The 57671-nt window shown below is 48.5% G+C and carries 50 protein-coding genes (2 of these 50 only partly in view); 36 read left to right on the plus strand and 14 right to left on the minus strand.

Annotated elements, in window-relative coordinates; genetic code table 11:
* The 3 genes from MHH82_RS14760 to bahA all read left to right on the plus strand — a co-directional run.
* Positions 1–611 carry the 3' portion of a response regulator transcription factor gene (locus tag MHH82_RS14760; RefSeq protein WP_251495418.1) on the plus strand. It extends 103 nt beyond the left edge of the window, so 611 of the gene's 714 nt are visible here — the last part of the coding sequence; its start codon lies off the left edge, out of view; it ends in the stop codon at positions 609–611.
* A complete protein-coding gene (locus tag MHH82_RS14765; RefSeq protein ID WP_251495421.1) occupies positions 608–1768 on the plus strand; it encodes a HAMP domain-containing sensor histidine kinase in 1161 nt (386 codons plus the stop codon). The genes MHH82_RS14760 and MHH82_RS14765 overlap by 4 nt, the downstream gene beginning before the upstream one ends.
* A gap of 97 nt (positions 1769–1865) precedes the next feature.
* A complete protein-coding gene (gene bahA, locus MHH82_RS14770) occupies positions 1866–4124 on the plus strand; it encodes a bacitracin amidohydrolase BahA (RefSeq protein ID WP_251495424.1) in 2259 nt (752 codons plus the stop codon).
* A 130-nt stretch (positions 4125–4254) separates the two neighbouring features.
* On the opposite strand, the gene MHH82_RS14775 is transcribed toward bahA, so the two are convergent.
* Entirely contained in the window at positions 4255–5280 is a 1026-nt protein-coding gene (locus MHH82_RS14775) for a sensor histidine kinase (protein WP_015735110.1), read from the minus strand.
* Positions 5277–5948: a response regulator transcription factor gene (locus tag MHH82_RS14780; RefSeq protein WP_036663169.1), complete on the minus strand. Its 672-nt coding sequence runs from the start codon at positions 5946–5948 to the stop codon at positions 5277–5279. Before MHH82_RS14780 ends, MHH82_RS14775 begins: the two co-directional genes overlap by 4 nt.
* A 240-nt stretch (positions 5949–6188) precedes the next feature.
* Between MHH82_RS14780 and MHH82_RS14785 the strand changes: the two genes are divergently transcribed.
* The 3 genes from MHH82_RS14785 (at position 6189) to MHH82_RS14795 (ending at position 11638) form a co-directional block, all read left to right on the plus strand.
* Entirely contained in the window at positions 6189–6956 is a 768-nt protein-coding gene (locus tag MHH82_RS14785) for an ABC transporter ATP-binding protein (RefSeq protein WP_015735112.1), read from the plus strand.
* Entirely contained in the window at positions 6937–10131 is a 3195-nt protein-coding gene (locus MHH82_RS14790; RefSeq protein ID WP_260871300.1) for an FtsX-like permease family protein, read from the plus strand. Before MHH82_RS14785 ends, MHH82_RS14790 begins: the two co-directional genes overlap by 20 nt.
* Positions 10132–10345: 214 nt before the next feature.
* On the plus strand, positions 10346–11638 hold the full coding sequence (locus tag MHH82_RS14795) for a class II aldolase/adducin family protein (protein WP_015735114.1): 1293 nt from the start codon (positions 10346–10348) through the stop codon (positions 11636–11638).
* A gap of 122 nt (positions 11639–11760) precedes the next feature.
* Here MHH82_RS14795 and MHH82_RS14800 read toward each other — a convergent pair whose 3' ends face one another.
* Positions 11761–13749: a DUF4832 domain-containing protein gene (locus MHH82_RS14800; protein WP_036663166.1), complete on the minus strand. Its 1989-nt coding sequence runs from the start codon at positions 13747–13749 to the stop codon at positions 11761–11763.
* A gap of 96 nt (positions 13750–13845) precedes the next feature.
* On the minus strand, positions 13846–14868 hold the full coding sequence (locus MHH82_RS14805) for a LacI family DNA-binding transcriptional regulator (RefSeq protein ID WP_009590609.1): 1023 nt from the start codon (positions 14866–14868) through the stop codon (positions 13846–13848).
* Positions 14869–15219: 351 nt separating this feature from the next.
* Between MHH82_RS14805 and MHH82_RS14810 the strand changes: the two genes are divergently transcribed.
* From MHH82_RS14810 to MHH82_RS14880, 15 genes are all read left to right on the plus strand, one after another.
* Entirely contained in the window at positions 15220–16584 is a 1365-nt protein-coding gene (locus MHH82_RS14810) for a DUF4832 domain-containing protein (protein WP_015735116.1), read from the plus strand.
* Positions 16562–17887 carry an acyltransferase domain-containing protein gene (locus tag MHH82_RS14815; RefSeq protein WP_015735117.1) on the plus strand — a complete coding sequence of 442 codons (1326 nt, stop codon included), beginning with the start codon at positions 16562–16564 and terminating at the stop codon, positions 17885–17887. Before MHH82_RS14810 ends, MHH82_RS14815 begins: the two co-directional genes overlap by 23 nt.
* Positions 17868–18959 carry a DUF4832 domain-containing protein gene (locus MHH82_RS14820; RefSeq protein ID WP_340966462.1) on the plus strand — a complete coding sequence of 364 codons (1092 nt, stop codon included), beginning with the start codon at positions 17868–17870 and terminating at the stop codon, positions 18957–18959. The genes MHH82_RS14815 and MHH82_RS14820 overlap by 20 nt, the downstream gene beginning before the upstream one ends.
* Positions 18960–18992: 33 nt before the next feature.
* A complete protein-coding gene (locus tag MHH82_RS14825) occupies positions 18993–20258 on the plus strand; it encodes a Gfo/Idh/MocA family protein (RefSeq protein ID WP_340966465.1) in 1266 nt (421 codons plus the stop codon).
* Between the two features lie 30 nt (positions 20259–20288).
* Positions 20289–21215 carry an ABC transporter permease gene (locus MHH82_RS14830; RefSeq protein WP_009590570.1) on the plus strand — a complete coding sequence of 309 codons (927 nt, stop codon included), beginning with the start codon at positions 20289–20291 and terminating at the stop codon, positions 21213–21215.
* Entirely contained in the window at positions 21215–22111 is an 897-nt protein-coding gene (locus MHH82_RS14835; protein WP_015735120.1) for a carbohydrate ABC transporter permease, read from the plus strand. The genes MHH82_RS14830 and MHH82_RS14835 overlap by 1 nt, the downstream gene beginning before the upstream one ends.
* 69 nt (positions 22112–22180) lie before the next feature.
* Positions 22181–23641, plus strand: coding sequence for an ABC transporter substrate-binding protein (locus MHH82_RS14840; protein ID WP_213578490.1), 1461 nt, complete (start codon positions 22181–22183; stop codon positions 23639–23641).
* Between the two features lie 323 nt (positions 23642–23964).
* Entirely contained in the window at positions 23965–24447 is a 483-nt protein-coding gene (locus MHH82_RS14845) for a DUF6530 family protein (protein WP_015735122.1), read from the plus strand.
* A 78-nt stretch (positions 24448–24525) separates the two neighbouring features.
* The gene (locus tag MHH82_RS14850) at positions 24526–26745 is read left to right on the plus strand and encodes an AAA family ATPase (RefSeq protein ID WP_340966468.1); all 2220 of its coding nucleotides are present in this window, start codon (positions 24526–24528) and stop codon (positions 26743–26745) included.
* A 262-nt stretch (positions 26746–27007) separates the two neighbouring features.
* Positions 27008–28147, plus strand: a complete 1140-nt coding sequence (locus MHH82_RS14855) for an AI-2E family transporter (protein WP_015735124.1) — start codon at positions 27008–27010, stop codon at positions 28145–28147.
* A 255-nt stretch (positions 28148–28402) separates the two neighbouring features.
* On the plus strand, positions 28403–28888 hold the full coding sequence (locus tag MHH82_RS14860) for an RrF2 family transcriptional regulator (protein WP_015735125.1): 486 nt from the start codon (positions 28403–28405) through the stop codon (positions 28886–28888).
* Between the two features lie 100 nt (positions 28889–28988).
* Positions 28989–29954 (plus strand): DUF1835 domain-containing protein, encoded by a 966-nt coding sequence (locus tag MHH82_RS14865; protein WP_340966470.1) that lies wholly within the window; start codon positions 28989–28991, stop codon positions 29952–29954.
* Positions 29955–30099: 145 nt separating this feature from the next.
* Positions 30100–30336 (plus strand): DUF896 domain-containing protein, encoded by a 237-nt coding sequence (locus tag MHH82_RS14870; protein ID WP_015735128.1) that lies wholly within the window; start codon positions 30100–30102, stop codon positions 30334–30336.
* Between the two features lie 156 nt (positions 30337–30492).
* Positions 30493–31095 carry a sigma-70 family RNA polymerase sigma factor gene (locus MHH82_RS14875; RefSeq protein ID WP_036663152.1) on the plus strand — a complete coding sequence of 201 codons (603 nt, stop codon included), beginning with the start codon at positions 30493–30495 and terminating at the stop codon, positions 31093–31095.
* Positions 31022–32341: a DUF4179 domain-containing protein gene (locus tag MHH82_RS14880; protein WP_340966472.1), complete on the plus strand. Its 1320-nt coding sequence runs from the start codon at positions 31022–31024 to the stop codon at positions 32339–32341. Before MHH82_RS14875 ends, MHH82_RS14880 begins: the two co-directional genes overlap by 74 nt.
* Before the next feature lie 68 nt (positions 32342–32409).
* Here MHH82_RS14880 and MHH82_RS14885 read toward each other — a convergent pair whose 3' ends face one another.
* Genes MHH82_RS14885 through MHH82_RS14895 form a run of 3 tightly spaced genes read right to left on the minus strand, consistent with a single transcriptional unit; the run spans position 32410 to position 34353 of the window.
* Complete coding sequence (locus MHH82_RS14885) at positions 32410–33054, minus strand: DUF2306 domain-containing protein (RefSeq protein WP_036663149.1); 645 nt, start codon at positions 33052–33054, stop codon at positions 32410–32412.
* A gap of 22 nt (positions 33055–33076) precedes the next feature.
* On the minus strand, positions 33077–34114 hold the full coding sequence (locus MHH82_RS14890) for a DJ-1/PfpI family protein (RefSeq protein WP_340966474.1): 1038 nt from the start codon (positions 34112–34114) through the stop codon (positions 33077–33079).
* Between the two features lie 17 nt (positions 34115–34131).
* The gene (locus MHH82_RS14895) at positions 34132–34353 is read right to left on the minus strand and encodes a hypothetical protein (protein ID WP_036663142.1); all 222 of its coding nucleotides are present in this window, start codon (positions 34351–34353) and stop codon (positions 34132–34134) included.
* 203 nt (positions 34354–34556) lie between these two features.
* Here MHH82_RS14895 and MHH82_RS14900 point away from each other — a divergent pair, with 203 nt between their 5' ends.
* Entirely contained in the window at positions 34557–35243 is a 687-nt protein-coding gene (locus MHH82_RS14900) for a response regulator transcription factor (RefSeq protein ID WP_015735134.1), read from the plus strand.
* A 1-nt stretch (position 35244) separates the two neighbouring features.
* Positions 35245–36615: a sensor histidine kinase gene (locus MHH82_RS14905; protein WP_340966477.1), complete on the plus strand. Its 1371-nt coding sequence runs from the start codon at positions 35245–35247 to the stop codon at positions 36613–36615.
* 69 nt (positions 36616–36684) lie between these two features.
* Here MHH82_RS14905 and MHH82_RS14910 read toward each other — a convergent pair whose 3' ends face one another.
* From MHH82_RS14910 to MHH82_RS14920, 3 genes are read right to left on the minus strand one after another with little or no spacing between them, the layout of a single operon-like run.
* Positions 36685–37776 carry a GerAB/ArcD/ProY family transporter gene (locus MHH82_RS14910; protein WP_015735136.1) on the minus strand — a complete coding sequence of 364 codons (1092 nt, stop codon included), beginning with the start codon at positions 37774–37776 and terminating at the stop codon, positions 36685–36687.
* Between the two features lie 34 nt (positions 37777–37810).
* Positions 37811–39028: a Ger(x)C family spore germination protein gene (locus tag MHH82_RS14915; RefSeq protein ID WP_251495473.1), complete on the minus strand. Its 1218-nt coding sequence runs from the start codon at positions 39026–39028 to the stop codon at positions 37811–37813.
* Between the two features lie 34 nt (positions 39029–39062).
* On the minus strand, positions 39063–40661 hold the full coding sequence (locus MHH82_RS14920) for a spore germination protein (protein ID WP_340966481.1): 1599 nt from the start codon (positions 40659–40661) through the stop codon (positions 39063–39065).
* Between the two features lie 272 nt (positions 40662–40933).
* On the opposite strand from MHH82_RS14920, the gene MHH82_RS14925 reads away from it, so the two are divergent.
* The 4 genes from MHH82_RS14925 to MHH82_RS14940 all read left to right on the plus strand — a co-directional run bounded on the left by MHH82_RS14925 (position 40934) and on the right by MHH82_RS14940 (position 44426).
* Positions 40934–41485 (plus strand): GNAT family N-acetyltransferase, encoded by a 552-nt coding sequence (locus tag MHH82_RS14925; protein WP_251495479.1) that lies wholly within the window; start codon positions 40934–40936, stop codon positions 41483–41485.
* Between the two features lie 280 nt (positions 41486–41765).
* Entirely contained in the window at positions 41766–42422 is a 657-nt protein-coding gene (locus tag MHH82_RS14930) for an SGNH/GDSL hydrolase family protein (protein ID WP_340966483.1), read from the plus strand.
* Positions 42423–42442: 20 nt separating this feature from the next.
* Complete coding sequence (locus MHH82_RS14935) at positions 42443–43495, plus strand: helix-turn-helix domain-containing protein (RefSeq protein WP_340966484.1); 1053 nt, start codon at positions 42443–42445, stop codon at positions 43493–43495.
* A 136-nt stretch (positions 43496–43631) separates the two neighbouring features.
* On the plus strand, positions 43632–44426 hold the full coding sequence (locus MHH82_RS14940; protein ID WP_251495485.1) for an SDR family NAD(P)-dependent oxidoreductase: 795 nt from the start codon (positions 43632–43634) through the stop codon (positions 44424–44426).
* Positions 44427–44525: 99 nt separating this feature from the next.
* Here the strand turns inward: MHH82_RS14940 and tatC are convergent, their stop codons facing one another.
* From tatC to MHH82_RS14955, 3 genes are read right to left on the minus strand one after another with little or no spacing between them, the layout of a single operon-like run.
* Positions 44526–45263, minus strand: coding sequence for a twin-arginine translocase subunit TatC (tatC, locus tag MHH82_RS14945; protein WP_009590273.1), 738 nt, complete (start codon positions 45261–45263; stop codon positions 44526–44528).
* Positions 45260–45445: a twin-arginine translocase TatA/TatE family subunit gene (tatA, locus tag MHH82_RS14950; RefSeq protein WP_015735144.1), complete on the minus strand. Its 186-nt coding sequence runs from the start codon at positions 45443–45445 to the stop codon at positions 45260–45262. The genes tatC and tatA overlap by 4 nt, the downstream gene beginning before the upstream one ends.
* A gap of 17 nt (positions 45446–45462) precedes the next feature.
* Positions 45463–46143, minus strand: coding sequence for a hypothetical protein (locus tag MHH82_RS14955; protein WP_015735145.1), 681 nt, complete (start codon positions 46141–46143; stop codon positions 45463–45465).
* Positions 46144–46266: 123 nt separating this feature from the next.
* On the opposite strand from MHH82_RS14955, the gene MHH82_RS14960 reads away from it, so the two are divergent.
* The 9 genes from MHH82_RS14960 to MHH82_RS15000 all read left to right on the plus strand — a co-directional run bounded on the left by MHH82_RS14960 (position 46267) and on the right by MHH82_RS15000 (position 57384).
* Positions 46267–47028 carry a gluconate 2-dehydrogenase subunit 3 family protein gene (locus MHH82_RS14960; protein ID WP_009590268.1) on the plus strand — a complete coding sequence of 254 codons (762 nt, stop codon included), beginning with the start codon at positions 46267–46269 and terminating at the stop codon, positions 47026–47028.
* A 30-nt stretch (positions 47029–47058) separates the two neighbouring features.
* Positions 47059–48771 carry a GMC family oxidoreductase gene (locus MHH82_RS14965; RefSeq protein ID WP_340966488.1) on the plus strand — a complete coding sequence of 571 codons (1713 nt, stop codon included), beginning with the start codon at positions 47059–47061 and terminating at the stop codon, positions 48769–48771.
* Between the two features lie 32 nt (positions 48772–48803).
* Positions 48804–49184, plus strand: coding sequence for a c-type cytochrome (locus tag MHH82_RS14970; protein WP_009590251.1), 381 nt, complete (start codon positions 48804–48806; stop codon positions 49182–49184).
* A gap of 124 nt (positions 49185–49308) precedes the next feature.
* Positions 49309–50022: an alpha/beta hydrolase gene (locus tag MHH82_RS14975; RefSeq protein ID WP_340966489.1), complete on the plus strand. Its 714-nt coding sequence runs from the start codon at positions 49309–49311 to the stop codon at positions 50020–50022.
* Positions 50023–50129: 107 nt separating this feature from the next.
* Complete coding sequence (locus MHH82_RS14980; protein WP_340966490.1) at positions 50130–51482, plus strand: amino acid permease; 1353 nt, start codon at positions 50130–50132, stop codon at positions 51480–51482.
* A 7-nt stretch (positions 51483–51489) separates the two neighbouring features.
* Positions 51490–51672, plus strand: coding sequence for a hypothetical protein (locus MHH82_RS14985; protein ID WP_015735150.1), 183 nt, complete (start codon positions 51490–51492; stop codon positions 51670–51672).
* A 119-nt stretch (positions 51673–51791) separates the two neighbouring features.
* Positions 51792–52874 (plus strand): peptidyl-prolyl cis-trans isomerase, encoded by a 1083-nt coding sequence (locus tag MHH82_RS14990; RefSeq protein WP_340969974.1) that lies wholly within the window; start codon positions 51792–51794, stop codon positions 52872–52874.
* Positions 52875–52921: 47 nt separating this feature from the next.
* Positions 52922–56137 carry a discoidin domain-containing protein gene (locus MHH82_RS14995; RefSeq protein ID WP_340966492.1) on the plus strand — a complete coding sequence of 1072 codons (3216 nt, stop codon included), beginning with the start codon at positions 52922–52924 and terminating at the stop codon, positions 56135–56137.
* 251 nt (positions 56138–56388) lie between these two features.
* Positions 56389–57384: an alpha/beta hydrolase gene (locus tag MHH82_RS15000; protein WP_340966493.1), complete on the plus strand. Its 996-nt coding sequence runs from the start codon at positions 56389–56391 to the stop codon at positions 57382–57384.
* A gap of 85 nt (positions 57385–57469) precedes the next feature.
* Here the strand turns inward: MHH82_RS15000 and MHH82_RS15005 are convergent, their stop codons facing one another.
* Positions 57470–57671, minus strand: partial view of a hypothetical protein gene (locus MHH82_RS15005; RefSeq protein ID WP_340966495.1) — the final stretch only. 854 nt of this gene lie beyond the right edge of the window; only the last 202 of its 1056 coding nucleotides appear in the window; its start codon lies off the right edge, out of view; it ends in the stop codon at positions 57470–57472.

The raw sequence follows: 57671 nt of genomic DNA on the forward strand, positions 1-57671 counted from the left end.
GACTTGCAGCGCTTGAGCATCTTCGAAGCCAACGCGTCGATCTCGCTCTGTTCGATATCATGATGCCGGTCATCGACGGATACCAGCTGCTCCGCACGATTAGACAGGATTATAAAATCCCGGTCATTCTCGTATCGGCCAAAAATCAGGAGCTTGATAAAATCACGGGTCTCAAGCTCGGAGCAGACGATTATGTTTCCAAACCGTTTAGCCCGATGGAAGTAATGGCAAGAATTCAGGCCCAGTTAAGACGGTCCTATGAATTCAATGAGTCGTCGGAACCTGACCCGGTTTCCGTCACCCGCATCGGTGATTTGGTGCTGGATCATCGCGAATACATGCTGTATATCAATGGAAAGCCCATTTCGCTCAGCGCGATCGAATATAAATTGTTAAACCTGTTTATGGGAGAACCGGGACGCGTATTTACGAAACGTCAAATGTTTGAGCATGCCTGGGACGAGTTGTACCTGGCCGACGATAACGCCGTTATGGTGCAGATTAGCAGGCTGCGGGACAAAATCGAGACCAATCCGAGAAACCCCGTTTATATCAAAACCATCCGCGGCCTCGGCTACCGGTTTGCCAAGAAAGATGAGTTAAACGCATGAAAACACCTAATCGTTTGCAGCGTTCGCTGATCGGACAATACTTGTATTTCTTTGTTACGATTGCCATCATTGCGGCGTTATCGTTGTTTATATTGAATGCCCAAATCATGAATTATTTTCTCGATTCATCCGGGCAGACAAAGGTGGAGGAGACAACACAGAAGGGCTATTCTCCCGCTACGCCAGAGGAGAGCTACAGCGATCAACAAAAGCGCGTATTTTATAAAATGGCTCTTCAGACCCTGCTTCTGTTTCTCGTTTTGTTTGCGATCACCGTGTATGCGTTCGGAAGAAGGACCGCTTCGAGGCTCACGACTCCGCTCAGCTCCATAGCCGACGGCATTCGAAACATTGCCCAAGGTCAATACCGCAAAAGGCTAAACTTCAAAGCAAGCTATGAGCTCGCGCAGATCCAGGACGATTTCAATGATATGGCAGAGCGTCTCGAGCGGATGGAGCGGGAAAAGCAGGAGCTGGAAGAAAGCAAGCAGCGCATGCTGATCGACATCTCCCATGACTTGAAGACACCGTTGACTACCATACGGGGCTATATCGAAGCGCTGGAGGCGGGACTCGTGGATACGGAAGAGAGAAGACGCCAGGTCTTGCGTTTGATATCCGACAAAGCCAGTCTGATGTCGGAGCTGATTGACGATATCTTTGACCTGTCCAAGCTGGACAGTCCCGATGTTCCTTTTTCCGTGGAATTCTCCGACATTACGGAATTTACGAGGGTAATCGCAGCCGAATATTATGAAGTTTTCGAAGATAAACAGCTTGATTTCCGTTACGATATTCCCAATCGGGAATTGAGGGTCCCGTTCAACGCGATCTGGTTGTACCGGGCGGTTTCCAATATGCTGTCCAATGCATGGAAATACAACCCTCCCGGCACAACCGTGGAATTGAAATTGGTAACCGCAGAGAACGGGGTTGAGATTCACGTTTCGGATGATGGCGCCGGTATCCCGGATGATCTGAAGGATAAGGTGTTCGAAGCTTTCGTTCGCGGAGACAGGGCACGGACCAGCGATGGCGGCACGGGACTCGGTCTGGCGATTGCCAAACAAGTGGCAGAGAAACATGGAGGAAAGATCAGGCTTACAACAACAAACGGGCAAACGAGTTTCATTCTGTTTCTGCCGAGCAATATGTAAGATTTCTGAAAGAATTGAGAAAGTGCACAGAAAGAGTGATCCGGTATCCTCAGATGTAGAACGATCTACTAAATAGAGTGCAGGAGGACTGGGAAGAGTGGAAATACAAAAAGAGAAAGAGAATGAGAAGGGCATTGCCATTATACAAAGAATCGTTGCAAACCGGAAACGTTTGCAGCCTTTAACTCCTGGATGGAAGGGAGCGTCGCTTGGACTAGGAGGCATCGCCTTCATTCTAATCCTGATCCAGGCCGATTATTTATTGACGGGGCACGGTTTCATAAAATATATCGCGGGCACGTTTTTGTTTGTCCTAGCGATTGCCTTGATAAGCGGCTTGACAGCGTTGCTGCTGCACGGAGTCAAGAAACTGCCAAGCCGTTATATTTGGACGTTGACAGGCTCACTGACCTTGCTTGCATTCTGCTTCACCGTGCCGCCGAAAGTATCGGCCTTGTTCATTGCATGTTTTGCCTTTGTTTTTTCTTTATTTGGGGCATTGCTTTATAAAATTGCAGCCGGAAGCTACAGGCAAGTCTCAAAAGCAAGGAGAATCGGCGCCTTGGCCTGCTTGTCCTTGATCGCCATCGTGATCGGAGCGGGCAGCTTCTGGCTGATTCGGGAGGGAGATGAAGCTGCTCCTGGCGTCACGTTACAACAGCTGAAAACCTCAAGCCGGTATGAAGACTCGACGATGAACAATCCGGCAGAACAAGGCCCATATCCCGTCCAAAGCCTGTTATACGGAAGTCCTGACAACTACCGGAAAGAGTTTAATCAAAGCGGTTCGCTGACGACCAAAACGGTGGATGCAACCGAGTTTGTCGAGAAATGGTCCTCAGGGCGTACGAAGTCGCTTGGATTCGGACCGGATGCCCTACCGTTAAACGGAAAAGTATGGTATCCCGAAGGGGTGGGGGCATTTCCGCTGGTCCTGATTGTGCATGGAAACCACTTAATGAACGATTATTCCGATCCCGGTTACGAATACCTCGGCAAACTGCTCGCGAGCAAAGGGTATATTTTCGTCTCCGTGGATGAAAATTTCTTGAATGCCGCCCCATACGAGGACCTTTTTCTGGTTAGCGCCCTCCAACGCGAAAATCCGGCAAGAGGTCTGCTGCTGCTGGAGCATTTGAAGACATGGAAGGGCTGGAACAGCGATCCGGACAACCCGTTTTATCAAAAGGTCGATATGGAACGAATCGCCCTCATCGGTCATTCCAGGGGAGGCGAAGCGGTCGCGATCGCCGCAGCCTATAACAAGCTCGGACGTCACCCGGATCACGGCCATATCAAGTTCGACTATAACTTCTCGATCCGCTCTCTCGTTTCCATTGCGGGAACGGACGGGCAGTATCAGCCGCAAGGCAAACCGCTGCCGCTGCAGGACGTGAATTATCTCTCTTTGCATGGAGCTCATGATATGGACGTCAACAGCCTGGACGCTGCCAAACAATATCATCGGATTCGTTATACCGAAGGCAAAGATTACATGAAGTCGATGATTTATGTCTATGGGGCCAACCATGGCCAGTTCAACGGAGGCTGGAACAGAGGGGATGGAGCAGGTCTTGCGAATCGTCTCTTTAACCTTCGTCAGATCATGCCGCGGGAAGAGCAGGAAACGATTGCCAAGGTGTTTATTTCCGGTTTTCTCGATGCAACGCTTATGGACCAACGTCAATATCGGGAGATGTTCACGGATTTGGGTTACGCCAAGGAATGGATTCCCGACAACCTGTACGTGGGCAATGTTTACGATTCGGGGACGACCATGATTGCCGATTTTGAAGAAGACATCGATCTGCAGAGCACGACGCTGCCTGGCGGCAGCCTGATGGGCGAACATCTCCGGGTATGGAAGGAGGAGAAGGTAAGGACCAAGCATGGCTTGGCCGATTACAGCGCGGTTCGCTTAGGCTGGGACTCGAGAGGAGAATCCGAACCTGCATCCTTCACGGTCACGCTGCCGGAACGCGGCATGGAAACGGGAACGGAAAGCTCTGTCGTATTTTCGATGGCGGACGCCCGTGGAAAAGACGCGAGCGGCGACTCGAATGAACTGATCAATGCAACGGTTTCCGTTGAAGACAAGAAAGGCAATCAGGCCCATCTTCCCCTCAGCCACATATCCAAATTGCCGCCTGTTATAGAAGGTAAACTTCTCAAATGGCCGTTCTCGAATTCCGGGAACATTTCGGAGCCCATATTTCAAAGCTATGATTTCCCGTTAAGCGATTTTGAACAAATGAATCCGGACTTCAACCCGCAGCAGCTGAGCAAGGTCCGTATTCAATTCAACCTGACCAAGCGGGGAACCGTGCTTCTGAGCGACATGGGGATCCGATCGTAACATGCTTGATATGGTCTTATAGGATGACTTTGATGACTGCCAGTCGACAAGAACTAAATACGCTAAAGAAGCCGCCATATTGGCGGCTTCTTCGCTTTAGATTGTGCAGCGGGCTCATACCGTTACCGCTTTATAAGCGGTAATACGTATCCGTTTTCGGAAAATGAATCGTGACTGCTGTATACCTTCCAGCCTCCGACCGGATAGACAAATGATGTCCCAGCTTATGCGCCAATTGTTTTGCAAGATAAAGTCCCATGCCGGTCGATTTGGGATGGCTTCTTCCGATAGATCCGGTAAATCCTTTCTCAAAGACTCGATGGAGGTCTTCCGTCTGGATCCCGATCCCCGTATCTATAATGTTCAACCGCTTTTCTTTACGGTCTTCTTCCACCGTAAATGTAATGTTCCCGCCTTCGTCCGTATATTTCAACGCATTTGAAACGATTTGATCAAGGATAAATCCAAGCCATTTGCGGTCGGTATGGATGGTTTGCCGAATGTCCTCCATATGTAACCGAATCTGTTTATTGATAAACGTCTTGGCGAATTTTTTCGCGCAGGTTTTAATGATCGCTTCCAACGGTTCTTCCGTGATGAAATAATCCTTGGAAAAAGAATCGATTCGAGAATAGTACAGTGCCTGCTCCACGTAATTTTCTATTTTATCCAGTTCGTCCTCAAGTTTATCGGCCAGGGAATCTGCCGTTTCCTCCGTGCTGTTTTCCATGAGCAAACGACTTGCTGCAATCGGTAGCTTTACCTCATGAATCCAGGACATGATAAATTCCTGGTGATCTATTTTCTCTTCATTGAGTTTCCGGAGGTCCCGTTCATGATGCCGGTGCAATTTGGCAAAAAGCTCGAGATACAGCCGCTGCTGCGAATTTTGCGGTTCAGGGGCAGCGACAGGCCAATCTTCCCGGTCAAGATCGATCAGCTCCTGCAGCTTGCGGTAATAGGATCTGCGATAAACATAGCCAATCAGTAAGTAGGCTGCGGTGAAGGCAAAACAAACGATTTGAATATAAAGAATGCTGCCTAAGGCGTGGCCCGTGTTGACGGATAGGGCAACAATCATCGAAATAAAGCCCATCATCCCGGCGTACAGCAACAAAAAATAACGTTTGTCCTTTATGTATCGAAAGAAGCTCATGGGATCATATAACCTTGCCCTTTCTTGGTTACAATCCAGTTTTCCTTGCCGATGCCGGCCAGTTTTTTGCGCAAGCGGACGATGTTGACGGTTAACGTGTTTTCGTCCACGAAGCTTTCATCCTGCCAAAGATGACGCATGATTTTCTTGCGGTCCACAACGGTTCCCTTCTGCTGCATCAGAATCTTCAATATGCTGACTTCGGTTTTGGTAAGCTCCGCTTGTTCGGTTTCATACGTGAGCGTCCCTTTGTCCGGAAGGAACACGACCCCCTCATGCTCGAACACGTTGGATTGCATGTCCGAATAGGAATACGTCCGGCGCAGCAGCGCATTGACTTTAGCGGTCAAAACATCCATATGGAACGGCTTCTGAATATAATCGTCCCCGCCCATATTCACCGACATGACAACATCCATGGGCGAATCGCGGGAAGAAAGAAAGAGCACCGGCACATTGGAGATTTCCCTAATCTTTTGACACCAGTAAAATCCATCATACGACGGCAAGTTGATATCCATGATCACAAGATGAGGCTGTTCATGAATAAAGCATAACGCGACCTGGTCAAAGTTATCGACGCTGACCGTTTCCAGGCTCCATTTGGTTAAAGCTAACTGGATCATCCCGCGAATGGTCGGGTCATCCTCTACGATCATGATTTTCATAAACGATCCTCCCGGGCGTTACTTGCGGCAAATTAAACACATTGTATACGATCTTCCCGCGGCAGACAAGCAAGTTTCCGGGGCTGCTTCCTTTGTCTAATGTGACAGGAATGTAAGGTTGAAAGGGAAGTTGTAAGTTAAAGTAAAGGTGACCTGTATTAAGATCAGGATAAGAAATACATGATTTCGAAATCGTGTTGACATTGTTTCTATATTGATAACCAGGAAGGAAAGATCAACATGAAAATGGTAGTGAACGCGGCTCAGGTTCGAAAGGTTTATGGCGTAAAAGGAAATGTCTATACCGCCTTGGATGATATCGATTTGTCCGTGCAGGAGGGAGAGTTCGTAGGGATCATGGGGCCGTCGGGCGCAGGCAAATCGACTTTGCTCCATGTGCTGGCGACGATCGATCAGCCTACCTCCGGAGACGTTGTGATTGACGGGATGGACGTGCTGAAGATGGATGAGGAACAGTTATCCGCTTTTCGCCGGGATAAACTGGGATTCATTTTTCAAGATTACAATTTGCTGGACACTTTAACCGTGAAGGAGAACATCCTGCTGCCCTTGGCGCTGGCCAAGATGAATGTCAAAGAACTGGAGTTTAGAGTGGGGGAGATCGCGGACAAATTCGGCATCACCCCGATTCTGGACAAATACCCGTATCAGATTTCCGGAGGGCAAAAACAGCGGACTGCGGCTTCACGCGCCATGATTTCCGGCCCCAGCCTGCTGCTGGCCGATGAGCCGACCGGCGCTCTGGATTCGAAATCGGCGACCGACCTGCTGGAGAGCCTGAGGGACTTGAATGAATATGATCAGGCAACGATTCTGATGGTCACCCATGACACGTTTGCGGCAAGTTACTGCAAGCGCGTGCTGTTTATTAAGGACGGTCGCATTTTCACGGAACTGACGAAAGGCGAGGCATCCCGCAAACACTTTTTCAAAAAAATACTGGATGTATTGACCGTACTGGGGGGAAATGCAAGTGACCTTGTTTGACATCGTGAAAAAGAACATGAAAGGGAACTTCAAAAACTACGCCATCTATTTCATTTCCATCCTGTTCAGCGTCATTATCTATTATACTTTCCTTTCTTTGCAGTACAGCCAAGAAATTGCAAGTTCAATCGAATCGTCGCAGAGCATGCAATCCGTTTTTATGATGGCGTCCATCCTATTGATTGTGTTTGTTGCTGTCTTTATCATGTACTCCAACCGTTTTTTTTCGAGACAGCGTAAAAAGGAAGTAGGCTTGTACGCGCTATTTGGTTTGCCCAAAAAAAAGATCGGAAAAATGCTGTTTTATGAAAACCTGATCATTGGGGTAACGGTTTTAATCATAGGAATTATGATCGGCACATTGTTATCCAAGCTGTTCGCCATGATATTAATCAAACTGCTGGGGACGCCTGTACAGGTAGGCATGGCATTCTCCCTTCGCGCGCTGGTTCATACGCTCATCGTGTTCTTGGTGATTATTTTGGCGACGTCGATCCAAGGCTATCGATTGATCTACAGCTTTAAACTCATTGAATTGTTTCGCGCGGAGCAGAAAGGGGAGCAGGAACCGAAAGCGTCGTTTCTATCGGCGGTGGGTGCAGTTCTCTGTCTTGCTGCGGGATACGGATTCGCTTTCCGCGATTTTTCCGTCACCGAAGAAATTCTTGTCAACCTGAGCGTGATGACTGTCGGTATTATCGCTGGAACGCTTCTGCTCTTCTCCTCCTTGGTCATTGTCTTGTTGAGAACCGCCAAGAAGAGAAAGCGAAGTTATTATAAAGGCATGAATCTGGTCATCACCTCTAATTTGGTGTACCGGATTAAAGGAAACGCTCGTTTGTTAAGCGTCATTTCCCTGTTATCCGCAGCAGCTCTGTGCGCTTTCAGTGTCGGATTAGGTGCATATTTCACTTTTGACAAAACATCGAAGCTCACGGCACCGTTTAGCTACATGTATATTGCCCAGGACAAAGCCTTTAATCAGAATGTAGACGATATCATACGCGGGGATGAAGCGCATCCGATTATAGCGCAAATGACGATTCCGGTACTGGAGACAAAAGGGGAGGCTTCCGATCCAGAGATCCTTCCGGAGAGAATGATCGAAGCCGATAAAACCCCGCTCAAAGTGGTTTCGATCGATCAATACAACCAGGTGGCAAAGGTGTTGCGCTTTCCCGTTCTTGATCCGATCGAACAGGATGAAGCCGTTGCGATCCGGCCCATGTATACGGATTATGAGTGGTCCGATTACGAAGGCGAAACGGTCGACATCGAACTGCCTGATCAACGGCTAACCCTTGCTTTTGCGGGGATGACCGTAGAACGAATCATCAATTGGAGTTATCCGGATGTGATGATTGTTGTAAGTAACGGCACCTACGACAACATCGAGGCTCAAGTTTCGCCGACCCGCTATGTCGGATATGCCGTGCAGGAACAGAAGACGACGAAGCACACAGCCGACGCGCTGGCGGCGCTGAAGACACCGGAATCGAACTTGTCTTCTTTTTATTCCGAATACCGGCTTGGGATCGAAGAGGCGGCCTTCAATGTGTTTATATTAGGATTTTTGGGGCTCGTTTTTGTCATGGCAACAGGAAGCATGATCTATTTCAAGCAATTGACAGAAGCGGCGACAGACAAACCTCGGTTCGATATTCTTAAAAAAGTCGGCGTAAGCGGAAAAGAAATCAATATGGCTATCATCAAGCAGAACGCCTTCATTTTTGCTTTGCCGCTCGCGATCGGGCTTGCCCACTACATGGTCATCCTGCAATTATTGAAAAGGTTATTCAGCAATATGGCAGGTGCCAGTCTCTTGCTGCCCATCCTGATCTGCGTCGCTGTGTTTATCATGATCTATACGGTTTATTATGTGCTCACGGTCAACTCCATCAGCAGGATCGTCCATGGAAAGGCTGCCCCCGTGGCAAGAATTGCAGTTATCGCCATTACGGTCTGTCTTCTGGTTCTGATTGGCATATTCTTCGGCACTGAAACCCCTGCAACGCAGGATGAAAGGGGCCCGGCAGAGAAAATCCAGTTACAGCTTCCAAAACCTACTGGAGAATACGCTGTGGGGTCGATGGAAATGCACTTCAAGGATGACAACCGGGTGGACCCATGGAAACAGGACAGAGACAGGGAGCTGATGGTCAGCATATGGTACCCGGCCACGGGGAAAAGCGAGCAGAAGGCTTTGTACATGCAGCCCGAAGCAGCAAAGTATTACGATGAAAACACGATCTCCACGATCGGGTTGGATCCCGGCAGAGTCGATCTATCCGGTATCGGCACACACTCTTGGGTGAATGCGCCTCCAGTGAACAACGGCGATGGGTGGCCGATCCTCATCTACACACCTGGCGGGTCTGTTCCAAGAAACTTCGGGACGGCTGTAGTCGAAGACTTGGTCAGCAGAGGTTATGTAGTGGTTGCAGTCGATCATACGTATGAAGCCTCTGCGGTCCAGTTTCCCGATGGACGTGTGGCCACGGAGTCATTACCGCCTTTCAGTGCAGAAACGGTACTGAAAATGCTAGAGATAAGAGTGGATGATATCCAATATGTATTGGATCAACTCGAACTCATAAAGGAAGGCCTTCATCCAGGCGATCAGCCTTTACCCGCGGGACTTCAAGAAACATGGGATCTGTCAAGGATCGGAATATTCGGACATTCTGCCGGAGGGGCTACCGCTGCTCAGGTGATGTATGAGGATGACCGGGTTGACGCCGGCATCGATATGGATGGAACGATGGGGTATATGCCCGATAACCCGCTCCCGGTGGCGGTGCACGGTTTGGATCGTCCTTTCATGCTCATGAACTCAGGCTACAATAAGGAGGGCGAGGTTGATTCCCATCTAACCGCGATGGACCGTCAATCGTTCTGGCAGCATTCGACCGGCTGGAAGCTCGATTTAAGCATACCCGAGGGAGCACATTATACGTTTACAGATTATCAGTCGCTCCTTCCACAGCTTCAAGAGAAGTTGAGCCTTTCGCCGCGAGTTGTCCAGCAATTTATCGGGACAGCTGAGCCTGAACGGACGATCGCCGCCCATCGAGAGTATGTCGCTGCTTTTTTCGATTATCATCTGAAGGGTGCACCACAGCCGCTGCTGGACTCCCCATCTGCAGACTATCCTATGGTTGATTTTATTCCATAATGTCAGAGGTGTGAACCTCTAAAGTTGCCAAAACGGGGGGAACAGGGATGATATCATCCCTGTTTTTTACGTTCCGGTTCAGGATCATCATCATTATTATTTACGGCTTTTGTTATTGTTTTTGCCACATTTCTCCTCGAAAATCGACAGCAAAAACAGTATAATAAAAACAAACAAAACTAAACAAAAACATTCGGATAAGGCGGTGGCAGGAATGAATCAGGATTTTATGCATCCGGCAGATCAGCTTCTTCTCTTTATCAATCGCATTTACAACCATGGGATGACCACCACGTCGGGGGGCAATTTGTCGATCAGGGACCATAACGGGGATATATGGATTACGCCAGCGGGGGTGGACAAAGGGTCGCTTAACCGGTCGGATATGGTATGCGTGAAGGAGGACGGCAGGGTAGAGGGAATTCACAAGCCTTCCAGCGAATTTCCCTTTCATCGGCTCATTTATCAAGCCCGCCCGGATTTGAAGTCGATCATTCATGCCCATCCGCCTGCACTGGTTTCGTTCAGCATAGTAAGGCGCATTCCGGATACAAGGCTGCTTCCGAACGAAAGGCAAATTTGCGGCGAGATCGGAATCGCGCCTTATGCGCTGCCCGGAAGCGAGCAGCTCGGGGAGAACATCGCAGCCGTCTTCAAGCGAGGGATCGACACCGTCATGCTGGAGAATCACGGGGTCGTGGTCGGGGGAGAGGATCTTTTTCAAGCGTTTCGTCGGTTCGAAACCCTCGACTTCTGTGCACGCCTTGAGATTGAGGCACGTCGAATCGGTAAACCGGTCCTGCTTACCGATGAGGATTACGAAACCGTGCGCAACAAAAGCACGCTGCAGATGGATACGTTCATCCGCGATTCCTGCACGTCGGAAGAAAAAGAGCTGCGCCGCGATATGTGCGGATTGATGAAACGCGCGTATAAACAGGGATTGTTCACCAGCACGCAGGGCACCTTCTCCCATCGATTGCAAGGAAACGATTTTGTCATCACGCCATATGGCAAAGACCGCAATGATCTGGAACCGGAAGACCTCGTCCGCATAGAGAACGGCAAAGCGGAAGCGGGCAAACAGCCGAGCAAATCCGTTCTCCTCCATGAAGCAATCTATAACACGCAGCCGCATGTCCATTCGGTCATTATCGCGCATCCTCCCAACATTATGGCATTTGCGGTCACCGATACGGCCTTCGATTCGAGGACGATACCGGAAAGCTATATATTGCTTCGTGGAACGCCGAAGCTCCCCTTTCATGCGGTGTATAATGAGCCTGAGCGTACCGCTTCGCTGTTTAAAGCCAATACGCCGATTGCCATTGTGAACAATAACTGCGTAATCGTTGCCGGTCAAAGCCTGCTCAACGCTTTTGATCGATTGGAAGTTGCGGAGTACAGCGCGAAGTCCATTTTGTCGGCGAGAACGCTAGGCGATGTCATCCACATCGATGATGAACGGATCCGCGAGCTTGAAGCAGCATTTCATCTGGAATCATGAGCAAGAACCAGGCGTTCATGATCTATAGCCTTTAAATGAAGGAAGAGCAGCAGAGTTGCCGTGAATGATACGCGGCCATCTGTTGCTCTTTTTATTATGATAGTTGAAATCCGTTTATCATGCTATTTGGTCCATGAACCGACCTTATAAGCTCCGTCTGAAAGCCGGTTTGTGTTAGCGAAATCAACCGCCGGCTGGTTCGTCGATGGATCGAGAATCGCTATGGCTAATTCATAAGTACCGCTCGGCAGTGTATTCGTAGGAAGAGAGCCTGTGACTGTGTGCTGCCCAGTTCTCCAGGTCGTTAAGTCCGCCGATGTGGTTTGGCGTGCCACGATCTGGCCGCCGCTGCGCAGCTGGATTTCAAGAGGCCAATTGAATGGGAAGTGTTGAACCCCCTTATTCTCCACCGTGACGGATACTTCGAGCGTGCTTCCGCTATTTACTTGCGGGTATGCAGCCTTGTTTACGACAAAGTGATAACCCATTCGTTTCTTGAGCGTATCGATGTTGCCTTGCAATGGATTCCCCACCGCCAGGGAAGCCGGAGAATTCGGTCCCAGCCAGCTTGGCTTGCTGAGCTCGGTTTGCCGAAGGGTCTCATTGAAGCCGCTGCCTGACGTAAGCGCAGCATTCATGCCATAAGCACCACCATAGAATTCGCCGCCGGAGACGCGAGTGTCCCAAAAGTTTGCATGGGCGGGTTGCTGCTGGCCGATGTCATCCCAATATCCGTTCTGGGTGCCTGTATACCAGCCCCATTCGGAATCGAAGCTCGGCTGATCGCCGAAGACGTCATTGTACATTCCCAGAATCAAACCCTTGTTGTTATTCTTGGCCAGCTCTACGCTGCGTCTAATCAATAGCTGCGTGTGATCCTCCTGATCGGCAAAGGCATCGATATAATGCTGAATATATTGGTTGGATACGCTGTTCGGAGGAAATGCCCCCGTATAGTTGCTTTCCCCGTTCGGTCCGACATAAGGCCAGGTATGGAATTCGGCCCAATGTCCGAGCGAACCGATTTGCACAAAAGCGATCGGGCTATCCGGGGAGTCGTAATGGTCCGCAATCGCCTCGATTGCAAGTTTGTGCCTGGCGATCAGATAGTCGGAACTGTAATTAGGAGAGAAGCCCGTGTTGTTGCCGGCTCCCATGCCTCCAGTATCGTCGCGATAGGCCTTGCCCGGCGATTGTCCCAGGCTTGCCATGTCGTTGTACAGCCAATCCGGGATATCCCGGTGAGCCACGCCGGAAGGACTGTCCAGAATAAAGCGAAGGATTACCTTGACGCCGCGGCTTTTCCAATAGTCGAAATGATTGGAGGCTTCAATCGCACTGAAATCATAATTGCCCTTCGTCGGCTCAAACTCCTTCCAAGTCACGCCGGCATATACCAGCCGATGAGGTTGAGGATAATTGGTAGATTTTGCGGATGGAGCCCAGCCTTTAAACGGGTTATTCAACGGATCATTCAGCTCGGTTGGATAGAATTCGATCATATTGCCTCCCGGATGATGTGCTTGTAAGGTATAGACCGGAAGCGGCTGGTTCTGTGCCGGCAGGCGGTGCATATCCGAATTGTTATCCAGATACCCGATGCTCACGCTGCTGCCTTCGCCAAGTCCAAGCGTAGAAAGAGGGATCGCTGCTTCAATCACAGATGAGGAACGTACATATTGAGAAGAAGTCAGAGTCGATGAAAAATTCCAGTTCCAGCTGCTTCCATTGCCTGAGTAGCGGTATAAGGATTGGTTCTCGAGAAGCCACTCAACGCCTGTCGTGCCCCAGCCAAAAGCTTGATATCCGGTAGAAGCATTCCCGTCCGTATTCAACCAGAAGCTTCCCATCGTAGTGCTAAGGCCTGAGCCTTGTACAAGCAGATAAAGATTCTTGTCGTCATGGGAAGCCTTTAAGATTTGAGCCGTTCCCGTATTCGTGGATAGGGCCGGAATGCCCTCCCAGTCGCTCGGATCGCCGTCAACAACAATAGAGGCAGAGGCAGTTTCCGCAGACCAAGTAAAGCGGGGAAAAGGGAATAAGGCAAGTAGAATGGCCGTCATGATAATTAGTGCAAACGGCTGCTTCCAATGGATACCCCGTGCTTTCATGTCAAACCTCCTCACAGAATTGTTCTTTTACTCTCAAGAAATCGAACCCTTCACCTCCTTTCCGAGCAGGCAATTAACAATTCGTGATTAAGCCGTTTAAGTTGAGCTGCGTGCCACCAAGCGGGTAGGCAAAATCACCTTTTTGGGCAGCAGCTTGTTTCCGTTGATTCGGTCGATTAAGTTATCGACAGCTACCATGCCGATTTCTTTCATCGGCACATCGATCGTAGACAGCGGCGGATTGGAATACTTGGATACCTCAATGTTGGATAGCCCAATAACCGCTACTTCGTCAGGAACGGAAATACCGTTGTTATACAGGCCGTTGAGGGCGGCCATAGCCATTAAATCGCTGCCGGCAAAGAAGGCAGTCGGGAAATTTCGGGTTGTACATAGATGATTGATTTTTTCGATGCAGACCGCCTCATCCCACATGCAATCAATAACCCAATCGGGATTGACCGACAATCCGGCAGCATGCATGGTTGCGTAGTAGCCCCGATAACGACGGCTGTCTTTGAGGTTGCTCGATAATCCGCTGCCCCCGATATATCCGATTCGGGTATGGCCTTTTTCAATGAGATGGCTGACGGCCATCGAAGCGACATTGTAATGATCGTAGCCGACATTGTCGATATCCCCGCGCTCCGTATCGATCCCTACGATGTACGGGACCTGCTTGCGAATATATTCGTAGGTCTCGTGATCGAGCGATTCCATGAGAATGAGGCCGGTAATCGGTTCGCTAAATGTATTAAATAGGATCTTGCTGTCGTTCAATTCAATTCCCGTCCGGATAAAGGACATGTTGTAACCGGCGCCAAGCAAGCGTTCTTCCACGCCGGATAAGATCGACATGAAGTAGGGATCGTTGTATTTATCCTTGGTGACGCTTAAGACGCATCCGATTTTGATATGCGATTTGCTTTCGGCTGGGTCCTGAGCAGAAACCTTGCGCTTGGGCCCTGATGCGATTTTATAGTTCAGCTGCGTAACGGCTTGCCAAACCCTTTCCCGGGTTTCGTCCGTGATTTTATACTTCGTATCATTGTTTAACACTCTGGACACGGTGGCTGTGGATACATTTGCAAGTTTAGCAACATCCCGAATCGTACTCATGTATAAACACATTCTCCTTTTAAGTTACTAATAATCGCCATTTTAGAGTTTATAGGAATGTTACATTGTAAACAATGATTTGCTTTTATTACAGACTATGTTACGTTGTTTGTTGCGTAATATCGTTACGTTACTTCATTTTACATTCCTCCTTAATCAAAATCAAGAGTGACATGTATATTCCATGCGTTGTCACTAGAAATTTCGTAGTATTTCAAAATTGATATTGCCAGATAACATGCGAATGATATAACATGAAATCACTAAACAAATTGTGTAATAAAACAGATTTAACGCAACAAACAACGTAACAAACAAAGGCTTCTGTTTAGTACATGGGGGAGTTGGGATATGAACAAGAGAGTTACGGTTTACCCAATGATATCGGATGAAATGTTGACCAATCCGGGGATTGGCTTTACCACGGCGCCGGGCTTGATGGGAGATCCGGAACGGATTGTTGATAACCGGGGGGAAGCGCAGCGCAAATACAAGTTTGCGGAAGACAGCAGGACGTACAATCATCCGGACAGCAAAGTATATTTCTGCAGCGTTCGTTGGCGTGACATCGAAACGGATAAAGGGAGTTACGACTGGAGCGTGTTGGAAGAAAAGCTGGATTACGCCAAATCATTAGGCTGTACTGCCGTGGTGCGCTGTTCGCCATATGCATTAAGCGAAGAAGACGATATTCCGTCTTGGTTCCGGGCCGAATATCCGGAGGAACCCGAGTTTCCGTTCTGGAGAGTAGACCCTCTGACCACCCCATATGCCGAGTATTGGTCTGATTTCATCAAGGCGTTTGCCGCCCGCTTTGACGGCCATCCGCTTATCAGCTCGATCGATTTGACCATAGTCGGAGCCTGGGGGGAAGGCGGCGGAACCGAATTTCTAACGACTGGCGCGATTAAGCAGATAACGGATGCTTACTTGGACGGTTTTAAAATAACGCCTCTCCAGGCACTGCTGCATGATCCGCTGTCGATCGGGATCATAAATGAACGCAAAGCCAAAGTCGGATTTCGCGTGGATTGCTTGGGGGATATGGGCGGCTTTCATGGCGATCAGTGGTCGCATATGACCGATTTCTATCCGCAAAATATTCAGAATTTTGAGATGGGCGATGCCTGGGAGAAAGCGCCGATCCTGTTCGAAGCATGCTGGCATATGAATGACTGGTATCTGCAGGGCTGGGATATCGACTATATCATACAAGAAACGCTCAAGTGGCATATTTCATCCTTTAACAACAAAGGGACGGTAGTGCCGGAACCGTGGAAAGAGAAGGTCAAGGCTTGGATTAACAAGATGGGCTACCGCTTCGAATTAAGGAAATTCGCGTACGATTCGATAGCGGACGTTGGCGGAGAGCTAAACATCGATGCGTTGTGGGCTAATGTCGGCGTCGCTCCGATTTATCATCGTTATCCGCTGGCGGTGAGGTTAACCGGCCAATGTCGATCGTTTACGCTGCATAGCAGTGAAGACATCAGGGAATGGCTCCCGGATGAGGATATTGCTTGGATAGAAAGGTTTTCGCTTCCTATCGATATGCCGGCGGGTGAGTATATGTTGGAGATTGGCATCGAAACCGGCGTGAAGGAAATCGGGAATATCCAGCTGGCAATCACGGGATATCAAGACGGCTTTTACCCGATGGGTAAGCTATTCGTCGAAAGGGGGAGGCAGGCTAATGGAAAGGCCGATGAATTATAGAGAAGTAACAGCGATCTGTGATTTTGATTATCTGCCTGATGGATTGGAAGCAAAATATGATCGCTATCTACCGGATGGCGAGCCCTATCTCATACCAAGGGGCTTCTTGAATGGAATCTTTGAGCGATATCAGACTCCCGAGGAGACTCGGCAATGGATTGAACAGGGGATTTTAGCGATAGAGGAAGACGCCGTATTGTTTCATTTCACCAAATTTTTGGTGGAGGATCTGTGCTCGGCTCGCAATCGCTGTGATGAAGCCCATTATACCAATATGACGCCCGCATGCATGAAGAAGCACGGCGAATTATATTCGTTTTTATTGCTGCTAGCCTGCGTGGTGCCTTCCATGAAGATGCTGGAGAAGCGTTCCGTACCCCTAATCTATTATGAGGACATTCCGCATCAACCGCTGAAGCTGCAAATGGAAAAATTGGCACTGCAGGGCGATGCCAAGGTTCATGATTTCCCGTGGGTGATGAATTTCTATACCTGCTCCATCTTTCTGTTGGACCGCTTCTATTTTATTCCGTACCGATTCGAGGATTCCTTCACCATGTTCCGCCATAGGGATACGCAGGAAGTTCTTGCCCTTCGCCATCCCGGAGAGGATTTCCGCAGCGATGGACAGCGGAATGGAATCAACAACGTTTATGATTCTCAAGGCCGCTTCACATCGGAATGGCAGGAGAATGCCGAATTCATCATCGCGAATCGGATCAATCCCATGGGATTCGTCGAAAGAGAAACAACGCCGATCTTAAAGAAGGACTGGGATACCGTGCTTCAAAAAGGGGATACCCTGTTGGCGCTTCACATTCCATCCGGGCCCGGGTACACGCCGGACAGGCTTAGGAATTCCATGGCGATGGCCATCGAATTCTATGATCGATATTTTCCGGAATTGCCCATTAGAGGCTTCTGGAGTTCAAGCTGGCTTTATGATACCAGGCTCTCGCTCGTTTTGGACAATGAAAAAAGCAATATCGTCCACGTTCAACGGCAGTTTTATAATTATCCCACCGATGAAGGGGACGGCATGCTGCGCTATGAAGTCTTTGGAGACCGGAATGCTGATCCGGCGTTGAATACCGGCGAATATACGACCTCGCTGCAAAGAGCGGCTGCTGAGTATATGCGGACCGGAGCCCGATTCAATACGTTAAGCATGATCGTGCTGAAGGAAGATATCGGCCGGATTGGCAGCATGACTTATATAACCGACGCAGATATAGAATTGTTCCGCGGAACCGTTGACAGCCATTTACAAAGGAGCGAAGAGGATGGGGAAATATTCGCTTGAGAGCCACGAGAAGTATAAAACCGTCAAAATCAGGCCGAAGCCCTTATCGGTCAAGGAGTACGATACAAGCCACGGTCGATTCGAATATGCGGCTTTTTCATGGAAGGAACTAGAACCTGCGCGAGGAGAGTATAAGCTCGGAGGGATCGAAAAGGTATTGAAAGCGATTACGAATCCTGTTCTTTTCCTGACGCCGGACCTGCCAGAATGGGCGAAGGATAGCCTCGAAGCATGTTATGCGGCATTGATCCGAAAAGTAGGGAGTATGATCGATTCGGATAAACGCCTTGCAGCCGTTATGATCTCGACCTTGGCAAACAGCAAGGAAGAATGGAACGCCTATATCGATTCATTTGGGTCCCAGACGCTGGTTGCCGATCTGCAGAATGAACCGCTGATTCAATATTTAAAGGAGCGTGTCCGCGGCTTTGGCCTGCTGGTGAAGTGCGGCGAGGAGAACTGGATCGAATGCTGCGAAGCCTTTGCCAAACATCATTTGCAGCGGGTATGGAAGAGCTACCCGGTGTTCCTCCATGCGACCGATGAAGCTGGCGGTTCCCACATCAGACGGGAGGCCTTTCGCTGGCATGCCGGGATGTCCAACGTAAACTTAGGGCTTGGTTACAACCTTGCTTTACGTCGGCTAACCTACCCGGAAACGGTGTCCGGAAGCGGGAGCCTGCCGCTGCGATTCTGGTTCGTAAATTCGGGAAGCTCAAGAATCTATCGGAAATTTCAGCTGCGGCTGCAGCTAAAGCAGGAAGACGTGTCCTATGAATTTCCGCTGCACGCGGCAACGCATTCCTGGTTAACCGGCGACCTTGTCCATAACGAGATCGTTCACTTGCAGGACATCGCGGCGGGAACCTATTCACTTGGCATAGCGCTCTGCTTCGAAGACCGTTCTTTACTGACGCTGAATATACAGAACCGGCAACTGGATGGTTTTTATGAGATGGGTACGATACAAGTCGAAGCCTCCCGCGAGGATCCCCTCAAGAATATATGGGACACTTATTATCCGGAAGGATATTATCCCCTGGAAGATCCCCAGATGCCGGGACAAGAATAATCGATCTAGACAAATACGAGCTCGCTGGAGGTTATGGAGTTGAAACTAGCATTAATTGGTGCAGGACAAAGAGGCATGATCTATTCAAGGCACGCTTACCAAAGCGAGGAAATTGTGGCGGTGATCGAGCCGGATGCCTGCAGAAGAAAGGCAGCGGCGGATGAGTTTCAGATTCCGCTAGAGAAACAATTTGCATCCGTGGATGCGTTTTATGCAATGGGGAAAATTTGCGATGCCGTTATCATCTCTTCCATGGACAAGGACCATTACGAGCAAACGATGATGGCGCTTGATCTTGGCTATGATATTTTGCTCGAGAAGCCCATTTCACCAAGTCCGGTAGAATGCATGAGAATTCAGGAGAAAGCCAATGAAAAAGGCCGCAAGGTGATTGTATGCCATGTGCTCAGATATACGAACTTCTTTGCGGAAATTAAGAAAATCATCGATAGCAATGAACTCGGGAAAATCGTGACCATACAGCACAACGAGAACATCGGCAATTTCCATATGGCACATTCCTTCGTAAGAGGCAATTGGAGAAGAAGCGATCTGGCGAGCCCGATCATCATGCAGAAATCCTGTCATGACATGGATATTCTATCCTGGCTTGTGGACAGCGGGGCGAAACGCATCTCTTCGTATGGAAGCCTTACGTATTTCAAAGAGGAGAATGCACCGGCAGGCAGTGCGGAACGATGCCTCGACTGTAAGGCAGCCGCGAACTGCCGATTCGACGCAAGAAAAGCCTATTTGCCTATAAGGGGCCAATGGCCCGCTACCGTCATTTCGGCGGACCAGAGCGAAGAGGGACTGCTCCAAGCGCTAGCAACGAGTCCTTACGGACGCTGCGTATATCGGCTTGACAATGATGTATGCGACCATCAAGTCACCCTGATCGAGTTCAAAAACGGGGTAACGGCAACGTTTAATTTAAGCGGATTCACCAACAAAATGTACCGTACGCTCAAAATCATGTGCGAGCATGGGGAAATCCGAGGCGACGATAACTTGAACATTATCGAAGTCACCCGCTTTAACTCCAATATGGCAGAACCCGTTCAGCAAACCGTCATTCGGCCGGCAACGGTGAGCGGCGGACATAACGGCGGCGATACCGGTCTGATGAATGACTTCTTGGAGAATCTGGGGAATGCCGACTTCAGCAGCAGATCCTCCATCGACATGTCCGTTGAAAGCCATATGATGGCCTATGCCGCGGAAGAGGCAAGAATTACCGGTACCGTGATCGATCTGGATGAACTAAAGATGAAGCTGCAGCAAGGCATTACAGCTTAGTCGTGTAATCACATGCAAAGGGGTGATGGAATGAGTTCGGCTGTCAAGGGATTTCTCTATGAAATAAAAAAACACAGGATCCTGTATCTCATGTGCGTGCCCGCGCTGATCGTGCTGATCATGTTCTCCTATATCCCGTTTGCCGGGATATGGATGGCGTTTACCGACTTCAATGTGGTCGACGGCATCTTCGGCAGCAAATTTGTGGGTCTGGACAACTTCAAATACTTTTTTTCGGAAAACAGCATGGGATGGAAGGTTACTTATAACACGCTGTATATCAACTTTTTCGGTCTCATCTTAGGCATTATCATTCCTGTCAGCATTGCCATTCTGATCAATGAAATCCGGCATAAAGCCTACAAAAAGATCGCGCAAAGCATGATGTTTTTTCCGTATTTCATATCTTGGGTTGTTGTCGGTGCGATTCTGTACGGAATCTTCTCCACGGATGTGGGCGTAGCGAATCATATTTTGAAGTTCTTCGGTGCGGAGCCGATCTCCTGGTACTCGGAGCCAAAGTATTGGAAGTGGATCATCATTCTGTCGAGCGTCTGGAAATGGAGCGGCTACAGCTCCATTGTCTACATGGCGGCGATGTCCAATTTTGACGGGAGCCTATACGAAGCGGCCAAGGTGGATGGCGCCAACAAATTGCAGCAAATTCTTTACTTGACCGTGCCCATGCTGAAGCCAACGATCATCGTTTTGAGCTTGCTGAGCGTCGGACGAATCTTCTACGGGGACTTTGGGATGATTTACGGTATCGTTGGCAACAACCCGGTCCTGGCTGAAGAAGTAACAGTCATCGATACCTACGTTTATCAGTCGATGCGTACGCTGGGCTTTTCTTACTCGACGGCCATCGGGCTATTCCAGTCATTGATGGGCTTGATCCTGATTACGGCTGCTAACAAATCCGCTAAGAAAATAAACGACGGAGAGGGTCTATTTTGATGATGGAAAAGAATAGATTGCTTGGCGATAAATTGGTGATTGCCTTTGCCTATGCATTCATTGGCTTATTCGCACTCGTTTGTCTGTATCCTCTTGTATTAACGTTAAGCGTGTCCTTTTCTTCGGAACAGGCCGTTGCAAGAAACGGATATTCGATCATCCCTCTGAGCCCGAGCTTGGATACATATAAATATATCTTTGTTAATAGTGGGATGAAACTGCTCAAATCCTACGGCGTTACCCTGTTTGTAACCACTGTGGGGACGTTTGGGGCTCTGTTGATTACCAGCATGATTGCATTTTCCCTATCTATCAAAAAGCTGAAATACCGCAACGTGCTCGCTTTCATTAGCAACTTTACGATCATCTTCTCGGCCGGCTTGATACCGTGGTACATGGTCAGCGTCAATTATTACGGGTTGAAGAACAGCATTCTGGCTTTGATCCTGCCGTCCATATTCAGCGTATGGAACATGTTTCTGATGCGAACGTACTTTGCAAGCATTTCTCCATCTTTATATGAAGCGGCCGAGATGGACGGCGCCAATTATTTTACGATCTATGTCAAAATAGCCCTTCCGTTAAGCAAAACCGCACTGCTGACGGTTGGTCTAATGTATGCGCTTCAATATTGGAATGATTGGTGGCACGCGCTGATCTTCATTAACGAACGCGATTTGTTTCCGCTGCAGTATTTCCTCTACAACATTCTGTCGAACGTCAATGCGATAAGTTCCGGACGAATTCCGTCAGGGGCATCGGGCAACATCACATTGCCTGCCGAAACCGTGAAGATGGCCATTACGGTCATTACGATCGGTCCGATCATTTTCCTGTATCCGTACATTCAAAAATACTTCGTGCACGGGATTATGGCCGGAGCGGTAAAAGAATAGACACCTGCGTGGTTATTGGCCGATTCAGGCTTTTAACATAGATTAACCATTTCATAGGGAGGGTCTTTCATGAAAGCAAAAAAAATGCTGATCTTGTTGGTTTTATTGATCGCATCCGTTTCGGTAATGGCAGGATGCAGCGGCAAAAAAGAGGGGGCAGCCGCGCTCGAAACCGTCACGATTTTGTATCCGGGGGAACGAAGCGATCGCATGAACGAATTTTTAAACAATGAATTCGCAGAGAAAATGGCTGCCGATCTCGGTCTAAAGGTCGAAGTCATATATGTGCCGTGGGCCCAGTATTGGGAACAGAAAGATATCATGCTGGCCGCAAACGAACCTATCGATTTGTATTGGGATGGTCTTCCTGATCTTTCCACGATCGTCAACAAGAAACAAGCCATGGTTCTGGATGATTTAATCCAGGAATATGGTCAGGATATGTTGAAAGTTTTGCCGATGGAACAGCTTCAAGGCGCAACCATCGATGGGAAAATTCACGGCATTCCGTCGGCCTATGCACCGTCCTCGGCCATGTACCAGCTGGTCGCCGTCCGCCAGGATATTCTGGAAGCCGTGGGGATGACCGACGTGAAGACACCCGACGATTTAAAAGAATTCGCGACCAAGGCGAAAGAGAAGTTTCCTGAAATGAAAGGACCCGCCGACATTATCTTCAAACCGTTGACTCGATACTTTACCGATGAACAATATAACTGGATCGCCGTCGAAGATTTGGTTGTATTCGGGGAAGACAGCAAGAAAGCATACAGCTATTATGAAACGGAAGCATTCCAGGAAGTGGCGAAATTTAACCGGGGAATGTATGAAGCAGGTTTATACACAGAGGATTTGACCATCAAATACAACGAGAGAGACTCCCGCATGCAGACCGGCCTATATTTATGGGTGGAAGGATCTCTGGGCAAGGAAATGGAAATCGTCGATGCCATCAAAGCCAATGCCCCGGATGCCGAAGTTAAGACCTATCTGCTAGCCGAGGATAAGCCGCGTTATGTGACCGCCACAGGCGGGGAAGTTCTGGGCATTCCAGTCAATGCTCCGAATCCGGAAGGAGCCATGAAGTTTGTGAACTGGATTTATAAATCCAAGGAAAATTACCAGTTTGCTCTCTATGGCGTCGAAGGCAAGGACTACGAGATCGTGGACGGAAGAATCAATAAGCTCACCCCGAGCGAATTCTTCTATGAATGGATGTTTAGAAACCAGAATTACCAATTGTTCGGGCCGAACGTGGCCCAGGAATCCATCGATCAATATAAGAGCTGGGATGATCAGGCTGTTCGATCCGAATCCTTGGGATTCCGATTCAATAACGAAAAGGTTAAGTTGATCGAGACATCCTTGAAAGAAGTCGCAGGCAAAGATCTAGCTGCGATCCGTTCCGGATTTGTCGATTTTGAGACAGAGTATCCCAAAGCGATCCAGAAACTGAAGGCGGCTGGGATTGACGAATATGTCGCCGAGATACAGCGTCAGCTGGATGAATTCTTGGCAGCTAAACAATAGGGGTTTCTCCGTGTTCCAGCAACGAAGCAGCTGAAATTGAGAACTGTCGGTGAAACAGACCATACCATCATTAATTCCGAAGAAGTATCTCCTAAACAAGGGGATGCTTCTTTTCTTTTTTGTTCAATTCATAAATTCACGCTTTGCTGGGCGTCACCAGTCAGGTGTTTACAACAAAATAAAATATGTCTATTATATAAATAGATAAATAATATAAATGTTTATCAAAACAATGATCATTAATCATTACTTATATGTTCTATGGCAAACGATGCACTTGAATTATTTATGTAAGATCCATTTCTGAGAAAAGAGGATAAATGATGAACATACACGCTTCTATGAATCATAAGCCTGTCATTGTGTCGGATAATTACGGGGAGGTCGATGGGCGGTTTGCCGGCGCCACCGATGTCAGGGCGTTATCCCTCGGACTGTCTCAAGGTAACGAGGAAGGCCAGGCAAATGTTGCCGCCAGAGTATGGAGAGATGCGGACGAGCAAGCAACCGAACAATCGTTAGAGCTTCCGATTCATCGCATTCTGGATTTGTCTATTCTCGTTTGCAGCGCACTGGCGCATTTTAGCGAAGCCTATCGATACGAGCAGTTCTATGATCCGCAGAATCCCGTGATCGACCGGATCGGGCTGCAGGGAAGCGCCATGACGGTAGCCGTATGCACGGACAATGAACAGATCCATGAGGATATCAGGCTGTTTAACGAGGCTTTGAGCGATAACGGCGAGATGATTGGTGAAAGACTGCGGACATTAACCAGAGCATTGAAAGAATTGGGGTACGAATAATGAGGAGGCATCCCAGATAGCGGGGGAATGGAGCGAGAGTGTCCTTCCACGCTGGGAAAAGCTAGGAGGCGATAGGTTATGCTAGAACAGAATGACAATGAATATTACGTGCTGTCTCCCGGGAGAGCATTGACCGAAGAAGAAAAGAGCCTTGTGTGGACAAAACCGTTAACGCATAAAGTAAGTGAGGAAGAACGGCGAATCTCGAATGATATTAAGCGGAATTGGGATCGGGGCGAGATGAAAATCGCCAATGTTTTGTTAGAGGGGGATGCCGGATCCGGAAAGACGCAGCTCGCCAAAGCTTTATCCGCGAACTTCAGGCTCCCCTACACCAAAGTTACATGTTTTGCCGATATGGATAAATCGGATATTATCGGAGCCATTTTACCGGTCATTACTTCCGATCAAATAGAGCACTTGGAACCTGCCGATCAGGCTGCCTTGAAAGCCCTATACGATAGTGACGGCTTTCGAAGTTGGACGGAGATTCTAATGGAGGCTTTGGGAATTTCGCGGGAGCATGCTTCAGCGAAAATGAAGCATGTATTGAAGCTGACCGCGAATGCTGCAGAGAATAAGGCGATAGAATATCGATTTTACGCTTCCGAGATCGTCAGAGCCTTTCAGAACGGCTATCTGCTGGAAATACAGGAACCGAACGTGATACGTGATGCTGCCGTATTAATGGCGCTGAATTCCGCGCTGGAGCCCGGCGGCACGCTGAATCTGCCGATGGGTATCGTGCACAGGCATCCGGATTTCATTGCGGTGATCACGGCCAACCGCAGTTATGCGGGATCCAGGCCGCTAAATGAAGCATTGCGAGACAGGATACAGCATTCGGAGAAAATGGATCTGCCAACCAAGGATATGATGATGGAGCGCGCAAAGGCCAAAATCGGCTACGAGGACGATAAAATGCTGGACATCCTCGCAAGGGTCATCATTCTGTTAGACAAAACAGCCCGGGCCAATGCCATTAAGGGGGTTGCCGGCATGCGTTCCTATTTCTATTGGTCGGATGCCGTGGCTCAGGGAACTTCTGCAAGAGAATCCCTTTATCACAAAGTGATCTACAAGATTACGACCGATCCGGAAGAAATCAAACTGCTGGAAGATGCGCTGGAAGGCCAAGGCCTGTTGGGGCTGCTGGACGAAATTCCGGTTGAACCCCCAAGCAAACGAAGAGGGGATGCCGTGGAGATCTCAACCTGGGAAATCGATATGGATGTTGACTCCAATCCGGATCAGCAAGTCGGGGAAGAAGGGATCCGCTTAAAAAAATCCGCTGAGAGCGAAGGCAGCACATCCGTTTCATCGGATGAATCAGCGGAGATGGAGAGCACGGATTCGGGCGAGGAGGGCACGCCGAATTATCACCAGGCTAATCCTGAGCCCATGTCGGAAGAGGAGAAGCAGAAGGAACGGGATTTCCGCAAAAAGCTGAATCGGGTTTCCAGAGAAATCGTGTCCGATTCCCTTCATCGGTCGGTAAAGCTGATCGTTCATCGCCCTGATTATGATCCGAACCTACAGGAGAAATATGGGCGGTTAAGTCAGGGGCTTATGCCCGTTGTACGGGAAATCGCCAGAAAAACGCTGCCGCTCTTGGAGCACGAAATCACCGCGGAGTATGCCAAAAATCAATACTATGGATCAAAATTTCAGGCAGACAGCGTAGCCTACCGGGACTTCAGGTTATTTTCCAAGAAACGTCCTCCGACGGAATCCCCTGGTCTTGTGGTCGGACTGAGGGTCGATGAATCCGCATCGATGGCTGCGTTCGGTAGATTGGAGGCAGCCAAGCGAGCGGTCATTGCGGTCTATGAATTTTGTCAGATTTGCCATATTCCTGTTCTGATCTACGGCGATACGGCCGATGTGTCCCGCTTGGAGCAGATGTCGATCTTCGCTTATGCCGACTATGATCATCCGGATGTTCGCGATCGCTTCAGGTTGATGGGAATCCGCGCGAGAAGCAACAATCGGGATGGTATGGCGTTAAGGATCATGGCGGAACGGCTGGCAGCTTCACCGAAGCAGACCAAGCTGTTGATCAGCATCAGCGACGGGCAGCCTAAGGCGATGGAAGACTATACCGGAAGTCTTGCCATTCAAGACATGAAGCAGACCTTATCCGAATATGATAGAAAAGGAGTCAAATTTCTGGCCGCGGCCATCGGACAAGACAAAGATGTCATTAGCCGGATTTATGGAGCTGAAAGGTTCCTGGACATTACCAACCTGAATGAGCTGCCAGCAAAATTAGTGCGCATCATTTCCCGATATTTATAAGATCGAGGTTTGTAATTACAGCCTAAGCCTGTGTGTCTTCATGACACGCAGGCTTATTCCATTATAAATAAAATATGACCGCCCATAAATGCGCGAGCCTCACGCTGGCCCTGGGTTGACTGGACATGTGCCCTGAAGAAACATTATAGTTAAAAGAATGGAGTCAGCGAAGCTATGCTCGATGATCTCGACGCCATGAGTAGCTTGCATCGATGCAAGTTTTGTGTCTGGAATCGATAAACCTAAATAAGGGAGGACATATATGGAGCAACCTCGCATTTGGCCGGATCGGTTCAAGCGCTTTTTTCTTAACAATAAGTTTGTGCTGCTTTTGCTTGTTCTGTTGCTGGTCGGTTTAAACATCATGGTATTAAGCAAAATCTCGTTTGTGCTGCATCCGATCGCGGTTTTGATCAAGACGATCGTACTGCCGATCATTTTATCCGGAATCCTGTATTATTTGCTGAATCCCTTGGTGGATATGTTGGAAAGAAGGAAAATCAAACGCGGATGGTCCATCCTGATATTATATCTGTTGATTGCCGGAATTTTAACGGTTGTGGTGCTGGCGGTCATTCCGGTGCTCCGCACCCAGATTATGAGTCTCATTGACAATTTCCCGACATACAGCGAGAAGGTCAGGCAGCAGTTCGAAGAGCTTACCGGCAGCCAGTTGTATAGTCAGCTGCAGGAGGCCGTGAACATCAACTCCCAGGAGTGGTGGGGCACGATAACGCAGAAAGCAACCGAAATCCTGAACTCGACATGGAGCAAGGTAGGCGGTTTTCTTGGCGCGTTTACGGAAATCGTGTTGTCGATCATTACGGTTCCTTTTGTCCTGTTCTATATGCTGAAAGACGGCAAAAAGCTTCCTCGGAAAATCTTGTCGTACCTGCCGACCCAGAGTCGTTCGGGGATCCTGCATGTGCTTCAGGATATCAATCACCAGATCAGTTCGTTCATCCGCGGTCAGATTATTGTCAGTGTCTGCATCGGTATTCTGCTGTACATCGGGTACATGATCATCGGCCTGGATTACGCGCTTATTCTTGCCATTATCGCCTCGTTCACCAGCGTAGTCCCCTATTTGGGGCCTGCCATTGCGATCACGCCCGCGTTGATTGTGGCTCTGGTCACTTCTCCGGTAATGCTGCTGAAGATGGTAGCGGTATGGACGATCGTGCAGCTGATCGAGGGCAAATTCATCTCTCCGCAAATTATGGGCAAAACGCTCAAGATTCATCCCATTACGATTATCTTTGTCATACTGACAGCCGGTAATCTGTTCGGCGTTGTCGGCATTCTGTTGGCGGTTCCCGGCTACGCTGTTCTCAAGGTTTGCGTAACCCATATATTCGAATGGTTCAAGAACACATCGGGGTTATACGATCCTCGAAAATAATGGCCGCAGGTCCAAACAACAAGACGTGCCTATTGATGAATAGGAGGCGTAACCTTGATAAACATTAACCGAGATTCATAGAAGCGTATGAAGCTGCGCTTGCGAAGCCGCCGTTTTGGCGGCTTTTTCATGTTCGATTCTGGTCACCATGGTTTATTCTGACCCTCGCGGATTCATTGCAAATAAGAAACTGAAACAATATAATGGATATCATGGGTCTATGGTAAATAAAATAAAGCAAAGGAGGAAACCGCCATACAGTTTTCCAAAAGCGTTGATTATGCTCTGCACGCCTTAATTCATCTGGCTCAATCGGAGCGTGACCACAACATCGGAATCAAGGAGCTGTCTGCGACACTAGGCGTTTCGGAAAGCTATTTGTCCAAAATCATGTCCAAGCTGAGACAGGACGGAATCGTGCGTGCCGTGCCGGGGGTAAACGGAGGTTATGAGCTGGCAAAGCCTGCCCGGCAGATTACATTTTTAGAAGTGATCCAGGTGATCGAAGGAAGGCAGCAGCTGTTTGAATGCTCCAATCTCAAATCGCAGCAGCATCGATTGTTGACTGAAGAGAAACCTAGCGACAGGAACGAAGACAAGCCGGGTGCTTGCGTATGTCTGGTCAAACAGGTGATGGACGGTGCGGAACGGCAGTTGAATCAATACTTGGAGGAGCAAACGATCCAATCGGTATTGGATGCTGCTTCCAAACGCGGCAGCTGCTCGACTAACAAGGAGTGACGAAACAGTTGAACTTCGCTTCGGAGGGATCCTTATCGATAAGCTATACGAGAAATTGCAAGGGTTTGGGGAAAGAGAGAATGGGCTTTTACTCCGTCGGTTGCTGAACACAGCGATCCAGGATGCCACGAACGGCGGGCATGAAGAGAAAAGGGCTGCTGAGCGATTGTACAAGCTGATCGAACACCATGCAGAGATCGTTCAACATGAGCGGCTGCAGGAGGAGAATCTCCAAACGCATGTTCATATCATTTTCAGCCTCTCGAATGCCGGTTCATTAAAAGTAGCGCTCAGTCAAGTGGGGAATCGGGAGAAATCCCGCGTATTGGCATTTAATGAATGCTTTTCCACTGGCCCTATCAGGGATTTAAGCACAGCGGAAGGGCAGCAGCGCAGGCTAATCTGGTTGATGGAACATGACAGAGATTACTACTTTTCTTACACGAGCAATCTGGAACACCAAATCGAGCGCATGATAGAAACGCTAAAAACCATACCGGAGAGCAAGACCGTGGTTATATGGTGCGCGGATAACGCCCATGATCAAACCGGGCTTCGCTTTGCATCGTACTTGCTGAGGGAGCGGAAACGCCCCGTTCATGTGGTGAATGTCACGCAAATTCTCAAAGATTCGGGACACGATGATGCTCCGTTTTCGCAGGCACTCATCGAGCGAGGGACCTACATCGAAATCGTCAAAAGTTACGGTGATGGGATTCCGCTGGACTCGGATCTAAGGAGACGGTACGAATCCGAATGGCTGGAGCTGGCAGGACAAGATCATGTCCTTCGATTCTGGGAAGAGGACAGGGTCATCGGCTGCGAAGAGAATCGAATGGATGCGCTTATCTTACAAACGGTCGCTGAACTGCAAGAGCAGCACCATTCTAGTGATCTGGTTAAAGCAGGGGACGTCGTATTCAGCATATTGGAAATGTCACGTCAATTCGTAAGTTATTCTTATATCGTGTACAGAATCTGGTTTTTAGTCAGTGAGGGTGTCCTCATGTTCAAGGGGTTACCGGGCTTTCCCCATCAATTTTCGATAGGTTTGCCTAAAGCTTAAGGAGCCGCCAAATGGGCGGCTTTTTTGATTTGACTGGAAAATCCATTCGCATCTTGGCATGGTTTCCTTGGTTTAGTTGCAACCGCAGGTTATTTACAGTAAACTGTCTGTTACAACTTGTTATACGGAAGGATGAAAGATAACCATGACCATACCTTCATTGCATAGAATTAATGAACTGAGCCGCAAGCAGAAGAGCGAAGGTCTGAGCCAAGAAGAATACACTGAGCAGCAGCAGCTTCGTCAGGAATATTTGCAAGCCATCCGAGGGCAGGTTCTCTCGACCATGTCTACGCTGAAAGTTGTGGACCCAAATGGCGAGGACGTTACCCCGGAGAAACTGAAAATAACGCAAAAACAGAATACGTCAAAGCTCCATTAAGCTTCGACCTTGGTTAGTTTCTGTTTTGGAATCATTGGTCTCCGCACCCGCACAGGGATAGGCAAACGTTTACCCTGTGTATGGTGTGGAGTTTTTTTGTGCGGTATGAACTTTTATCATTGCTTCTAGCTCTTATACATGAGAGAGGGGGAGAATATGCGAGTAAGCCGTCTTGTGAAACAAGCCAAACGAGGAAATAAGGAAGCTCTATTACAGCTGATCATAGCCGATCAGGACGCTTATTATCGTCTAGCCTACAGCTACATGGGAAATGAGCATGACGCGATGGATGCCATGGAAGACATGATCGTTACGCTGTATGAAAAGCTGGATCAGTTGCAAAAGAACGAAGCCTTTTATAGCTGGAGCAAAACGATTCTAGTGAACCGCTGCAAAACACTACTCCGAAAAAAGGAACGATTTCTTCCGCTGGGAGACGATCAGGAAACTGCTTTTAATACTTTAACCGACGATAATCCCTATCGCTATGCGGAGTCAGAGATGGATATGCAGGTGCTGCTATCTCATCTGAATCCAAGGCAGCGAGAAGCGATTGAGCTCCGCTACGTGCATGATTTGCCGTATCAGACCATAGCGGATATGACCGGTGCACCGATCGGCACGATCAAATCAAGAATTTCGCAAGGCATACTGAAACTGAAAGTCATGATCGGAGGTGATCGCCATGAGAACGATCGAGGAGAAGCTGCAGGAGCATCAGCAGACCCTGAATTCCGTACAGGCCCCGCCAGAACTTGAAGGGCGACTGCGGCATGCGCTTGAGCTAGTTCCCGCCAAGAAAAAGGACCGGAATCGAGCTTTTACATGGGCCGCATCCATAGCCGCGGCACTGCTCCTGATTGTCGGTACCTATCAATATCCTGCGTTTGCTTACTATGGCGTAAAGCTGCTGGATAAAATCGAGCTGAACTCACTTAGCTTTGCTGAAGTTACGGAGCAAGGGTATGGACAAACGGTCGGCAAAAGCAAAACGCTGGATGACGGTACGGTCATAACCATTAATGGAGTCATCGCGGACGATAACGCATTTCTTATGTATTACAGTATCGATCGACCCGCCGGCAGCGTGCTTTCCGACAATGGTTCTTTTCGTTACAACGTTGGCGGAATACAAGGCTTCATGACGGATTCCCGTCCGAAAGAAGGAAGCGGCAATTATAGCAAAGACGAGACTCGGTACGAGGGCGTGTATAAATTCGAGCCGGTCAGCCCATTTTCCAGAACATTAACCGTTACCTTCAGTGAGTGGCTGGATAACGGGGAGAGGTCAGCTTATCCGGTCTCCTTCAAGTTTGAAGCGAACAAAGCGATGAAGAGTATGATTAAGGAGGATATTTCAAAATCCGTTTCGGTTGATCAGGGGACTGTCCACTATGACTCGATTACGGCTTCACCAACTTCTACCATCGTGAAGGGTCATTACGAATTTGAGGACGAGGGATTTCCCAGATTTCCTGGCAAAACCAAGCTTTATGTCAATGGCACGGAAGTGAAATTTTGGGGAATGCGGTCGGATCGATACGCCGAAAAGGGCATCCCAGGATTTGAACTGGAATACGACGTCCTTCCTACGGATCAAATAGAGACGATTGAAATCGTTCTTAAAACCTTCGATGGATATCAGAAAGTAGCAGAACCCATCTCCCTTGCGTCACCGTCTGATCAATCGATTCAGGTTGGCAATGAAAAGTTATGGATACGAAGCGTCACGAAAACCGATGCCGGTTATGACATCGTGATAGCCAGAAAACAATTTACCATCTTGGAGAAGGATCAATTATCCGTACAAACGGGCGGGAAGAAGGTTCCTGTATCGTCCATATCCAGATCACGTCCTTGGGATTTGAAAAACGGCAATATCCTATGGGAGCAGACATATTCATTTGACACAACGAATAGGCCGGAATTCCTGCTGCTGGATGGATACCGTTACATTAAAACCTATGATCAAACGGTATCTATCCCAATAAAAACCCAAAAATGATGAGCGAGCTATGGTAAAAGAAATATGAACGCATCGATCGAATTCGAAAATAAAACGAACCATTCCAATCAAGGAATGAGTTCGTTTTTTTCGGTTCGTTTCGTTCTGATGATGATTTCAGGAATAACGATCAGCAGCGCAATAGAGCCGTAAAGGCCAATGGTGTAGCTTGTGGCGTAAACCATGCCGAAACCCTGATGAACAAGAGAAGTGATAAGATGAATCAACAGGTTCGTGAAGCAGAAGGCGTAACTCCGAATCATCCAGTTCCGGTGCCGGTCGATTCGTTTCCTCTTGATTTGGATGAGCGCCGTCATGGTGACAAACAGCCAGATCAGATTGAGCGCGTTGAATCCCATGCTGCTGATTTTTCCGCCGGTGGCGTAAGGCGCCATATATCCGGAGGTGAGGACAACCAGCAGTACGGACACGAGGTAGACGTAGCCGTTGAAACGATGGAACCTGCGGCTTTTTTCAAACATACGATTGGAAAAGTTGATCAAGCCCGACGCCATGGCCAGACATGCAAATCCAACATGAACGTACATGACATTCAACCAGACCGGAAGATTCAGCTCCCGCTTCAGCCCGGTTTTACGGCTTAAAAAACCAGCAGCACCGGGATCGATCCAATAGTTTTTGACCAGGGCGTATAGAATAAATACAAGGCTGACACAGGCCAGCAGCCGGTATAATGATTTCCGTTTTTTCATGCAGTTCCACAACCTCCGAATCTTAAGAAACCCGTGTTCCGGTTAATTTGGATGCCGGCAGCATGCCGGCCTTGGCGGATCCGGTCATAACATCTCCGTCCGCGGTAACTTCGAATTTCAGGTTCAGGCGCATGGGCTTCGTGATGGGAAGCGACCAGGCCAGCTTGCCGTTCTGGAGCACCGGGCTCCTGAATTGGATGGTTTCATCTCCTTGCGTTGCCGTACCTTCGATGATGTCGTTCCTTGCCGATATGGAAAGCCTGACTTCCATTTTTCCGACAGGCGTAGCGATGATCGTATCCCAATCCCCTTCGAACATAGAAGCCTGCGTGAGTTGGTAACCCGAGGCTGGGTTAGTCAACATCCCATGGTTCGCTGCTGCGTTCGGTTCGTTATCGTCCGGCAAAGATTTCTGCGTGCTTGGTGCCAGGCCGATCCCCTTCCAAACCGTCCCTCTTCGCTCGTACTCGAATAACTGCTCTACCGCGTGCGCGATGCGCGGTCCGAGTTCCCGTTCAACCAAGTACAGTGCCACATCAAGCCCGGATGTGACACCGCCCCCGGTAACGAGGCTGCCGTCGTCCACGACCCGTGCCTTAATCGGGACTGCCCCGGTTGCACCAAGCAAGTCCATGCCGAGGTGATGCGTTACCGCGGATCTCCCTTCCAATAGTCCGCCCATGGCAAGCAGCAGAGAGCCGCCGCATACGGTAGCGACTACGATGTCCTGCCGGTCGAGCGCCTGCCCGATCATACCGGTCAATTCGGTATTCATTGCCCGGCCCAAAATAGCTGGGATCGAATCGGGGCCATCACCGTCGACCTCGCCCGACGCTCCCGGTACGAGAATGATGCCCGCGCATTCCGGATTCAGTCGGCCGCTCGCTTCAATTTTTAATCCGTTAACGCCGCTAGCCACAGCCCTTGACCCTTCAGCCGTGACCAATTCCACGCTTAACTCATGTTCTGCATACAACGCTGCCGCGCAAAAAACCTCGTAAGGCGCAATGGCATCCAGCAGGTCGAAACCATCAAATAACACGATTTGTACAGTTAGCAATATAAATCCTCCCGTCTTTATTGGGTTACAAGCTCTTTCAGCATGCGATATTCCTTCTCGTCCAGCTCACCCTTTGCCAATCGGCTCTTCAGAATCAATGCGATGTCCCTGTCCTGCAGACTGTCGTCTTTGTAGCGATGGCGAATCGCGTAGATCCGAACAGCTGCTATACTAAAAAGCGTGAGACAAAACAAAACGCCGAAAGGAAAAAACGAAAACCCGTCGTTTTCCAATCCCATAAGATAACCTCCCTTTAACATGGATTGCCCGGACGACCTCCGAATGAAGCCCGTCCGTGTTCGCAAATAGAAGCATAACAAGCGAATATCTCAAACGAAGTCGTAAAAAGGTCACAAAAGTATAAACAAACCATCACAATTCATGGGCTCTCGTCAGTTCCTGCAAAAAAAATGATAAACTAGATGGCAAAGGTGGGATTTGCATGAGCGGAGACAATACGATACTCGTTGTAGACGATGACCAAAGCATCGTCGAACTATTAAGGGACTTTCTTGAGAATGACAGCTTTCACGTGAAGACTGCTTGTGATGCGGAGGAGGCGTGGGCCATATTCCAACAGCATCCCATTCAGTGCATGGTTCTGGACATCATGATGCCGGGACAAAATGGATTTGAGCTGTGCCGCCGGATTCGGGCGGAAAGTCCTGTTCCGATTCTCTTTTTGAGTGCCCGCAGCGACGACGTGGACAAAATCCGGGGGCTGACGCTCGGCGGCGACGATTATATCGTCAAAACGGCTTCTCCCGCGGAGATCGTTGCCCGCGTGAAAGCCGTACTGCGGCGCTCCGCGACCCGGCGGCCAATGGAGGAGCGGGTGTTGGATTACGGCCGCCTCCGGTTGAATTTGTCCACAAGGGAAGTGGTCGTGGATGGCAATAACGTCGTGCTCACGCCGAAGGAGTTCGAACTGCTGCGAGTATTCGCCGAGCATCCTAGACATGTTTTCACCTATGACCAGCTGCTTGCGAAATTTTGGGACGGGGTGGGCGACAGGCATACGATCCGCGTCCATCTCAGCCGGCTGCGCGAGAAAATCGAAGCCGATCCGAACCAGCCGCAATTCCTCGTTAACGTGTGGGGAGTAGGCTATCGCTTTGAGGGTCGTTGACATGAAGAAGCTGCGCATTCGAACCTTTACCATGCTTTGCTTTTTCTTTATCCTTCTGTTACCGTGGATCTTTTTTGTCACTGCCCATTTTATGGAGACCAAGACGCTCAGCTTCGAAAAAGGGCGTCTGCAAAATGAGACGATGCAAAGTAGTTTATCGGAAATGATACACTTCATTGAAGCAGGCTCCGGCCAATGGACGGAACCGGCTTGGCAAAATCAATTGAAAACGGCGCTCCATGAAGCGAAAATGGATGTTCTTATTCAATCCGCGGAAGAGCGGGAGCTGTATCGGTCTAATCCGGAACGCAGCGGTACGTCGTTGTCAACGGAACGATTCTCCGTCATCAAGGATGGTCAATTGCTGGGTAGGGTAACTCTGTATTTGCCAAGAACCAATGAAAAACAGGTCATGTCGGCTTTTGCAGGACTGCTGCTTGCTATCTTGATTGTCGGAATGGGAATGAGACGGTTCGTGCTCAAACCGCTTGAGAAGATGGGGAATGCAGCCAGACAAATCGCGACAGGCGATTGGAAGGCGCGGTTGCCCTCATCCAGGGTCACCGAAATCGCCGAAGTACGCGATGGATTCGAAGTGATGGTGAAGGGGCTTGAGAAATCCTATCAAAAACAAGCCGAATTGGAACAGGAACGCCGATTCGTGATTGCTGCCGTTGCGCATGATTTGCGGACGCCGTTGTTTGCGTTGCGGGGTTATTTGGATGGCTTGGAACAAGGAATCGCTCAATCCCCGCAAATGGTCGCCAAATACGTAGCGGTATGCAAGGAAAAATCGGTGCAGTTGGATCGTCTTGTGGAGGATCTTTTCACATTTACGAGGATGGAATATTTGGAGGCGGAACTTAGCCGCAGCCTCGTTGATTTGAGAGATGTTATCCAGAATTCGATGGACAGCCTGCGGCCGCTTGCGGCTGACAAGCATATTGCCTTTACCGCACAATTCATGGGCGATTATCTACTAAGCGGCGATACGCATTTATTGGAGCGCGCTATGAATAATCTCATGGACAATGCCGTCAGACATACACCTCTGGATGGTGAAATTGCTGTGCAATGCTGTAAGGACGGCAACCGGATCAGGTTTACGATACGAGATACCGGACCGGGCTTCTCCTCGGAAGACCTGGAGCGCGTTTTTGAACCCTTGTACCGTGGGGAAGCGTCTCGAAGCCGATCAACTGGAGGGAGCGGTTTAGGGCTGACGATTACACAAAGAATCATAAGGCGGCACGGAGGTGAAATAACCGTCAGCAACCATCCGAAGGGAGGAGCAATGCTGGAAGGATGGTTACCTGCCACAGTCTCCGAACAAAAGGCTATGGATGGTTGTGAGTCTTATTCCTCTAAGTGACACGCTTAAACAGCCGCGAACAATCGCGGCTTTTTTATGATGAACATCCATATTGACTCAATCCACCGATCAGCCGGATTTGGATGAACGGCCTCCTTTGATTAATATAATCAAAGCAAGAAGCAATGGCAGTCCGATCTGAAAGATGGGAAAGTGGTATTTCAAATTTTGAGCGAACCCGATCCAGATATGATAAATAAAGTTCGGCGAAGTGAACGATATGGTAAAAATGAAAGCACCCACGATCATGGTGGTTTTTTTATGGCTGATTTTGATCAGGCTGGAGAGACCGAGTACGGCACCGAGGTAGAATGCGGTCATTTTTACGAAAATGCCGATATAGATCAGCAAGATGATCAACGGGTCCAAACGCTCCAAAAAATCGGCGATTTCGATGAGACGAACAGACCGAAGCAGCGGAAAAGTAGATATGCTCGTTATGGAGGGATCCAATATCGCAAGGTTTAAAATGTTGAATATCATTAAAAAGATGCCCACGAATATGTAGGAAGACAAAGATGTCTTGGACAGCGTTTTCTTGTCATCGAGATGACTCCAAAACATGAGAAAGACCACGATTTGACCGAACGGAAAACTGATCACCTCCGGTAAAGCTGCTTGCAGCACCGGCTGGATTCCGTTTTCAAGCATGGGCATAAGGCGGTCAAGGTGAATGATCTTCGAACCGATGAACATAAGGACGATCAAGATATATCCGATCATCGTAAAAGGAAGCAGAAATTCCGTGACGCGAAAGAATACCTCAATGCCTTTCCAAACGGCATAACCGGACAGCAAGACCATCAAGAGAATCAGGATGAACAGCGGTGTGCTGGGGAGAAAGGAGATATTGATGATGTCCGCGAACTCGCGGGTATTTCGCATGGATTCATACGCAAAATAAACGATATAGGCTGCAGTAATAAGGGAGCCCAAATATTTCCCGAAATGCCGATTTAGAATTTGGGGAAGTGCATGCTCCGAATTTTTGTTCTGGATATAGAGGTAGACGCACAACAGCAGCAATCCCGCGAGCATGGCAACCAGCACGACCAGCCAAGCATCTTGTTTAGCTTCAATCCCCAGCTCATACAAAGGGGTGCTGCCGATCATAAACAAGATGGTCATGGCTATGATTTGGTATTTACCGATCTTCTCCATTGGGGACCTCCTTGTTGTAGGTATCGATTGCGGTCTATTTATTGGGTTCAATCAGATTCGAGAAGGGTTTATTGATCATATTCGTGTGCTCCACGTTGACTTCAATATTCAGGTCTAGTTCCAGCTCCTGAAGCGGCTGCTCCAACTTTGAAAGGCGTTTGCTGGCTGCCGGATATCTTCTGTGAATCATATCCAAAAAACCAACCACATCCACATTCAAATCCTTCATCGTTTTCCATGTAGCCAAGACTTCTTCCTTGATCTGCTCGGCTAAAGCTTCCTCGAGTTTCGAAATGACTTCCGGTTTCGTCAAATCCATCGTACAGCTGGTTTCATCAAGAGCCCCCTTGGTTTGAATATGGACCATCATGTTGACCGAACCGTTGACCATTTTGGGATCTACCCGGGTCGAGGAATGAGTGACGCGGTAACTCGATAATCGGGTTGCGTCTTGATCGCTGCATGGGGTAACAATGATCAGGTTTTTGACGCTGTTCGAAAGCCAAGCGACGCCTCTGCTTTCTCTTCGCTTCATCCATCCGACCAGCCTGTCTCCGCGAAATACGCCCAAATCCCCAAGTTTGAGTACCGCTTGATTGCGGGTCGACTTTAAGGCATCCAAGGTGGATTGCTCCTCTTGATTGCCGGACACTCTCAACTCGGGTGCCATGGCGCTTTGGTACGGATTGGCGACCATGGATGCAAAATCGATCAATTTAATATTTTTCACCTGGGACAGATTTTCTTGCCCTTGCGTAATGACCCGTTGAATCGCATTGCCCGATATTTTCTCCAAAGGAATAAGCACTTCCAACAGATTGGAGGCTTTGTCCTTGGTCAGCAGAACCGACATGGTTTCCCGGCTTTCCATGGGACGGAGGAAAAAATCAAGGATTTGTTGTACGCCTGCGTTCCGAACGACTTGTTCATTAATAATCAATATGGAGTTATGGGCGAAAAACAACGCGCGCGGCGCTTCTAAATTCGCATTCTGCATGGCTTCGCGAATGGTCTTGCCCCTGGTGGAGAAGATGGTGATCGGAGATTGACTTCCCCCCGATCCACCACCGGTCTGGGTGGCGATGGACTGCGGAATGACGACTTGGAAGGAGATGATCCATTCGTCTTCGCTGCGGTCTATGGACGTCGCCGAGACAATGCTAAGCGAGTTTAACTCTTTACTGTCCCAGCAACCGTTGAGAAGCAACGAGGCGGTCATCATGAGAATCAGGAGTTTAAGCTTCCGGTTCATCTGTTCTTCACCTCCGACTTATACCATTTGTATACTATTTGTTACCATCGGAAGGTGATGGACGCTGGTTCATTTTTTGCCGTTTCGCGTTTTTACGATTGATTAAGGTGGGTCTTGTCACCATGGCCCACCATGGAACTCGCACCAGCACGTCTTTTTGGTCTAACGGGATAAATGGAGCGAACGGCGTAAGATACGGCAAACCGAATGATCGCAAGCCGGCTAGGTGGATCAGCATGGCAAGTAATCCTGCCATAATCCCAAAGAGCCCTAAAGTTGCCGCCAATATCATAAAACCGAATCGGAGCAGTCTGGCGGAGTTGGCTATGCTCACGGAAGGCGCAACAAAGCTCGCGATGGCGGTAAATGCAACGATGATCACCATGGCAGCAGACACTAAACCTGCCTGTACAGCAGCTTGACCCAGTACTAATGCGCCTACGATGGATATCGCAGAACCCATCGCCCTGGGCATGCGCACACCGGCTTCCCTTAATACTTCGAACGTAATTTCCATGGCCAAGGCCTCCACAACGGCGGGAAAAGGGATGCCTTCCCGCTGTGCTGCAAGGCTGATTAGCAGGGTCGTTGGCAGCATTTCTTGATGGAATGTGGAGATGGCAATATAAAGCGAAGGAAGAAGCATCGACACCACAAAGGAAATGATGCGCAACAGGCGCAAAAAAGTGGCGATATCGAACTTTTGGTAGTAGTCTTCGCTCGATTGAAACAATTTGAATATGGTGATGGGAGCAATCAGCGCAAACGGTGTCCCATCAACCAAAATGGCGATTTTCCCTTCCAGGATCGCACCGGCGATAGCATCGGGTCGCTCCGTATTGGTGATGGTAGGAAAGGGGGTGAACGTTGTATCTTGTATAAACTCTTCGATATACCCGCTCTCCAGGATGCTGTCGGTATCGATCTGGTCTAAACGATTCAATATTTCCTGTACGATCTTATCATTGGCGATGCCATTCAAATACATAACGGAAACATCCGTTTGGGTGACGCGGCCAATCTTACGATCCACGATCCAGAGGTTTGGGCTTTTAATCTTCCGACGGATCAAGGCGGTATTCGTGCGGATATTTTCGGTGAAACCTTCCTTCGGGCCGCGAACGACGGTCTGAGATTGGGGCTCTTCTACTCCGCGTTCTTCTCCTCCAATAGAGCTGGCGATAACGCCATGAGAGGATCCGTCGATGAGAATGACAGTATTGCCTTCAAGGATGGCGGAGATCAATGGCTCCATATGCTCCAAATCGCTAATGCTGCCAATGGATAAGAATCGATTTTTGATAATGGACAAGATTTCTGCAGGGTCAGAGGTATGCAGCTCTTCGTCGTAATCCTTTGAGGTTAAGGATTGCATGATCGAGTGATTGATGGTGAGCGTATCAACCAATCCATCGATATAAATAACGGCTAGGGTATGATCGCTTCCAAACATATGACTTAGGGTGCGAATGATGATATCCCGGCTGTGGCCGGTTTGTTCCCGGATTCTATGTAAATTCTGATCCAAGCAGTCGGATAGACGAGAGGCTTCGGCGGTTTGCTTCGTTTGCTCGTTATGATGAAGCAGGGCCGTATTCGATGGGGGTTGCTTTGTTCGTTTAAAAAAGGCCACGGGATCAGCTCACTTTGACAAGATTCATACGATCTAAAGTTCCCTAATTCTGGTTTAATATTCTTTGGGCGAACCGCTCGAGATCGAACCGGCTATCGTCTCACTTCTCGGAAACCGTTAACCCGTCCGATCTCATCGCTTTAGTGAATTTGCGAGGCAGGTTAGTTTAACTATAAGTGTTTTATCGTCTGCACAGATCGGCGAATCCATGGTACTTTATAGTTAGCTTGGATCTCTCGAATAAGTGGAAAAAAACTTGGAGGCTTAGGGTAATGAAAAAAAGGCTTGAAACACGGATAGAAGGGGACCGCATTGTGCTCCGTCCCGTAAGGGAAGATGAATTTGATGTATACTTCGAATTATTGCAGGATGCGGAGTCTAACCGATTAACGGGAACACAGCAGACGTTCACCAAGGATTCGATTGCGGCTTGGATTCATAACATCGGCTACGCCCATGAGGATCGCCTGGATATGATGATTGCGGAGAAGCAATCGGACGAATTAATCGGAGAAGTGGTCCTGAACGAAATCGACCTCAACAATCGCAGCGGCAATATCCGCATATCGATCTCCGGTCGGCACAGCAATAAAGGATACGGCACGGAGGCCTTGAAGCTTATGCTGCGTTATGGGTTCGAAAGTTTACGTCTGCACCGTATCGAGTTAGGCGTATATGCGTTTAATCCCCGGGCCATCCATGTCTACGAGAAGCTTGGTTTCGTACGGGAAGGTACCCTGCGAGACTACCTATATTGGGACGGAACATTCCATGACATGATTGTAATGTCGATTCTGGAGGAAGAATTTCGGCAGCTGCCATAGTCATTCCTGTATCCCTATATCATATTACGAAAGAAGTCGCCAGAATCGGCGACTTCTTTATTTGCTTTTATAATTCGAGGGTTCTTCTTAATCAGATGTCGAGTAGCGAAACCTCTTGGGGCTCTCTTTAGTGAGTTATTCAAAAAACTAACAATAATGTATAAAAATTCAATCTCAGTTGTTAAATCTAGGAACCAGCTTTCGATACACTGGTCAAGGTAGAGGGAAATTAGGTACAATAGCTAAACAATCTCATTATTTAAGATTGGAGATAGCGACTATGGAGAATCAGAGAAAAACCATATTATTTCAGGGTGATTCGATAACCGACGGCAATTGGGGAAGAAACCAGGACCCTAATCATATTTTGGGACATGGCTACGTCTATCTCATAGCAGCGCAGCTCGGATTGGAATTCGCCCAAAGCCAGCCGCTATTTATAAATCGCGGGGTCAGCGGCAATCGCGTATCGGATCTGTATGCAAGATGGAACGAAGATGCCTTTAGCTTGAAGCCTGATCTCATCAGTATTCTGGCAGGTGTGAACGATGCAGGCCGTATCATTCAAGGTCAGCCCGAAGGAGCAACAGACCGTTTCGAACGAATCTATCGCCAGCTGCTGAGCGAAACAAGGGAAGTTCTCCCGGAAACCGGCCTGGTGCTGTGCGAGCCTTTTGTTTTGCAAACAGCGGCTACCACGAATGGATGGGGTCAATGGCGCAGCAAGATCGATGAATACGGTTCAATCGTTCGGCAGCTGGCAGAGGAATATCACACGCTTTTTGTTCCTTTGCAGGAAGTATTCAACCAAGCAGCCCAAAACGTTACGGCGGAATACTGGTTATGGGACGGTGTTCATCCTACGGCAGCGGGACACCAGTTGTTGGCCAGGGAGTGGTTAAAGACCGTCCAGCAAAGTGACTTGGCTATCCGATGATGAATAGGAGTTCTTTAGATATGAAGTCTCATGTGTCCGACCGGATTAAACTCCCTCCGGGATTTTGGACAGGATTAAGACAATTGGGGATTGCCGCTGACGACGTGGCCCGCAAAGCGAGCTTGCCGCTTGCGATCATCACTGGAGCGGAAGTCACCACCGCCCAATACTTCGCGATTTGGCAGGCGTATTCCGATCTCGTGGGTGATCTGGCCAGAGGCATCGTCGAGCTTGCAACCGTCTTTGAAACGGCGAAGTACCCGCCTACCGTCTTAGCGACTTACCACGCTCGTGACTATCGCGAGGCTTTATATCGAATGTCCCGGTACAAACAGCTTTGCCCGCCTGAAGGTTTGCATATCACCGAGGAGGGCGAGCTCTGCACGATTGATCTGGAGTGGGGGAACAGCCTGCAGACCGGTCCGCCGATGCTGGTCGGAATCACGCTGGCATATCTGCTTGAGCTCGGACGCCGGGGGACAGGTCAACCGTTGAGGGCAAGACTCGTGGAATTTTCCGAGCCTATGGGCGATGTAGAGACTCTTGAAGCTTTTTTTGGCTGCCGAATCCGGTTCGGCGCAGCACGCAATCGGCTCTCGCTGCTTCGACAAGATCTGGACCGTCCCTTTATCTCTTACAATGAAGAACTGCTGGAGATTCTGACTCCCGCCCTGGACCGATCGCTTGATGAACGGCGGAACAGTCGTTCCGTTTCCGATATGGTCAAATGGTTCTTGAAACGCTGCCTCATCGGAGGGCGCCCCGACATTCACGTTGTCGCGAAAGAAATGGGAATGAGCGACCGTACCCTGCAGCGCAAGCTGACAGATGAAAACACGAGCTACAAGCAGCTGTTGACACAAGCCAGACATGAGCAGGCGATCGAGTATTTGGCAGACCCTTCTATCGATATTAAAGAAGTGGCGTTTATGATTGGTTATGCAGACCAGAACTCATTCTACCGCGCGTTCCGCATGTGGGAAGGCGATACCCCTTCGAATTGGCGCGCTGCCAATATGGATACCCGCTCGATGGCAGCAGTTCGGCCTGAATTTCCGAATCTTCAGGAATGAAGATTTCCAACCAGATTCCAAAGATTCCAAGTGTGGCGCAAGAAGCAAGAACTTTGGCGCCATAGGCTAGTTACCCGTCTATCCATACAAGGTAATATAATCATGATCCAAATTACAAAGGAGAAATGTTTATATTATGGATATGGAATTAAACAATAAAACAGCGTTGGTTACAGGCTCTACAAAAGGAATAGGCAAGGCGATTGCCATTGAACTTGCCAGAGAGGGAGTCCATGTTCTCATTAACGGACGAAATGATGAAGAGGTTGAACGAACCGTACATGAAATAAAATCGAAATTTCCGAATACCTCTCCGCAAAAGGCAACCGCCGATTTGGTGGATATCGGTCAACGAGAGGCTCTATTCGAAAAATACCCTCATGTTGATATTCTGGTTAACAATATGGGGATATACGAAATTATGTCGTACGAGGACGTTGACGATGAAGTATGGGAGACATACTTCCGCACCAACGTGCTTGCTGCAAACGGATTAACCAAATTTTATTTGCCTGGCATGCTGAAGAATGATTTTGGCCGCATTATCTTTATGGCGAGTGAAGAAGCCGTGATGCCTTCCGGACAAATGCCGCAGTACTGCATGACAAAATCCATGCTGTTATCCTTGGCCAAAAGCTTGTCCAAATTAACGAGAGGAACTGAAGTTACCGTCAATACGATCATGCCGGGACCGACTCTCTCCGAGAACGTGCAGCATATTATCGAGGGTATATACGCGAATGAAGATATGACCTTTTCGGAAAAAGAGAAGGCATTCATGGCTGCAAACCTGCCACAATCTGAAATTCAACGATTCATTAGGCCTATTGAGATTGGCAGATTGGCAACATTTTTATGCAGTCCTTATGCTTCCGCGTTTAGAGGCTCTCCCATTCGTATGGATGGGGGAATGGTTCCGACCATTTTCTAACGTTCACGAAATAACAATGTTGGCTTCAAACAACAAAAGCTTGGGATCCCAATATGAGATCTCCAAGCTTTTTGCTGTTTTGCAGTAATGAAGGGTTGTTCACTCGCTTATCAGCTCCAGCTTGTTCAGCCTTTTGTGGTACACCATGCGAGACAGTCCGATGCTGATCTCATATAAGAGGAACAGCGGCACGATGACGAGAATATCCGACACAAAATCCGGCGGCGTTATGGTGACAGCTGCAATCGTCAGCAGCAAATAGGCAATTTTCCGCATTTTCGATAAGCGCAGCGGATTCAGAATGCCGATCGACGTTAAGAACATGATGACAACCGGCATTTCGAACAGAACGCCGAACGGTACGGTCATATTGATCATGAAGCGGAAGTATTTTTCGGCGGTATAGGCCGTAATGAAATGATTCGAAAGCGAATCCAGGAAGGACAGGACCATAGGGTATACGATAAAGTAGCCAAAGGCCAGACCTGCGAGGAAGAGCCCCCCGATTGCGGGGATGTACGCCAAGGAAGCCCGGCGTTCCACGGTGCTCAGACCGGGAACGACAAATCGCCATACTTGAAAACCGGCTACCGGCATCGTCACCGCAAGGGCGATCACGCCGGCAATCATGAAGTATACCCATATCACATCCGTCGGTCCCAGCACTTGGAGCTGCCCTTCAACGTCGCGAGTCAGCATTTCGTACAGCGGTTCCACATATAGAAAAGCGGCACAAAGGGCCACCAAGAAGGTGCCCAATGTGATGAGGATCCGCTTGCGGAGCTCCGTTAAGTGCTCTAATAGATGCAGCTCCTGCTCCTGTCCCTGCTCGGTCATTTCAATTTATCCCCGTCTTGGATATCTTCAGCTGAAACCAGTTCCCGTGTGGAGTTCTTGAATTCGCTGAGCGTTCGGCCGAAGGCCCGTCCTAGTTCAGGCAGCTTCGAAGGGCCGAAAATAATCAAGGCGATCAACAAGATGAGAATCAATCCTGTCACGCCGATGTTTCCTAGTGGCATATGATCAACTCCTTTAGCTATTTTTTATCCGAAGCCATCCGAAGCAGCTCCGAAATATCCCTGGCTATCGACTCGTCGCGCGGTGAATCATGCAGCTTCGTGGCAATGCGGTCTATCAGCGCAGGGGCTTGCGGATTGGTCACCGTTAGAATTTGCACTTCTTCATTAAACATCTTCTTCACTTGCTCTTTGGCTTGCGACATATTATCGTTGCCCGCGGCCTTGACTCCCATTACACCTTCGTTCGGCTCACCTTTGCCCGACATTCCTTCCGTCTGACTTAACACCTTCTTCTGCATGCTGTCATAGTGGTTGGAAGAAACCTGTGATTCTGCGCGTGCCAGGACAATCGTGTCATTCAGGACAAAAGCCTTCACTCCGTCAATGCCTTGACCTGCGAGTCTTGACTGTACATGGGAAGAGACGCCGCCTTCATGCAGGCTGGATGAACCGATCATGCTGTACACGGACATGCCCATACCGCTTGTGGTTTTGCCTTGGACGTTGGTTGTTTCGGTTTTCGGCCCATGATAGCTCGGAATCACATCGGCACTGTGCAGGTGAACGGTGTCGGCATTACCTGGCTGGGTGGACTGCGCGTTTTGTTGATTGTCTGTTTGATTCAAGCAGGCTGTTAATGAAAGAAGCAGTACGGATCCCAAGAGGGGACCTTTCCACCTGCTCCAAAATGGTTTCATGAGCATTCGCCTCCATATCGGTAGTAATTTTATCATGCCCGGATGGAGAATAATGTATGAATGAAATTTTGATGGGGACAATACCCATTATTCAAAATGATGAAGAGTAGGGGTGCTGAAAGTTTGAGCGAACAAGACCAACAACAAACCAAACCAGCGAAGCCTGACGGCTCGCAGACGATGTCACGGCGGAAGTTCCTGAGAAACTCCGGTTATGCCGTGGGAGGTGTCGTGCTGGGCGGTGTACTCGGATATCTTCTGCCGAAGCAGAAAACTCCGCCTGCAGCACCGGCGCCTGCGCAGAATGAAAACAACTACAACCAAGCGTTAATGTTCTTTAACCAGGAACAATACAGGATCACGGAGGCAGCCGTAGAGCGCATTTTTCCTGCGGATGACAATGGTCCTGGAGCCAAAGAGCTGGGCGCTGCATTTTTCATCGACCACCAGCTGGCCGGTGATTGGGGCTTCAATGCAAGAGATTATATGCAGCCCCCTTTCTATGTTGGAGAGAAAACGCAAGGCTATCAAGGCCGATTAAGACGGCGAGAGATATTCTATATCGGTCTCCGCGAGATTCAGAACTACAGTCAGAAAAAGTATCAAAAAGACTTCCCGAGCCTGGCGCCGGAGGAACAGGATGCCGTGTTAACTGCCTTTCAGAACGACGAGGTGAAATTGACAACGATCTCGGCCAGCGGGTTCTTCAACCTGCTTCGCAGCAGCACATTGGAAGGGGTTTACAGCGATCCCCTATACGGCGGCAATAAAAATATGCAGGGCTGGACGATGCGCCAATATCCGGGTAACCAAATGGCTTACACGAATATTATTGAGAAGAATTTCACCGTCATCCCGCCGAAGAGTTTAAAGGACCACCTATAACAGCTCATCCATAGCGAAAGGAGTACACAAATGGCCAAAAAATTACCGAAAACGGATGTTGTCATTATCGGCGTCGGCTGGGCTGGCGGGATTATCGCCTCGGAATTGACCAAGAAGGGTTTATCCGTCGTCGGTTTGGAAAGAGGTAAAGAAAGGGTAACGGAAGACTACTACATGGCTCACGATGAGCTCCGTTACGCGCTTCGGTACGATTTAATGCAGGACCTTTCCAAAGAAACGATTACATTTCGCAGCACCGAAAAAATACGTGCACTTCCGATGAGGCAGTACGGATCGTTTCTGTTAGGGGAGGGGCTGGGAGGAGCCGGCGTGCACTGGAACGGGCAAACGTTCCGTTTCCTGCCCTACGATTTTAAAATCCGGAGCATGACGGAAGAACGTTATGGGAAAGATAAAATACCGCCGGAAATGACGATCCAGGACTGGGGCATCACCTACGATCAACTCGAGCCGTATTTTGATAAGTTCGAGAAGACCACCGGCATCTCCGGCGAGGAAAACCCCTTGGCAGGGAAACGTTCGAATCCGTACCCTACACCGCCCATGCTCCACACGCCATCCATGAAGATGTTTGCGGATGCTGCGAAAAACCTGAAACTCAATCCGTATACGGTTCCTTCTGCCAATCTGTCGGAAAGCTACACGAATCCGGATGGCATATCACGAGCCGCATGCCAGTATTGCGGATACTGCGAGCGGTTTGGCTGCGAATACGGAGCGAAAGCGGATCCTGTCGTTACCGTAATTCCTGTTGCGAAAAAAACCGGAAAGTTCGAAATCCGAACCCATTCTTATGTTCGAAGAATTCTGCATACGGGCGGTAAGGCAACGGGCGTCATGTACACGGACCTCACGACCGGAGAGGAAATCGAACAACCGGCGGATATCGTAGTATCCACGGGATACGTATTTAACAATACCCGTTTGATGCTCCTCTCTAAAATCGGCAAACCATACGACTCGTCCAGCGGGACGGGCGTGATTGGCAAAAACTATGCCTATCAGGTGATCAAGGGGAATGCCGCCGGATTTTTTGAGGATAAATTCAATCTGTTTGCCGGTGCGGGAAGCCTAGGTATGGGTCTGGACGATTTTAACGGCGACAATTTTGATCACTCGGACTTGAAGTTCATTCATGGGGGGAACATTGCCCATACCATAACCGGACAAAGACCCATTCAAAACAATCCGGTTCCGGAGGAATCACCGCGTTGGGGAAAAGAGTTTAAGGCGAATTCCTTGAAGTATGCAAACAGCGTGCTGTCCGTAGGATCTCAGGGCTCATCAATGCCTTTCCGGCATCACTATCTGGATTTGGATCCCACCTATAAGGACGCATTCGGAGACCCGTTGATTCGAATCACGTTTGATTTCGAAGAGCAGGACCGCCAGTTGGCCAGGTATCTTTCCGATCGCTGCGCGGAGATCGTGCAGGAGATGGGAGGCCAGAACATTATGAAATTGAAGGAACTGGGACCTTACGAAATTACGACATATCAATCGACTCATAACACCGGCGGGGTGATTATGGGAGAGAACCCTGGCAATTCGGCCGTCAACAACTACATGCAAATGTGGGATATGGAAAATTTGTTTGTGGTAGGCGCATCCGCTTTCCCGCATAATAGCGGCTATAATCCGACCGGGACGGTCGGAGCTCTTGCTTATCGCACAGCGGAGGGAATTGTGGAATACAGCAAAAAAGGCGGGCTGTTAGTATAGCTTGCAGTATACAAAAGGAGGCAGTTTCAGAAATGTTCAAAAAAGGGTTACTGTTTGTACTGCTATTGACAACATTTGCTTTTGCAGCGGTAGCATGCGGCGGCAATAATACATCCGAGCCTGCTCCAGCTCCTGCAGAAAACGGCGGACAAGCTCCGGAAGGAGCAACCGGCGGGGATGCCACCAACGATGAAGCCATGTCCCTGTACAATGCCAACTGCATGGCTTGCCATGCTACCGACTTAGGCGGAGGCGGAAGCTTTCCCAGCCTGCAAAACGTAGGATCCAAATACGATGCCAGCCAAATTGCGGGCATAATCACGAATGGGCGCAATGGAATGCCGGCATTCCAAGGCAAGCTGACGGAAGACGAAATTAATGTACTATCCCAATGGTTGGCTGCCAAAAAATAAGACGAACCGATTGAAAGAAAGCAGGACCCTCATGATACAATGCAGATACGGATGCATTGTATCATGAGGGTTTATTATATTGTACAAGGAATTTTGAAACGATCTAGGAGGGGCTTTTAGAAACATGACAGAAGCATTTGTATCCCCCCATAGTACCTGTTCCCTGGATTGCAGTACGGTCGTTTGTTTTTTTGCCGGTGTTCTGACCTATCGGAATAACTTTGAAGACGCAGCCAGCGAGATAGCCCGAAGATACCCAAATGCCAAAATTGTAATGATCTTTCCTTACGGGATGGCCAACGGCAGGGAGGGGGCCGCTTTATTCCGTCTGTTGGCCCGGCAGCTTACTCAAGTCGGCTATGATCTGGCGCTTGAGCGCTCCCTTAGAATAATCAACGCTGCGGAGATCCTCCGCGACCATGCCGCAGGCTGCGACCGCCTGATCCTGATCGGGCACAGTGCTGGAGGCGTAGTTGCCTACCGGACAGGATTATATATGAAAGAGAAGTTTGGATTGCAGGAAGTTCAGGTGTTTGCCGTGGGGTGTCCCAAATTCTATTTGAAGGATATCCCCTACAATAACCGGTTTACATATATCACGGGCCAGAATCCGGACAGGATCACCCAGATCGGCAGCTGGCGCAAACCCGGTTCGAGCGTGTATCGGGGAAGGCCGGGGCGCGAGATTCAATTGGATTTTAATCCGGATCATCAAGGATGGCGGTTTCATGCATCCTATTTCCTGAAATCGGCCTGGACCGATTCGAACCAAACGTTCCGCACCAATTCGGAAGACCTGGTCTCCAAAATCCATGAATTGGATTCAGAGAATGAATAGTTTCCGTAATAAATATTATGTAAACTAATAATTTCTTTTTGCTTCCTTTACCGAAAAGGTTATACTAATCATTGGGTTTATACGATCGTCATCAGGAGGATATGCATATGGCAATACAAGATGGAGATTCACTACAGAAGAAATTGAGGCCAAGGCATATCAGCTTTATGGCTATGGGCGGCGTCATCGGCACCGGCATATTTAAGGGAAGCGCCGAGACAATCGGTCTCGCCGGACCTGGCGTGATTTTCTCTTATATCTTTGCGGGACTGCTGCTGTTGGTCGTGATGGGTGCCATGACGGAGATGGCTACGGTATATCCGGGTCGAAACATGAAGGACTTTGTTCGGCAAGCGTTCGGAGAGCGGGTATCCTTTGTCATGGGCTGGATGTATTGTTTTATGTGGCTGTCGGTTTGCGTGATCGAAGTGATTGCGGCAGGCAGCTTTCTGCAGTACTGGTTTCCCGACGTACCTCTGTGGATGCTGAGCCTGGCAAGCGCAGCGCTCATTATTCTCATCAATATGATGAGCGTCGGAAGCTTTGGCGAAGTGGAGTTCTGGCTAGCTGGCATCAAAATCGCCATGATTATTATCTTTATCGTGCTCGGGAGCTTACTAATGTTCGGAGTGATTCCGAGCTCCGATCCCCCGTACCTTCACAATTTCACAGCGCACGGCGGGTTCCTGCCAAACGGATGGTTCGCCATCTTTTCCGCATTACTGGTCGTTACCTTTTCGTACGGCGGCTCCGAGCTGATCGGACTCACATTGACCGAAACCGAGCATGCGGACAAAATCCTGCCGAAAGTCGTGCGCAATTTTATTTTACGGGTGATTTTGTTCTTCACGCTGCCGATTCTGATTATATGCGGATTGATTCCGTGGAACCAGCTCGGCGGAGAGGCGAGTCCTTTTGTTCAAGTGCTGTCGGCTACCGGGCTTCAGGGTACGGCCCACATCATGAATTTTATTCTCGTGACGGCCGTGCTGTCGGCAGCCAATTCCGGCATCTATGGCGCGACGCGCATGATTTATTCCATGGCAGCCGCCGGAGAGGCGCCCAAGAGTCTGGCTAAAACCACGAACAAAGGCATACCGCTTAATACGCTGAAACTCTGCGCGATCATACTATTAGCAGGTTCCTTGCTTGGACTGATCGCGCAAGACCAGCTGTTCCGGGTTTTGATGGCGGTCCCAGGATTCGTCGTTGTGCTGGTATGGATCTGCATTTGTTTCTCGCAGCTGAAACTGCGCAAAGCTTATCCGAAGCAGCCCAGCTTTAAGGTATGGGGGTTCCCCTACATAACCGGGGTAACTGCCCTCTGCCTGTCAGTGATCGCGGTCCTGTTTCTTATTGACGGTCAGAACCGGGTCAGCATCAGCGTATGTCTGGCCGTTCTGCTGCTATTGGTTGTCTGGTCTATCATGAAATTCAAAAAAGAGAGCAGAGTCGGATAACTGAAGGATGACGGGCTTCAACTTCACGGCAATTGAACAAGAACAAGCCGGACATGGTGTCATGATCCGGTTGCGAGCCGCATGGCTGCAAACAAGAAAACCGAATGAAGAAAGAGAAGGCGGCAGAGGAAAGAATCCTCTGCCGCTTTTTTATGCGCGGGAACAAGTAAAGAAAGTGAAAGGAATGTAAAAAAGGAGAAATTGATAGCGCTTACTTATGGAAATTATAATGAATTATACATAATTTGGAGATGCCTTGGTAGAATCGTCTTCATTAAAAATCTAATGACGAGGGTGCTGATGGGTTTGATGGTACATAAATTTTGCAGTCTGAAATGGCTGTTCATAGCCGGATTCTTCATCTTGATCGTGGTGACGATCCTTTTAATCGCAAAGCCTGCATTTACACAAACACATCATGAAGACGCTTATATCGCGACAGTTGACGGAGTAGAGATTCATGTAAGCGAATTTCAAAGAGCCATCGATGCCAATCGAGCCGGTATCATCAAGTATTTCCATGAAAAATATGATGCTGCACCGTCGGCCGCATTTTGGACTACGCCATACGGAGGTAACGAGATTCCGCTTGAGTTGATCAAAAAGAAGGCGCTCGAAGATAGCATCAATCAGAAAATTCGACAGATCCTTGCCAAAGAGCAGGAAGTGCTCCCCGATATCAGTTACGCCGGTTTTATTCAAAATTTCAACCTTGAAAACCAGAGAAGGCAACAAGCCATCAAGAATCATCAGGTAATTTTCGGTCCTGCTCAATATACGGAGGAAGCCTATTATGAATACATGATGGCGAATACGGCCTTATCGGTCAAGAACCATCTGATGGAACATGACTGGAAGCCGAGTGAACAACAGCTGATCACGTTTTACGACGCGAATAAGAGAAGGTTGTACCATGCACCCGCAACGGTGAAGGTACGCCAATTATCGTTATCTTTTCTGGATGCCAATCGGAATGTCGATACACTTCTCAAAACGCAGGTGAAACGGAAGATTGAGAAGGCTAGGGAGAAAATCTCATCCGGTATTTCTTTTGAGCAAGCCGTAAAGGACATTAAACAAGATGACCGGGTTACGGAGGAGGTCTATAACTTGGATAGTTACAGGCACAATGTCAGAAGTCCGGTAGCCCAAGCTTCGGCTGACCTTCTTCCAGGGGAGGTAAGCGAAACTATTGAAGAGAACGGTCGCTTCTATCTCATGCAGTGCATGGAGAAAGATCAGTTAGGTTCCAAGTATCTGGCATTTGACGGTATAAGAGAACAAGTGTTAAAGGACTATATCGATAACCAATATGAGCAGTACGTACGTGAACGGTTAACCGATGCGAAGGTTGTATTGAATGAGGAGTTGTACAGAAATTTCCTGATGTAATCGCCGATTTGGCATTACATATATAACAATGAAAGGAATGAAGAGGATTGAGCCAATCGTTTTTCAAAAAGCTTATCTGTATGGTTTCGATTTTTTCTTTCGTTTGCAATTGGATTACCGTTTCACCGTCGACCGCTTTAGCTGCGGGAACCACTTATTATGTGGACAGCACAGGGGGAGATGATGGGAATAACGGCACAAGTCAAGACTCTGCATGGAGATCGTTGGATAAAGTGAACGCGACTACCTTTGCCCCAGGCGACAAAATCTTGTTCAAAGCCGGGGAGAGTTGGAACGGCAGACTGTGGCCTAAAGGTTCAGGTTCAAGCGGAAATCCGATCATTATCGATATGTACGGTTCCGGAAGCAAACCATTAATCGCAGGAATTACGTCCGAACTGGAAGCCGTATTTTTGAAAAACCAGGAGTACTGGGAAATCAACAACCTGGAGGTAACAAACAGCTCGCCGCTGCCTTTTGATCGAGATTGGGAAAATCCGCGGGGTCAAAGGCGCGGTGTTTATATCTTGAATGAGGAAGCTGGTTTATTGAATCACATCTATATCCAAAACATGAACATCCATGATGTCGATGGATCGTATACCACACGCTCCGGGGGGATTATTTTCGATTCGGTTGGGTCGATGACACCCAGCGCTTTTAACGATGTTCTCATTGACGGAAATATACTGACGGATGTGGATGCCTATGGTATCTACGTTGGCTCCAATTGTATCTTGCGCTACGGAATGGGCGATTTATGGCCTTGGGTGCCTAAACCATACGGGCCCTGGACGCCGTCTACCCAAGTGAAAATATCCAATAATACGGTCATCAGAGCAGCAACAGGCGGCATCGCGTGGAATGTCACCGATGGAGCGGTAGTCGAGCGCAACACCGTCCAACAAGCTACGTATTTGGCAACCAACGCTTCCATTTGGTGGGCGTATGCGGACAATAATCTCGTTCAATTCAACGAATCGTTTGCCAGTGTGAACGGCGCGGAAGACGGGCATGGCTTCGACGTGGATGCAGGAAACATCAATTCGTTGGTTCAGTACAATTACAGTCATGATAACGCTGGCGGCTTTATGCTGTTCGTAAACGACACGTACTACACCATCAATACCATCGTTAGATACAACATTAGCCAAAACGACAGAAAAAGCATATTCCGATACAGCGGTTCCATTGATAACGTCTATAACTACAATAATACGATATACGTAGGAGAATCATCCGGCAACCCGGTCATGAGCGATTACTTCACTAAGGCTTCGGGTGCTCCGCGCAACATTTATAACTATAATAATGTGTACTACAGCGTCGGCGATAAGGGATGGGACTTGACGGGCCAAACGTTTGACTACAACGCATATTACGGAGGAAACACACTGGTGCAGGCCGATGCCCATAAGATAACGGACGATCCAAGATTCGTTGATCCCGGTAGCGGCGGGAATGGCATGGATACAGTACATGGGTACCAATTGCAAGCGAATTCGCCACTCATTGGAGCAGGCATTCGTGTAAGCGATAACGGAGGGCGGGATTATTTCGGTAACCCGATATATCATGGCGCTCCCGATATCGGTGCCCACGAATACGAGGGCAGTGTGCCACCAGCCGGGAACATGCCTGATCCGATCGTCATCATTCCGAAACGGCCAGCCAGCACACCTGTTGACAATCTGGCTACGCAGGCAACTGCTAGTACGACATTTGAATCGTCCTCTTCAGGTCCGATCGAACATATCATCGATAATGAATACGACACGGCATGGGAAACCGGCATAACGCCTACATTTCCGAACGATATCACGCTCGATTTCGGCGAGCATACGCTGATCGCCAACCAATTGAAGTTAAATACTAGATACGGGCAAGAATGGGGAATCACGAACTTTGATCTTGAATACAGCAATGGTTCGGGGTGGATTCCCCTGCGCACAAATATAAATCTGACTTGGGATCGGAACACGGGGGCAAACGAGGTCAAATCCGTGGAATTTCCACTTACTCGATTCTCTAAAATCAGATTGAAGGTCCATGACGGTGCTAACCAACCGGGGCGAATCGCACTGAACGAGCTTGAATTGTATAACAATCCCGAACTGTCCAAAGATATGGTCACCACAACCTTTGCTACGGGGGCAGGCACCATTACCAGCATCATCGACAACAATTTGAACTCTGCATGGGGAAGTACCGGTGATATTACCTTCCCAGGTTATATTACCCTTGACTACGGCAATCATAGCGTACCGGTCAACAAGGTTACGTTAGTTACGTTTTTTGGAATCGGCCAAGGCATCACTAATTTTGACGTGGAGTATTTCGACGGTAGCCGATGGATAACGGCTTTATCTGACGCATCGATCGAATGGGAGTTTAATGACAGCACCAAAGAGCGCCAGAGCGTTTCTTTTCCAACGGTAAACGCCAATAAACTTCGATTAAAGGTGAATGACGGGAATCGGATATGGGGAAACATTGCATTAAATGAACTCATTGTTGAGCATACCTCTAATATCGTCCCCGTTACCGGAATTACGTTGGACAAACCGGAGCTCGTGTTTAATTCCTCTTCCGGCCGGAGCGTAGGACTCCAAGCAACGGTTTTGCCGGATCATGCAACCAATAAGAATGTGACATGGAGCACGAATCAAGACCAGGTGGCAACGGTAGACGATCATGGCATCGTGACTGCAGAAGGGGAAGGAAGGGCTGTCATCACGGCCACGACGGACGACGGTGATTTTCAAGCCTCCAGCCATATTACGGTGGATTGGACGGCTCCGGAGATTACGATAAACCAAGTCGCATCCTCCGAATTCAACACGGGTGTGTTTCAACCCGAATTTGAAATGGCAGACACGCTGTCAGGTATCGACCAAGCAAAAACCGAAGTCATGTTGGATGGGAAGGTCATAACGGATCTAATGGATATTCCTTTATACAAATTTGAGCTGGGTACACATACATTTACGATAAAGGCTGTGGACTTAGCAGGGAATACATCTACACAATCCGTAGACTTTCAAGTGAAAACAAGTTATGCCTCTCTTGAGGAACTGGTTCAACGTTTTGCAGACGAGGGAACAATCAACAACAAAGGGATTGCTAACAGTTTGCTGAAAAAATTGCAAAAACAAAACCTGAGCAGTTTCATTTCAGAAGTCCATGCACAAAAAGGGAAGTTTATCTCCACCGAGATTGCGGAGTATTTAATACGTGATGCAGCAACGCTCCATAATCCATAACAGATTATTTATTCGCCGTTATCCATGCCATTATATTGCTGGCGGACTCATTAGATTCATAGCCTAAAACTCCATTATTCTCATAGCTACGGCTCATGCGCAAACTTCCTTGCATGTGAGACCGTAGTTTTTTTGCCAGTTCATACTCCGTTCATATTGTCGTTACGAAGAGTACATCTTCATTGGTTAAGATTTCATTAGCGGCACATGGAGGAAGCCTAACCAACCGATCAGGACAGGAGAAGATGAGCGTGACACAAACAGAGAAAATGAATACGAGGAACGGAACGAAATCAATGAAAGCACGAAGTATATTGCTTAAAATCATTGGAGCAATCGTTATTGCCATCATTCTTTTTCTGGGCATTGTTTATATCAGCAATGTGATCAGCAGCCATTCCGAAGCGAAGCGAATAGAGCCCTACGGCCAACAGGTATCTGTCGATGGCAAAAATATGAATGTATATATTCAAGGAGAAGGCGAAGAAACGATTGTACTCCTTCCAGGTGCCGGAACAGCAGCACCCGCTCTTGATTTTAAGCTGCTGATCGATGAATTATCTCCATTTTATAGAGTTGTTGCCGTTGAGCCTTTTGGTTATGGCTTAAGTGATGGAACCGATAAAGAACGAACCACGGAGAACATCGTAAGTGAAGTCCATGAAGCGCTGCAGCAGCTTAATATTACCCGTTATACGCTCATGGGCCATTCCATTGCAGGTATTTACGGAATTGATTATGTGAGCAAATATCCAAACGAGGTGACCGCATTTGTCGGCATCGATAGCAGTGTTCCGACACAACCAGGCATGGACGTTAAATTCCCAATAAAAAAGTTTGCCTTTCTTAAAAAATCAGGTCTTATGCAATTGATGATGAAGCTCGGTTCCGATCCCTATGCTGCTCTAGCATTTGATGAACATACCAAAGAACAAATGAGATTGATTACGAATAAAAACTCGTTAACTGCCACGATTTTTAACGAAATGGAGCATATTCCTTCTAATTTTAAAGGGGCTCAGGATTTAACCTTCCCTAAAGATCTTCCGCTTCTTCTCTTTGTACAAGCGGATAATCCAGACTTTCCAACCTGGATTCCATTGCATGAAGAGCAGGTAAAGGATTCTGACTACGGAAAAGTAATACCCCTTGAAGGAGAGCATTATTTGCATCATACCAAGTACAAAGACATTGCAGAAACCTTTAGCGAATTTATCGAAGAAGTAAAGGGGGGGCCCACCCTTTAACGAAAATGTATGTATAGAATGTATTCAAATGAAAAAGCCGGGTTATCCTTCATGAAGGAATCCGGCTTTTTGTTGGATCAATGAGTTATTTCTTTGAAGGCGTTACCGTTTTGTATTCGATAACTTGCAATACTTTCGATTCAATAGCTTTTAACATTTGATCATTTGAAAGGTTGTTGGCAGGAAGTTCGCCATTCGCTTCACTTTGGATTTGCAAGTCAACCTGTGATTGTGCAATGACATCCACAACCTGCTGCTTCGAGACATTTTTGGATGCTGCAATCTCC

It is taken from the genome of Bacillus sp. FSL K6-6540 (genome assembly GCF_038007545.1).

What these genes read in the sequence shown, in the direction of transcription:
- MHH82_RS14765 (WP_251495421.1), top strand. Translation starts at nt 608, where the DNA reads ATGAAAACACCTAATCGTTTGCAGCGTTCGCTGATCGGACAATACTTG.
- MHH82_RS14775 (WP_015735110.1), bottom strand. Translation starts at nt 5,280, where the DNA reads ATGAGCTTCTTTCGATACATAAAGGACAAACGTTATTTTTTGTTGCTG.
- MHH82_RS14780 (WP_036663169.1), bottom strand. Translation starts at nt 5,948, where the DNA reads ATGAAAATCATGATCGTAGAGGATGACCCGACCATTCGCGGGATGATC.
- MHH82_RS14785 (WP_015735112.1), top strand. Translation starts at nt 6,189, where the DNA reads ATGAAAATGGTAGTGAACGCGGCTCAGGTTCGAAAGGTTTATGGCGTA.
- MHH82_RS14790 (WP_260871300.1), top strand. Translation starts at nt 6,937, where the DNA reads ATGCAAGTGACCTTGTTTGACATCGTGAAAAAGAACATGAAAGGGAAC.
- MHH82_RS14795 (WP_015735114.1), top strand. Translation starts at nt 10,346, where the DNA reads ATGAATCAGGATTTTATGCATCCGGCAGATCAGCTTCTTCTCTTTATC.
- MHH82_RS14800 (WP_036663166.1), bottom strand. Translation starts at nt 13,749, where the DNA reads ATGAAAGCACGGGGTATCCATTGGAAGCAGCCGTTTGCACTAATTATC.
- MHH82_RS14805 (WP_009590609.1), bottom strand. Translation starts at nt 14,868, where the DNA reads ATGAGTACGATTCGGGATGTTGCTAAACTTGCAAATGTATCCACAGCC.
- MHH82_RS14810 (WP_015735116.1), top strand. Translation starts at nt 15,220, where the DNA reads ATGAACAAGAGAGTTACGGTTTACCCAATGATATCGGATGAAATGTTG.
- MHH82_RS14815 (WP_015735117.1), top strand. Translation starts at nt 16,562, where the DNA reads ATGGAAAGGCCGATGAATTATAGAGAAGTAACAGCGATCTGTGATTTT.
- MHH82_RS14820 (WP_340966462.1), top strand. Translation starts at nt 17,868, where the DNA reads ATGGGGAAATATTCGCTTGAGAGCCACGAGAAGTATAAAACCGTCAAA.
- MHH82_RS14825 (WP_340966465.1), top strand. Translation starts at nt 18,993, where the DNA reads ATGGAGTTGAAACTAGCATTAATTGGTGCAGGACAAAGAGGCATGATC.
- MHH82_RS14830 (WP_009590570.1), top strand. Translation starts at nt 20,289, where the DNA reads ATGAGTTCGGCTGTCAAGGGATTTCTCTATGAAATAAAAAAACACAGG.
- MHH82_RS14835 (WP_015735120.1), top strand. Translation starts at nt 21,215, where the DNA reads ATGATGGAAAAGAATAGATTGCTTGGCGATAAATTGGTGATTGCCTTT.
- MHH82_RS14840 (WP_213578490.1), top strand. Translation starts at nt 22,181, where the DNA reads ATGAAAGCAAAAAAAATGCTGATCTTGTTGGTTTTATTGATCGCATCC.
- MHH82_RS14845 (WP_015735122.1), top strand. Translation starts at nt 23,965, where the DNA reads ATGAACATACACGCTTCTATGAATCATAAGCCTGTCATTGTGTCGGAT.
- MHH82_RS14850 (WP_340966468.1), top strand. Translation starts at nt 24,526, where the DNA reads ATGCTAGAACAGAATGACAATGAATATTACGTGCTGTCTCCCGGGAGA.
- MHH82_RS14855 (WP_015735124.1), top strand. Translation starts at nt 27,008, where the DNA reads ATGGAGCAACCTCGCATTTGGCCGGATCGGTTCAAGCGCTTTTTTCTT.
- MHH82_RS14870 (WP_015735128.1), top strand. Translation starts at nt 30,100, where the DNA reads ATGACCATACCTTCATTGCATAGAATTAATGAACTGAGCCGCAAGCAG.
- MHH82_RS14875 (WP_036663152.1), top strand. Translation starts at nt 30,493, where the DNA reads ATGCGAGTAAGCCGTCTTGTGAAACAAGCCAAACGAGGAAATAAGGAA.
- MHH82_RS14880 (WP_340966472.1), top strand. Translation starts at nt 31,022, where the DNA reads ATGAGAACGATCGAGGAGAAGCTGCAGGAGCATCAGCAGACCCTGAAT.
- MHH82_RS14885 (WP_036663149.1), bottom strand. Translation starts at nt 33,054, where the DNA reads ATGAAAAAACGGAAATCATTATACCGGCTGCTGGCCTGTGTCAGCCTT.
- MHH82_RS14895 (WP_036663142.1), bottom strand. Translation starts at nt 34,353, where the DNA reads ATGGGATTGGAAAACGACGGGTTTTCGTTTTTTCCTTTCGGCGTTTTG.
- MHH82_RS14900 (WP_015735134.1), top strand. Translation starts at nt 34,557, where the DNA reads ATGAGCGGAGACAATACGATACTCGTTGTAGACGATGACCAAAGCATC.
- MHH82_RS14905 (WP_340966477.1), top strand. Translation starts at nt 35,245, where the DNA reads ATGAAGAAGCTGCGCATTCGAACCTTTACCATGCTTTGCTTTTTCTTT.
- MHH82_RS14910 (WP_015735136.1), bottom strand. Translation starts at nt 37,776, where the DNA reads ATGGAGAAGATCGGTAAATACCAAATCATAGCCATGACCATCTTGTTT.
- MHH82_RS14915 (WP_251495473.1), bottom strand. Translation starts at nt 39,028, where the DNA reads ATGAACCGGAAGCTTAAACTCCTGATTCTCATGATGACCGCCTCGTTG.
- MHH82_RS14925 (WP_251495479.1), top strand. Translation starts at nt 40,934, where the DNA reads ATGAAAAAAAGGCTTGAAACACGGATAGAAGGGGACCGCATTGTGCTC.
- MHH82_RS14930 (WP_340966483.1), top strand. Translation starts at nt 41,766, where the DNA reads ATGGAGAATCAGAGAAAAACCATATTATTTCAGGGTGATTCGATAACC.
- MHH82_RS14935 (WP_340966484.1), top strand. Translation starts at nt 42,443, where the DNA reads ATGAAGTCTCATGTGTCCGACCGGATTAAACTCCCTCCGGGATTTTGG.
- MHH82_RS14940 (WP_251495485.1), top strand. Translation starts at nt 43,632, where the DNA reads ATGGATATGGAATTAAACAATAAAACAGCGTTGGTTACAGGCTCTACA.
- tatC (WP_009590273.1), bottom strand. Translation starts at nt 45,263, where the DNA reads ATGACCGAGCAGGGACAGGAGCAGGAGCTGCATCTATTAGAGCACTTA.
- tatA (WP_015735144.1), bottom strand. Translation starts at nt 45,445, where the DNA reads ATGCCACTAGGAAACATCGGCGTGACAGGATTGATTCTCATCTTGTTG.
- MHH82_RS14955 (WP_015735145.1), bottom strand. Translation starts at nt 46,143, where the DNA reads ATGAAACCATTTTGGAGCAGGTGGAAAGGTCCCCTCTTGGGATCCGTA.
- MHH82_RS14965 (WP_340966488.1), top strand. Translation starts at nt 47,059, where the DNA reads ATGGCCAAAAAATTACCGAAAACGGATGTTGTCATTATCGGCGTCGGC.
- MHH82_RS14970 (WP_009590251.1), top strand. Translation starts at nt 48,804, where the DNA reads ATGTTCAAAAAAGGGTTACTGTTTGTACTGCTATTGACAACATTTGCT.
- MHH82_RS14975 (WP_340966489.1), top strand. Translation starts at nt 49,309, where the DNA reads ATGACAGAAGCATTTGTATCCCCCCATAGTACCTGTTCCCTGGATTGC.
- MHH82_RS14980 (WP_340966490.1), top strand. Translation starts at nt 50,130, where the DNA reads ATGGCAATACAAGATGGAGATTCACTACAGAAGAAATTGAGGCCAAGG.
- MHH82_RS14985 (WP_015735150.1), top strand. Translation starts at nt 51,490, where the DNA reads ATGACGGGCTTCAACTTCACGGCAATTGAACAAGAACAAGCCGGACAT.
- MHH82_RS14990 (WP_340969974.1), top strand. Translation starts at nt 51,792, where the DNA reads ATGGTACATAAATTTTGCAGTCTGAAATGGCTGTTCATAGCCGGATTC.